Consider the following 56,790-nt stretch of genomic DNA (forward strand, 5'->3'; position numbering starts at 1 on the left):
CGCTCAGAGCACACAGGCGAGCGAATTCAGCGGAACGAAGCTCAGCCCGATAATGGGGGACAGGAACCGCCGTGGTACGGATCCGTTTGCCCGGTGGTGTGAGAGGACGGGGGAGGCGACTCCCCCTCCTACTCGATCCTGCTTTTCGGGGCCGTTGGTTAATAAAAGCTATCAGAGTCAGAAAACCTATAATAAAATTTCACAGGAAATTTGAAAACAGTGTTCGTATACTATATATTGTATAGGTTAGCTGGTGTCGACCAGCACCAATCCCAAGCAAGATGCAAGAGGATACTCTGATGAGCAAGCTAAAACTGATGACTGCCGCCGTTGTTTCTGCCAGTGCGCTCATGGCCAGCCAAGCTGCCATGGCCTACGAAGCGGGTGATGTGTTCGTCCGTGGTGGTGTTGCCCAAACAGATACTGGTTCCGGTAACGGCAACGTGGGTGACGCAGACCTCAACGTGCAAAGTGCCCGTGGTTTCACCTTCGGTGCGGGTTACCTGTTCACCGACAAAATCGGTATGGAGCTGAACAGCTCTGAAAAATTCGAGCATGACCTGAACACACGCCCGGGTGGCGATGCAGGCAGCGTCGATCGCCTGCCGGTCAACCTGCTGGTCAACTACTACCCGATGGGTGGTTTAGACTCTAAAGTACAGCCCTACGTTGGTGTTGGCTTAAACTACACCCGCTTCTCTAGCGAGCCGACAGGTTTGAGCATCGATGAGAGCTATGGCGCCATTGGCCAAGCGGGTGTGGACTTGGCAGTGACTGACAACGTTATGCTGAATGGCTACGTTAGTTATGCTGACGTGAGTGCTGACATTAATAACGCGGCTGGCGCCACCATTGGCGAAGTCGATATGGAGCCTGTGACCATCGGCGGTGGTATTACTTACCGCTTCTAATCCAGGTTTGTAAGACACACGCCCGGCCCACTGATGTGGGCCGGGCGTTTTTGCATTGGTAGATTATTACTGCGTTAAATTATCTGAGCCGCTATCCGTCACCAGAATATTATCTTCAATGCGAATACCGCCGCAGACAGCCAACTGATCAACCAGTGTCCAGTTGACAGGATGAGACTGGTTTCGCAGCGGCGCGAGCAGCATGGGAATAAAATAGAGCCCTGGTTCAATGGTCACTACCATGCCGGGTTGCAGGGGGCGGGTGAGGCGAAGGGCAGGGTGAGCGTTAGGTGCCGGTGATGGCGTGCCGTCTGGCTGTCTCAACCCGGCCACATCATGTACCTGAATACCCAGCGAGTGCCCCAGCCCGTGGGGGCAAAAGGCTCTCGTAATACCTGCTTCCACGGCGCTTTCGGCGCTGCCGTTATATAGCCCGTGTGCGACCAAGATATCAGCCAAGCCTTGGTGCATTTTTTCATGCAGCGCAACGAAATCAACGCCAGGGGCGATGTGTGCAATCAGCTCATCTTTGAGGCTGTGCATGGCGGTAATTAAAGCGCCAAACTCGCTGGGGGCATCTGGGCCTGTATAGGTGCGGGTAATATCGGCGCAGTAACCCCGAAAGCGTCTGCCCGCATCTACCAGCAGGCTATAACGCTGCTTGGGGGCTGACAGGTCATAGTGCTGATAGTGTAAGACCCCGGCATGCTCATTTAGCCCAATAATATTTTGATAGGGCACTTCAGACTCGCGTTGTCGGCTGGCTGCCAGATAGGCTAACTGCACATCCAGCTCGGCGGCAGCGCCTATAAAAGCGGCGTTAGCCGCCTGATGACCTGCTACCGCCAGCCGGTTAGCTTCACGCAGGCAGGCAATTTCATAAGCAGATTTCGTCATCCGCAGCTCATCTAGCTCGCGAACTAACGCTTCAGGTTGCAACGTGGCCACGTTAGCGAGCTGCGCGGCGCTTTCAAGCTCCGTTACATCGCCAATGACGGCGGCGCGGCCTGATAGCGGTGGCGTGATTTTGTCGCTACATAGGTGCACATCAAACTCGGCGACCCACGGCTCTTCAGGTAGCTGTGTCGGCAAGTGCCAAAAATCTGCGGGCGTATAGAGGTAGAGCTGGGGGCGTTGATTCGATTGAATCACCAGCCAGCTATGCTGAACGTCTGCCATACCGACCCAGTGTATAAAGTGGCCGTAGGACTGGAAGCTGGTGGCATGATCGTCGGCAAAGTGGTTGCGTGCATGGCCGCTGTAAATCGCCAGGCTATCCAGCTGATGGTTAGCCAAGCATTGCTGGTAAGCACGCTGTAGCGACGCGATATGCTCGCGCTGCTGTTGGTAGAGGGTTGCTGACATATAAGACATCCTTTCAAGATCGGGGTGGGGTAAGCTCGCTCCACAGGCTATCGAGTTCGGCGTGGTGCTGGCTTTGGTGACGATAAAGCCGCAGTTCCATCGGCACATCCCAGCGGCTATCGCCAGCCCTGACCAGCGTGCCGTTGGCGGTTTCCGCTGCCACATTGCGTTCCGGTAGCCAGCTCATGCCATAGCCCAGCAGCACCAGCTCTTTAATGCCCGCCGCGTAGAGATTTTCACTTTGCGCTGTTAAGTACGTGCTTTGGGGCAGTCGCGCCAAATGCGCTTTGACCGCCGAGCCTAGCAGCACCCGTTTGGGGTACGCCAACCACGGCGCTGGCTGCTGGCGAGAGCCGGGCAGCAGGGCGCAGGCGGTGCCATCGCTTTTCAGCCCGGTCACGGGAATCAACCGCTCATGTCCAATGACTCGGTAAGTACAGGCGCTGGTATCAATATCTAGATCACAGCGGCCAATAGGCCAGTAGCAAATCGCCAGATCACACTCCGCCCGGGCAAGCGCCTGGAAGTAGTCGCTGGCCACCCAGCCCGTGGCGCGCAAGTAGGGCTGCATACGGTCTTGCCAACCCAGTTGGGTCAGCCATTCGGGCAGAAAATGCGCCAGCAGGCTTTGCGGTGCTGCCACCATAATGCGCCGCTGCTGCCCGGCACTGATCTCACGAACGCGATCACGCGTTAAGCGAACCCGGTCGGTGACCTGTTCGCATAGCGTTAAAAACTCTTCCCCCGCAGGCGTTAACGACAGCGGTAGCGTTTGCCGGTTGATCAGCGTGACGCCCATCTCCTCTTCCAGCAGCTTAATGCGCCGGGAAAAGGTGGGCTGTGTGACGTGCTGTTCGTCGGCAGCGCGAGAGAAGTGTCGCGTTCTGGCCAAAGCAATAAAGTCTTCTAGCCAGCGAATTTCCATGCCTTACCTCGCAAAGCGGCCAAGCGTATAACGGTTGAATGGGCCGCGCTCATAGGCGGCCTTCTTCAACAGCGTGGCACGCAACGCGGGTACCGTCATCCTGGGTTCTTAGTGCAGGGATTTCCTGTTTGCAGCGGGCGTTGGCATGGGGGCAACGGCCATGAAAGACACAGCCGCTAGGCAGATTGACCGGCGTAGGCACTTCACCGGAGAGGCGAATGTGCTGGGGGCGGTCATCTTCCAAGCGAGGAATAGCGGATAGCAGCGCCTGAGTATAAGGGTGCCGAGGCTTAGCAAACAGCGTAGCGGTGGTCGCAATCTCGCATACCGTGCCCAAGTACATAACGGCCACCCGCGTCCCAAAATGCTCTACCACCGCCAGGTCGTGGGTGATGAACAGATAGGTCAGGTTACGGTCCCGTTGGGCATCCATCAGCAGGTTGAGCACCTGAGCCTGAATGGATACGTCCAGTGCTGAAATGGGCTCGTCGGCCACGATAAATTCGGGGTCGACGGCGAGTGCGCGAGCAATCGCAATCCGCTGGCGCTGTCCGCCGGAGAACTCGTGTCCAAAGCGCTTGCCCCAGTCTGGGTCGATACCCACCGAATGCATCACCTCCTCGACTTTATCGAGGATCTGCTGGCGCTTCCAGTCGGGATGGTGAAGCCGCAGTGGCTCTTCCAGCGTCTGCTGAATGGTCATGCGTGGGTTCAGCGACGCGTAAGGGTTCTGGAAGATCATCTGCATGCGCTTGCGGTAGGGCAGGAGCTGCTTCGAGCTGAGATCGTCGATGCGCTGGCTGTCGTAGCGAATTTCACCCTCTGAGGGAGAAATCAGCCCCATGACCGTGCGCGCCACGGTGGACTTACCGCAGCCAGATTCACCCACCACGCAGAGCGCTTCGCCGCGTTTGATGTCCAGGTTCACGCCGTTAATGGCGTGGATAAACTCCTGATGGCGAACCAGCTTGCCGCCTTTGAAACGTAGCTGTTCCAGAAAATCACCGGAGAGTGAGAAACGCTTTTTAAGACCGCGAATTTGCAGTAGCGAGTCGTTGCTCGCTTCGTTTTGGGTCGGCATGGTCGCGATCGTTTCCGCCTGGGCGTTCATAGGGTCTCCTCCTTCAAGCGGCGGTCTTCAAGCATTTCCGCCACCATGTGGCAGGCAACGCGGCAGTTACCGGATTCAACAAAGTCGGGGACTTGTTGGGTGCACGCAGGCCGAGGTTGGCCGTCGGCACGGTTGATAAAGTCGCAGCGGGGGTGAAACGCACAGCCGCTGGGCAAGTTAGAGAGCGACGGCATGCTGCCACGAATCTGGTTGAGTTTTTCGCCCGGTGTTGCCATCTGCGGCAGTGCGTTGATCAAACCTTGAGTGTAAGGGTGCTGCGGGTCGTTGATGATTTCCCGTGAGGGACCTTGCTCAATTACTCGGCCTGCGTACATGACCAGCATGCGCTGCGTTACCTGGCTCACCACACCCAGGTCGTGGGTAATCAAAATCAAGCCCACGTTGTGCTGCTCACACAGCTCCAACAGCAGCGCCATGATTTCGGCCTGGATGGTGACGTCTAACGCCGTGGTTGGCTCGTCGGCAATGATGATGTCCGGGTCGAGCAGCAGGGCGATGGCGATAATAATACGCTGGCGCATCCCGCCGGAAAGCTCGTGGGGGTACTGGTCTAAGCGCTTTTCCGGAGAGGGGATCTGCACTTGGCGCAGCTTATCCAGGGCGATGGCGCGCGCTTCTTTGGTCGAAATACGCCGATGCGCCTTTAAGCACTCCACCATCTGCTCGCCGATGGAGAGTACTGGGTTCAGGGTCATCATCGGATCTTGAAAGATCATTGAAATGCGGTTGCCGCGCACTTTGCGCAGGCCGCGCTCCGACATGCTGTTGAGTTCTTTCCCTTCAAATTTAATGCTACCCCCGGCAATAAAGCCGGGCTTGGCGATCAAATTCAGCAGTGAGAAAGCGGCGACGGATTTACCCGCGCCAGATTCGCCGACGATACCCAGGCGCTCGCCGCGCTCCAGGGTGAAATTAACGTCGCGCAGGGCGCGCACTTCGCCCTGACGAAGGGCAAAGCGGACATCGAGATGAGAAACTTCAAGAAGTGCCATGGTGTCCTCAGCCTTTGTAGAGTCGTGGGTTCATGACATCGCGCAGCCAGTCGCCCAGAAGATTGATTGACAGCACCAGCACTACCAGCACCGCACCGGGGATCAACGTGATCCACCAAGAGCCTGATTGAATATAATCAAAGCCTGCTTTGATCAGCGAACCCAGCGAGGGGTGCGTTTCCGGCATACCCAGCCCTAAAAACGACAGCGCCGCTTCGGAGATAATCGCGTTAGCAATTTGCACCGTGGAGATAACGAAGATCGGTGAAAGCGTGTTCGGCAGCACATGGCGGAACATGATGCGTCGGCTACGCAGGCCCATTACGCGGGCGGCGTCCACGTACTCTTTGTTTTTCTCGGCCAGCACTGACGCGCGCACGGTACGAGCATACTGGGGCCATTCAGCAAGGCCGATAATCAATATCAGCATCAAAACGGCGTATTGGCTGTAGAACGCGCTGCCCATAGTGGCCTTCACCACCGCACCGACCACAATCGCCACCATCAAGGTGGAGAACGAGAGCTGGATATCCGCTAGGCGCATCAGGAAAGCGTCGACACGGCCGCCCAGGTAGCCTGCCATTAGGCCGAAAGTCACCCCCAGTAGGGCTTGCAGCGCCACCGCGCCAAAGCCAATCAGCAGCGATACCCGCGTGCCGTACAGAATGATCGACAGCAGATCACGCCCCTGGGCGTCGGTGCCGAGCGTATACATCTCGTCGGCGCCATCAATCCAGAAAGGCGGCAGCTCGGAGGCGAGAATGTCGATTTGAGCCAGGTCATAAGGGTCGGTCGGCGCTAATAGCGGTGCCGAAAATGCCGCAATGACTAAGCAGATAAAGACCGCCAAACACAGTTGCGCCGTACGGTCACGTTTGAAGCTGTACCACAAAAAGGAGTCGCGCAGGCGCTCCCAGCGGCTTGGTGCAGTGGAAGTTGTGGACGTTGTCATGCGGGCTTACCAGTCAGTTTTACAGTGGGGTTCACGAAGCCGTAGATCAGGTCCACGATGGTGTTCGTAACCACGAAAATGACGCCGACAATCATCAGGTAGGTCACAATGAGCGGAATGTCGGCATGGTTGATGGCGTCAAGGAACATCAGCCCCATGCCCGGCCATTGGAATACGGTTTCGGTCAAAATGGTGTAGGCCACCATGGTACCAATCTGTACGCCACCCACGGTAATCACCGGCAGCATGGTGTTTTTCAGCGCGTGAACGAAATAGACACGGCGCATGGAAATCCCTTTAGCGCGCGCATACTTCACGTATTCAGATTGCAGCACTTCCATCATTTCTGCGCGAATCAAACGAATAAACAGCGGCAGCATAATGGAGGCTAGCGATACGGCGGGTAGGACAAGGTGTTGCAAGCCATTCCAGGTAACTAGGTTGGTATCCCAGTGGCCGACGACATGCACCAAATCATAGCCACGACCAAACGACGGCATATTGCCCTCGGTCGAGAGCAGGCCGTTTAACCAAGCACCCCAGGCAGTGCCTTCGGGGAACAGCGAGACGGTAATACCAATCGAGAAAATTTGAATTAACACAATCGCGGTCAAGAAGACCGGGATCGAAATACCGATAATCGATGCCCCCATGAAGAACCGGGATATCGGCGAGCGCGGTTTGATAGCGCTATACACGCCAATGGGAACAGATAGCAGCACGATAATCAGGGTGGCAGCAAATACCAGCTCAAGGGTGGCGGGTAGGTGCCGGGCAATCACTTCCAGCGCTGGTTCGCGGTAGAAGTAGGAGTAGCCAAAATCACCCTGCACAGCGTTTTTAGCAAAACGCACGTACTGCACTAGGAAGGGGTCGTTGAGCCCCAGCCGTTCGCGAATGGCTTCGCGTTCACTTTCGGGGACCGACTGTCCGACCATCTGCTGTACAGGGTCACCCAGGTTATCCTGGATGGCGAAGGCCAATACACTGATGACAAACATCACCAATATTGCGTGCATCAGCCGCTTGATTAAAAAAGCAATCATGGCGTACGCCACCTATGTAGGTTAATCAGATAAGCGTCCTTGCGCGGGTGTTCGGTTCTGCGTGGGGATTAGCGGTTAATCACCAAATCACCCAGGTAGGGGAAGTCCAGCGCGCTAACAACCGGCTCAACATCTACGCCTTCAGCTGCGGCATAGGCAAGGTTTTGCCAGTGCAGCATGACGAAACCAACGTCTTCATACAGCATGGCTTCTGCTTCACGCAGCATTTCGTTGCGTTTTTCAAGATCGGTTTCGCTGTCGGCTGCTGTCACCAGCGCGTCGATCTCTTCGTTGCAGTAGCTGCCGTAGTTGTACTGGCCAGCACCGCTCTCTTCATCAATACAGAAAGAGAGGTACTGGAAGAAGTTGGCGGTGTCTTCGGTGTCCGCGTGCCAGCCGATCATGGCGATGTCTGACTGGCGCGTGTCGTACTCAGGCCAGTACTGGGCCAGCGGCATGGTGCGCAGGTTAACGTTGATGTTGATACGCGCCAGCATGTTGGCAACCGCTTGGGCCAGCTGCGCATCGTTCACGTAACGGTTGTTCGGCGCGATCATATCAACGCTGAAGCCCTCTTCGTAGCCCGCTTCGGCCATCAGCGCTTGGGCGCGCTCAAGGTCGTAACGGGGAACGAGATCCGGATTGTGGCCAGAGTAACCTTCCGGAGAGAACTGGCCAGCCGGCGTGGCGAAGCCGCGCATTAAGCGGTCGGCGATGCCTTCCTGGTTGATGGCTAAGTCAACGGCTTGACGAACGCGAGCATCTTGGAAGGCTTCCACGCGCTCTTCGTTGAGCTGGAAGCCGATGATGCGGGTGCCGGGCACTTCTACCAATTCCACACCGTCGGCGTTACGCACACGATCAAGGTCGTTAGGCGGAACGGCATCGATGAAGTCAACGCCGCCAGACAGCAGGGCCGCCACGCGTGAGGCATTTTCAGCAATCGGCGTTAACACGATTTCAGAAACGTTGCCTTCGCTTTCGGTATCCCAGTAGTCTTCAAAACGTTTGAAGTCAACGCGGACACCCTGGCGACGGTCAGTGACGATGAATGGGCCGGTGCCTGATACGTTGCGTGAAGCGAAGGAGTTACCCGCTTTAACGATTTCGGCTTTGTCGTTACCGTCTTCGGTTTCGCCTGTGTAGAACTCGCTATCCATCGGGAAGATGTAGGTGGCGAGGTTCAACAGCAGCGGGTAGGGCTCAGACGTAGTGATTTCGACGGTGTAGTCGTCAACGGCTTCTGCGCTGGCAACCGGGTCAAAAATGGCGCGGTAGTCCGGGCTCTCTTTCAGACGCTCAATGGTCCACACGACATCTTTTGCTGTGAAAGGGTTGCCGGAATGGAAAGTAACGCCTTCGCGCAGGGTCATGCGCATGGTGGTGTCGTCTACCTGCTCCCACTCAGTGGCTAGGCGCGGCTCAAACTGAAAGTTTTTGGTCCAGCGAACCAGCGGGTCAAACGCGAGGTGCGAAAAACGCAGTACGCCGCCTGACAGCTGCTCATGCAAGTCCAGGGTTTCAGGGTCAGCGGAGTAGCCGATACGGAGGGTTTCGGCGCTTGCGGTCATCGGCAACATAGTTGTTGCTGCCACAGTAGCACCGATCACAGAGGCCAGTAGCGTCTTCTTGAGCGTCATAAATGTTCCCATGCATGTTGTTTATTGTTCGTCTTACTGAGTGAGTGTTCAGCGAGGTACTTGTCAGTAAAACAGACACGGTCAGCTCGTAAGCTATGCTGACAACATAGAGAGAGGTGGTGGCGTCATACAATAGAAATAATGACTGGCATCATTCATCTGCTGAATGATGGGGCTAACGGCGGACGTTGTAGCATAGGGTGCTAGACAAAAGTCGATAGTTAAGCGGTGTGAGAATACGATCAACACCTAACTCAATTGATAGGGCATAACAGACTATGTTGAAACAATGTGTTAGCTGGCTGGCTGTCAGTCTCATCGCTGGGTGTTCATTGTTGGTAAGCGCTGATGAAACGGCGGATATGGTGGGGACCTTGGGTGAAGATGAGTATGCCTGGTTCGTATTACACCAAGGTGACGATTCAAATGCGTCGTTTATGGAGGTAGGTGATCAACTGAAAATCGAGGTCACTGGTTTTATTGATCCAGTTGAATGGGATGCTCAACAGGCATTGGCCATGAGTTTAACGTTAGAGAATGAGGAACTCATGGAGGCAAGCGTGGTGCAGTTTATGGGCGAAACGGCGATGCCGCCTCTCTATACCTCTGAGGGTGGCGAGATCACAGTAACGCTGAGCCACGTTGAGCAAACCGGGAGAGACCTCCATGTGGTGGGCCATATTGAAGGGCAGTTAGCGCTTCAGCACACGCTGGAGTCATCCCCCAGCGCTTCGGAGGGCGTGCCGCTCAGCGTGCACTTCGATATTACCGCGCAAAAGGTCGAGTTTTAGGGAACCGTTGATCAATTTGATACTGAGCCTCTTTGGCACTCAGCGAAACACTTTCAGTGAAAGTGCCATTATGAGCATTTCAGCCGCTTAGAGACGAATTGATCAGCGGTTCCTTAGTTTTGTCGATGCTATCACCTAGGCTCGACGGCGTGATGATTCCGCAGAAGGATTCCGGGCAGGTACCGATTCAGCGTGCAGGTGCAGATGTACAGCACATGCCACGCGCAGCATTGAGGCCAGGTTGGGTACCTCGCCTTTGTTGGCAATGACCTCGCTGTAGAGATTGCTGATGAAACGTCCTGCTGACATGCCTTGCTCGGTGGCTAGACAATCAAGAATCCCCCAGAACTCGTTCTCTAAGCGGACACTGGTCACGCTCCCCTGCAGGCGTACCGAGCGTGTGGTGCTCTCGTAGCGTTGAGGATCTGTCGAAGCATAGACATGGCACATGGCGAGGTTCCGTCATTGGGTTGGTCATTATCAACTTAGTCTTATTGACCTTTACAGGCCATCCGACTTGTGTCTGAAATGTCTCTTTCGATTAGACCTTAGGCTATGTAGTAACCCAATGTTACCCTCCCGCTGCCGCTGACGACTACTCTCTGAATGAAGATGCCACCTAGCATCTCAATCTACAAAAACAAAAGGGCGGCCTGCTTCTCAACGTTCAGTATGAACAGCCCTATTATGAACAGCCCTATAATGCGGAGATTTCGCCATGTTCTCACGCCCCTTATCACGCCGAGTGTTCCTGAAGGCCAGTGGAGGTGCACTTGTCGGAACGCTAGCCTTTGCTAGCGGTCCCATCGCTCTGCTGGCACCGAGCCGCAGTTGGGCGGTGACCACTGAGCAGTTCACTACGCATGAGAGTGAGGCACTGCTGCAGTTCACTCGCCATGTCTTTCCGCATCGCGACCTGGAAGACGCTGTCTATGCACTGGTGGTCAAGGATCTCGATCGACAGGCAGACGCCGACCCTGCCATTCTGGCGTTGCTGCGTGATGGAGTGACGGCGCTAGATCGCCAGGCCGATGGCGACTGGCTGGCTCTCGATGCAACACAGCGTCAGTCCAGCGTGGCTGAGGCCGCTGGTTCTCCGTTCTTCGAGAAGATCCGCTCGTCCGCTGTGGTTTCGCTGTACAGCAACCCGCTGGCTTTCGCCCATTTCGGCTACCAGGGGGAGGAGGGCGACATGGGGTATCTCTTCAAGGGTTTTGATGACCTGACTTGGCTGCCCGACCCGCCGGTGGCGGATAGCGGTCTGATGCCCGGCGCCTAAGCTAGGCAACCATAACAACAAGACGATGCTTTCCTGAGGAGAACACGCTATGGCGCAGTTCGATAATAGCAAGACTTTTGCCCACGACGATGACAGTGTCGTGGTGATCATCGGTTCCGGGGCCGGCGGTGGCACTCTGGCCAACGAACTGGCCCAGCAGGGCATTGATGTGGTGGTACTGGAAGCTGGCGCTCTGCATGACCGCCCGGACTTCCATGCCGACGAGTGGCCAGCCTTCAGTCAGCTCTCCTGGCTCGACAATCGCACGACATCAGGTAGCTGGCGCATCGCCAGGGACTTCCCCAACTTGCCTACTTGGATCTGCAAAACGGTGGGTGGGACCACGGTGCACTGGGCTGGTGCCAGTCTGCGCTTTCAGCCCCACGAGTTCCAGGCGCTTACTCATTACGGTGCACTCGACGGTGCCAATCTGCTCGACTGGCCAGTCGGCTACGATGAACTAGCGCCGTATTACACACGTGCTGAAGACAAGATGGGTGTGACGCGAACCAACGATATCGCTGGTCTGCCCGGCAACAACAACTTCAAGGTGATGCATGCTGGGGCACAGAAATTGGGCTATGCATGCAATACAGGACACATGGCGATCAATAGCCGGACACGCGATGGTCGCCCGGGCTGTCAACAGCGCGGTTTCTGCTTCCAGGGCTGTCGTTTCGGTGCCAAATGGTCAACTCTCTATACCGAGCTGCCGGCGGCCCTGCTCACTGGGCATGCCGAGTTACGGACAAATGCTCATGTTGCACAGATTGAGCACGATGCCAAAGGCCACGCCACGGGTGTTACCTACTTTGACAAGGATGGTAACTTGGTGCGCCAGAAGGCACGTCTGGTCGCCGTAGCTGGCAACTCCATCGAGACGCCACGTTTGCTGCTCAATTCGGCAAGCGCGATGTTCCCCAACGGCCTAGCCAACAGTTCGGGCCAAGTGGGGCGCAACTACATGCGCCACATGACTGGGTCTGTCTACGCTACCTTTGACGAGCCGGTGCACATGTACCGTGGTACGACCATGGCTGGAATCATTCCCGATGAGGCTAGGCACGACACTTCGCGCGGCTTCGTCGGCGGCTATGAGATGGAAACTTTGTCGCTAGGCCTCCCTTTTATGGCAGCATTCCTCGATCCAGGTGCCTGGGGAGAAGCGTTTACCGGTGCTATGGACCAGTATGCACACATGGCGGGCATGTGGCTGGTCGGCGAGGACATGCCACGCGCCTCCAACCGTGTGACCCTACATGACGAGCTCAAGGATCAGCATGGCTTGCCGATCCCTAACGTGCATTATGACGACCATCCTAACGACGAGGCTATGCGCGAACATGCCTATCTGAAAGGCAGCGAACTTTATGCAGCGGTAGGCGCTCGCGATATCTACCGCGTGCCGCCATACCCATCGACCCATAATCTGGGCACCTGTCGCATGAGCGCTCAGGCGCAAGACGGCGTGTGCAACGCATACGGTCAGACCCACGATATTCCAAACCTGTTCATTTCCGACGGTAGCCAGTTTACTACCTCGGCGGCAGAAAACCCCACGCTGACCATCGTTACGCTGGCAATCCGCCAGGCTGAGCATATTGGGAAGCTAATGAAGGAGCGCGCGGTATAACACCCACTTTTTGCCCCGCGCCCTTCTGGTTGGTGCTGGTAGTTGCCTACGTCGCCCGCTTTGCCTTTAAATCTCGATTTCGATAGAGGAGTACGATATGAGCTTCAGTGGTGAACAGTACCCCGGAGTAGAGCCCCCGGCCCGCGAGGCCAGCGGCTTTCGGCTCAACCACACCATGCTACGCATCAAGGATCCGCAGCGATCACTAGCGTTCTATACGCGGGTCTTTGCGATGCAAGTCCTCCGCAAGCTGGATTTTGAGGAAATGGGGTTTTCGCTCTATTTTCTGGGTCGCCTAGATGAGGGTGAGGTGATTCCCAAGGATGCTGGTGAGCGCACGGTCTGGACATTCCAGCAGCGCGGCGTGCTTGAGCTGACCCACAATTGGGGCACCGAAGATCAGCCCGGCTTTACCTACCACGATGGTAACGCCGAGCCGCAGGGCTTCGGACATATCTGCTTTTCGGTGCCCGAGCTGGATGCTGCCATTGCCTGGTTCGACGCCAACGACGTCAAATACGTAAAGCGTCCAGAGCAGGGCAAGATGAAGGACGTTGCCTTTATTAAAGATCCAGATGGCTACTGGATCGAAATTGTCGAGGCGGCGCGCATGAAGGAGGTGGGGCGAAAGACCTGAGAAGCGTCAGTTAAGGAACCGCTGATCAATTTGATACTGAGCCTCCTTGGCACTCAGCGAAACACTTTCTGCTTCTCAGCGGAGAATTTCTGGCCACCACAGGCGGCCTATTTCCCTGGCAGCCGGTTTTCCGGCTGCCAAGCCAAATTCAAGACACACTGGCCCCGTCGACATCCCCCTCGCACCTTCTTGCCAGCACCAGGTTGCCGAGGGCGAACAGGGTGAACAGCTGCGCCTAGTTCTTGGCCAGCCCCTTGTAAGTGCACCTTCCGGTAGGCGAAGAGGTTCTTGATCACATGAAACGGATGCTCCACCTTGGCGCGGATGCTGGCCTTGGCCTTCTCGATCGCCAGGAGGAGCATTTTCTTAGGCAGCGTATGTCGCCGTAATTACGCGCCAAAACGCTGGTGAAGCCAGCGGTTAATCTCATCCGATTCGTATAGCCAGGTGGCTTGACCTGCGTCATCGGTAATTTTTAGGCAGGGAACCTTTACTTTACCACCACCTTCCAGCAGGGCCTGCTTATGTGCAGGGTCTAGCTGGGCATCGCGAAGCTCAATATTAAGCCCCAGCCGGGCAATCTCTTTACGCACTTTGATACAGAAGGGGCACGTTCTGAACTGGTAGAGCGCAAGCTGTTGGCAAGCGGCGTCTACCTGAGCCTGCTCTTCTGGGGTGCGCTCGACGGCTTTTGGCGTGGATAGCTTCTCGGAGATCAGCATGACGGGGGCTAGCAGGACGCGAACGCCCCGAAAGAAGTAACGAATTAAGATGCGCATGGTTGTCTCCTCTCACTGCACTGCTTTACAGCGTATGCAGTGGACGGGTTGTTGGATGTCGAATAAGAAAAGGTGCGCGCATCCTGCAATAAATCGTCAGAATTGTCACTTTCTGAGCCTGTAATGCCATGTCGCGCGGGGAACGAGATGAGCAACACCGCGTGGCGTGCTAATCTCAGCGCTCGTTGATTGATGTGTTTAGTAAGTTCAATCGTTTGAAATGGTTAGGAAGGGAGCGCTTGGCCCATGCGTCTGCATATTATTGGCATCTGTGGCACCTTTATGGGGAGCCTTGCACTACTTGCACGGGAGTTAGGCCATGAAGTAAGCGGCTCCGATGCCAACGTATATCCACCGATGAGTACGCAGCTAGCTGAGGCTGGGATCACCCTGATGGAAGGCTATCAAGCAGCCAATCTCTCAGGCTCAATCGACTTGGTGGTCGTGGGTAATGCGCTCTCACGGGGCAATCCGGAGGTGGAGGCACTGCTCAATAGTGGCATGCGCTATACCTCAGGGGCGCAGTGGCTTGCAGACTATGTGTTGCCTGGCCGCAAAGTGATTGCTGTGGCGGGCACTCATGGCAAAACCACCACTGCCAGCTTGTTAGCTTGGCTATTAGAAAGTGCTGGGCTAAAGCCTGGCTTTCTGATTGGTGGCGTGCCACGTAATTTTGGCGTTTCGGCGCGCTTAGGCGACGAAAACGCCCCCTTTGTAGTAGAAGCCGATGAGTATGACACGGCCTTTTTTGATAAGCGCTCCAAGTTTGTTCACTACCGCCCGACGATTGCAGTACTCAATAACCTTGAGTTTGATCATGCTGATATTTTTCCTGATCTCGCCGCTATCGAGCGCCAGTTCCACCATTTAGTGCGTATCGTTCCCAGCCAAGGGCATTTATTAGTAGCCGATCAGCAGCCCGCACTGGAACGAGTGTTGAAGATGGGGGCGTGGTCACCGGTGGCCTATTTTGGAGCTGATGCAAACAGCCAGTGGCAGCTGCGCTTAGAACGTGCCGACGCTAGCCGTTTTCAGGTCTTGTATTTAGGCGAGCAAGGTGAAGAGGATGGCGTGGTGGAGTGGGCGTTAACCGGCGAACACAACGCGCGCAATGCACTGGCAGCGCTAGCGGCAGCACGACTGTGTGGCGTGAATTTGGTGCGGGCGTGTGCCGCGCTGGCGCGGTTTAAAACACCGCGCCGTCGGCAAGAGGTAAGGGGCGAGGTCAATGGCATTCAGGTGATCGATGATTTTGCCCACCATCCGACGGCCATTGCCGCCACGCTACAAGGTCTGCGCGCAGCCACGACCAAGGGGCGTTTGCTGGCAGTGATTGAACCACGCTCCAATACCATGCGTTTGGGTGCCCTGCGGGAGCGCTTAAGTGACAGCGTGGCCGATGCGGATGCGGTGTTCTGGTTTCAGCCAGCGGGAGTGGCTTGGTCGATGGAATCGCTGGTAGAGACTCAAGGAGAGCGTGCCGCGCTGTTTAACGATATTGATGCGCTAGTAGAAGCAGTGGTCACTCAAGCGTCACCTCTAGATCGTATTGTGGTGATGTCTAATGGTGGTTTTGAGGGAGTGCACGAGCGGTTGTTAGATGCATTAACAGCGCGGGAGCAGTCGAAGTGACAATGTTTAAACCTCCGGTAACAGTAGCGCTAACAGGTGCTTCAGGCGCTCAGTATGGCCTTCGCTTGATCGATGTGCTGGTCGAGGCGGGGCATGAAGTGTGGGTAATGATTTCCAAAGCGGCTCATATGGTGATTGCCACGGAAACGGATGTGTCACTCCCTGCCCAGCCGCAGCGATTGGTAGAGACGCTCACAGAAAAAAGCGGTGCCCAACCAGGGCAAATTCGCTGTTTTGGTCGAGAAGACTGGACGGCGCCCGTGGCGTCTGGGTCTGGTGCACCTTCGGCCATGGTAATTTGCCCCTGTTCAACGGGCACGCTCTCGGCGGTCGCGACCGGCGCCAGTAATAACTTGATTGAGCGCGCCGCTGATGTGGCCATTAAAGAGCGCCGTACGTTGGTGATGGTGCCACGCGAAAGCCCGTTTTCTCCCATTCATTTAGAGCACATGCTGGCGCTTAGCCGCCTGGGTGTGGTGATTTTGCCCGCCGCTCCAGGGTTTTATCACCGCCCTCAAAGCATGGAAGATCTGATCGACTTTATTGTTGCGCGCATACTCAATCAGTTGGGTATTGCCCACCGCCTGATGCCCCGCTGGGGCGAAGACGCCGCGGCCACCTCTCGCGATGCGCAAAACAAGGACGGTTCGCCATGATGTCATGGGCGACGCTCTCGGTCTTCATACCGACGTTTCTCTTCGTCTCGTTAACACCAGGCATGTGCATGACGCTGGCCATGGTGTTGGGCATGACGCAAGGCGTCAAACGCACGCTGTGGATGATGGTCGGAGAGCTGATCGGCGTCGGTTTCGTGGCGGCGGCGGCGGGGGCGGGCGTCGCTGCGTTGATGCTGCGCCAGCCCGAACTATTCATCGCCTTCAAGTGGGTGGGCGGTGCCTATTTGGCCTATTTGGGCATCATGATGTGGCGCTCACGGGGCCGTATGGCTATTCCTAGTGAGCTGGATACTGGCCCTGCCGCTGGGCGTCTTCAGCTTGCCACCCAAGGTTTGGTAACGGCCGTTGCCAACCCAAAGGGGTGGGCGTTTTTTATGGTGCTACTGCCGCCGTTTTTAGATGGCAGTCGGCCGCTTGCGCCGCAGCTCAGTATGCTAATTGCTGTCATTCTCACCATTGAGTTTGCCAGTATGTTGGTATACGCCACCGGCGGAAAAACGTTGCGTAAGCTGCTAGGTAAAAGCGGCAATGTGAGGCTGCTTAACCGCATCGCGGGCACATTGATGATTGGCGTAGGCATGTGGTTGGCATTGGGTTGAACGAGTCACTCCCTGCATGAATCCCTATGTTTAAACGGGCGGGAAAAAAGTAACACGTAGAATGATGAGTAGTAGTGACCCAAGCAGCAGCCCAAGCCAGGGAAAAGACGGCAAAGGAGGGCGATAACGCCGTTGCCAATTAAGCTGAACAAGCGCACAGACGACCAGACCAAGCAGCACACCGCCCATTAAGTCGCTGAGCCAGTGGACACCAATGATCAGACGCGAAAGTGCCATTGGGATCGTGATGGCAATGGCAAGCCAATATACCCACATCCGCCTTTGTCTCGGCAGCTGTGACGCGACAAAGGCTGCCGTGATACCCACCACTACAACCCATGTGGAGGTATGTGCACTTGGGTAGGAAAACGACCCGACTAAATAGTCCGGTGTGTCAGGCCTAGCCCGCGCAAATACGGCTTTACCTAATGTGTTGAGTGCGCCAATACCTCCCAGCGCTAGCGCCCCATGAGCAAGTAGGTCAATACGTTTGACCAACAGCAACCAGAGTGCCCAAGGGGCGACGAGTGTAATAATCCCCGCTTTATCGCCCACTTCGGCAAGTAGCAGGCTGGCGTCTGTTAGCCAGGGAGTTGCCAGCCAGGAGAAGAGTCGCTGCGCCTGCAAGTCAATCAGCAAAGGGCCTGGATGCTGCATGACCATCAGTGTCCAGGCGGATGCTGCGGTAAGCGCTATGATGCATAAAAAGAGTGAGGCTAAAGGCACCTCACCGCTGCGGCTCATAGCGAGCCACGGGCGGCGCATGGCGGGTATTCGGCGAGCAATACGTGCAATTGCAAAGTACACCCGCCCCTTGTGACCTACTTGCGCGCGGCCCCAGGAGAACATTACGGCCAGTGCCACGACGCTAACGGCCATCATCACCACGGCCATTTCAACATTGGCGGGCAGGTTGAGCTGCTGTTGCCAAGTGTGGCCCAGCAGGTAGCCGGGTAAAACGTATGCCGGTGCCCAAAGAGCAGCAGAAATTACGTTGGCTAAGAGAAAGGTGCGCGCTGGCATATGCATCATACCCGCGATGAGCGGAATAATAGGGCGCACGGGTCCGACAAAGCGCCCAATAAACACCGAGTAGATACCATAACGCTCAAAAAAACGGGCGCCTCGGCCTAGCCATTCGGGATGAAGCGAAAGCGGCCAACGGGTCACCACGGTATCGCGGTGGCGATAGCCTAAAAAGTAGCTAAGCCCATCGCCTAACACAGCCCCTGCGAAGGCTGCGCCAATTAGCCACGGTAGCGCGACCATTTGATGCCCTGCCATAGAGGCAGCGGCAGTGATAAGCACAACGCCGGGCACCAGTAAGCCTACCAGCGCTAGAGATTCCACCATGGCAATCCCCAGCACCAGTAGGAGCAGCAGCGTAGGTGAAAGCGACAGAGATAACAGTGTGTCGGCGATAGGCAAAGGCGATTCCGTCCGCAGATGGGTTACACGTTGGCAATAGCTTCGGCACGCGTTTCCAGGCGCTGTACATATCGCTCGAAGCTCTCTTTGCGAAGAGGCAGGCAGGTGGTAATGCGCGCTTCTAGTTGCCCAGTTTCCACTAGCACACGACGGGAAAGCGCTCTCTGTAAGCGCTCCCTAACAAGCAAGGCGCCACTTTCACTGGTATCGGGTAGGACCAGCCAGAATGTCGCATTGCCAGCGCGACCCAGTATATCGTGATCACGGCAACGGCTATTGACCTCGCTGCACAGGGCACCCAATAAGGCGGTTTGCGCACGGTGACCAAACTGCTCTTCTGCCATATCCAACTGTGGTAAGTGAAGCACTAGGACTGCCAAGCGCTTATTGAGCATTGCTGCCCGTTGAAATTCATTATTGAGCCGCTCTTTCAGCGTATCAATATGGTAAGCATCACAGTCGCTATCGTTTGGGTCTGTGGCCCGCAGTAGCGCCCGACGGCGTGCATGTTCCCATGGGGGAAGGGCGAGCAGTAGCGTTAACGCCACATGACTAAGTGAAAAAGCAGTCGTCTCAAAAGGTGCTAGCCACCACCAGGCGGAAAGGCAAACTATATTCAGACTAAGCGCGCTCCAAAGCGGCAACAGTAAAAATGTGGCTGCAATGGGTAAGCCGAGCCATAGGGGCGCTGGGCTTGGCTGTGTATAGGTGGCGGTTAGCACAGCAATATAGATGCTCGCCAATAACAGTATGCGCGGTATGCAGGGGCGAAACCCTTGGCCTAAATGCATCAGCAAACTGACCAATAACAGCATTGCCAAAAATAGCGGTATTAGCAGTTCGCGGTAGCTGCCCATCGCGTACAGCCACATCATGTAGCCCACCATGATGAACATACTGGCGCTATAGGCCGCAGTCATTAGTCGCTTGGGCAGTGGCTGCACTCTCATGCGGCCTCACTTAGCCGATGTTTCGGGTAGCGGCTTAGGGCTTCGATTGAGAGTGACGCCAGCTCGATCTCCATGAGGGGCTGGTGATAAATGGCGGCGCTGTCGGGTAGAACAGCACATAGGAGCTCGCGCCGTTTAGCGGCCTCTTTGGACGTTCTCGATAATATGAGGGTGGCGAGTGTCGTGCCATTCAGCCGATAGACGTTTTCAAACTTATAAGTCAACTCGCAGAGTTGTTGGGCGACTGGCCAAAGTTGGTGCCGCTTTACTTGAATGACTAACACTTCGGCATGGATAGCTTCCCGCTCTGAGCGGGTTTGTTCTCGCAGTAAATCGCGTAAGAGTTGCTCGCCTGCCCATAGGTTTGCTCCTGGTACTAGCCTTAGGCGTTGGCGTATATCGCCATTCATATTAATTAACTGGTGAGTGCGTGAAAGGGCCAGTACGCTGAGTGTTGCCAGCGATAAAACCATTAGGAGCCACTCCGGTAGGCTCACCACGGGAGCGAGTAGTAAGCAGCTAAGCATGGCCGCGCATGCATTAAAAATGGCGGCCCAGCGATGTTGAGGCAGCATAAACACTGCTCCCCATGCCCAAATAAGCAGCGCATGCCGCTCAGGTGCGGCGGCAATTAACCCTAGTAGTAGCGTTCCAGCGAGCATCTGCCAGGGCAGCCCAGGAGAGCGGCGATGGCTAAAATCCAGTACCAGCGCCGTAATAAAGAGCCAACCAACCGACAGCCAGAGCAACAGGGCAGCTGCTGGCGGTGCCATGGGCGTCCATAAAGCCAGCGCCACGGCAGCGGCGAGTAGACTGGCTCTTAGCAGGCTGATTTTGTATTTGCTTTGCATGGTGGCTTACTATTTACCTGATAGCGGTTGGCCTATTTAGCAGTAGCATAACGCATTGCTTGGCCTAGTCCTTTGAATCACTCAGTATAATGCCCAAATGGCGTAATATAAGCCCACTTCACTTAGCAACGCTGACCACAACACAGGGAGATAGTATGCGCGGTTCTGATGCATTCCAAGAAGACGCCCAACACCATTTGGCTGCCGGGGATGTGCCCGCGTATATGCAGGCCCTGGGGCAAGGCGCTCGGGCAGCGGCAAGCGCATTGCGACGTGCCAATACCCACATTAAGAATCAAGCGCTTGAGGCAATGGCGCAGCGTGTGGCGGCGGCACGCAGTGATATTCTGCAGGCCAATGCCGAGGACATGCAGCGTGGGCGTGACAATGGGCTAGATAATGCACTGCTAGACCGGCTGGCCCTGAATGACCAGCGCATTGACGCGATGATTGAAGGTCTTCGCCAAGTGGCAGCGCTACCCGATCCGGTGGGTGAGATTGACGGCATGAGCTACCGCCCCAGCGGCATTCAGGTTGGCAAAATGCGCGTTCCGCTGGGAGTTATCGGCATTATTTATGAGTCACGCCCCAATGTAACGATCGAAGCGGCCAGCCTGTGTCTTAAATCGGGAAACGCTTGCGTGCTACGCGGTGGCTCCGAAGCCAGCGCCTCTAATGCAGCGCTTAGCCGCTGCCTTCAGGCGGGGCTAGCCGATGCGGGCCTGCCAGCGGGCAGTGTGCAGGTAGTGGCCACTACCGACCGTGCGGCCGTAGGTGAAATGATCAGTATGCCTGCCTATATTGATGTGATTATTCCTCGCGGCGGTAAGTCGCTGATTGAGCGCATTTCCCGCGAAGCTAAAGTACCGGTTATCAAACATTTGGACGGCGTATGCCACGTCTATATTGATACCACCGCCGATCCCGCTAAAGCGCTGGCGATTGCCGTTAATGCCAAAACGCACCGCTATGGCACCTGCAACACCATGGAGACGCTGCTGGTGGATGCGCCCGTTGCCGATATTTTGCTGCCGGAGCTGGCCCGGGCCTATGCAGAACATCAGGTAGAGCTGCGTGGCTGTGAGCGCACGCGCGCGTTACTTCCCCAAGCCACTTTGGCTACAGAGGACGATTGGCATGCGGAGTATTTGGCGCCGATCCTCGCCATTAAAGTGGTCGATGGAATGGAAGAGGCGATTGAGCATATTGAGCGCTACGGCTCGCACCATACCGACGCGATTGTGACTCAAGACTACTCGCTGGCGCGGCGTTTTATGGCCGAAGTGGACTCAAGCTCAGTGATAGTGAATGCCTCTACCCGTTTTGCGGATGGCTTTGAGTATGGGTTAGGGGCAGAAATCGGTATCTCCACTGATAAGCTTCACGCCCGTGGTCCGGTGGGGCTTGAAGGCTTAACGACTCAAAAATATATCGTATTGGGTGACGGCCAGGTTAGACAATGAGTGACACGCCCAGCATCGCCGGGCCAATGCGGGTAGGTATGCTCGGGGGGACATTTGACCCCATTCACAACGGCCATCTGCGCAGCGCTGTAGAAGTGCGCGAGGTGTTAGGCCTCAATACGCTGCATATGGTGCCCGCGCCGCAGCCGCCCCTGCGAGATACACCGCAGGTGTCGGCTGCCCAGCGCTTAGCCCTCTTAAAAGCGGGCATTGGCGATACGCCAGGGCTGTTAGCGGATGATCGAGAGCTTCAGCGCGACGGCCCCTCATACAGCGTGGATACGCTGGCGGAACTCCGCCAGCAGTATGGCGACGATGTACCGTTAGTCATGGTGATCGGCTTCGATGCCTTTTTACGTTTGGCGAAGTGGGACCGTGCAGAGCAGCTTTTCGAGTTGGCCCACCTAGTGGTCATTGCTCGCCCAGGTTATCAATCTTCTTGGCCGTCAGCATTGAAGGAACTGGTCGGCAATCGAGAAGTCGATAGTGTCGATGTATTAATGCAGCGCACGAGAGGCGGAATGTTGATGCTTGAGCTGCCGTCTTTAATGGCGATATCTGCCACTTATATTCGGGAGCGGCTGCAGGCGGGTAAAAGCGTGCGCTACTTACTACCAGAAGCGGTAGAACAGGCTATTTTTTATCAAGGGCTTTATCAGTCCGATGAATAGCACTGGCAGTCGTGAAAGAAGCCGTTACAATGGCCCGCTTACAGGCTGGTGCCACTCGAAATACCGACGTTAGTAACGACACTCGATACCACCACTCGATACCACCACAAGGGGTTGCCTTCAGGAGTCATGCACATCGATACACTGAAAAACCTAGCGATTGACTCGCTAGAAGAGCTTAAAGCACGCGATATTACTCAACTCGACGTTGCGAAATTAACCGAAGTTACCGATCTGATGCTGATTGCCAGTGGTACTTCTACCCGCCACGTGGCCGCACTGGCCCAGAACGTTGTCGAAAAAGCCAAGGCATCCGGCCTTCACCCTCGCGGTGTTGAAGGTGGCGATAATGCCGACTGGGTGCTGGTCGACCTGGGCGATGTGGTGGTTCACATTATGCTTCCAGAAGCCCGTGCGCTGTATGACCTGGAGCGCCTTTGGGCAGATCTGCCTAGCGACGCTGGCGCGATTAGTGAATCGCTGAAGCAGTTTGAAGAGCGAGCCACGATGTCATGAGGATTCGGCTGTTAGCGGTGGGTACAAAAATGCCTGCATGGGTGGAACAAGGCGTTGAGACCTACCGCAAGCGGCTCCCTCGGGATTTCACGCTGGAAATTGAAGAAATACCGCTCGGCCAGCGTGGCAAAAATGCCGATATCGCTAAAGCCCGCGCGCAAGAAGCGCAGCGAATTCGTGAAAAGCTGCGTGGCGATGAAATCGTGGTGGCGCTGGAGGTAAAGGGCAAACCCTGGACCACCGAACAGTTGGCGCAGGAAGCGGATGGCTGGCGCATGGAAGGGCGTGATGTGGTGCTGTTGGTGGGTGGCCCGGACGGCTTAGAGCCTGCGCTTTCCGCTATGGCTGATAAAGCGTGGTCACTTTCGCCGCTAACGCTACCTCACCCGCTCGTGCGAATTATGTTGGCAGAGCAGCTTTATCGCGCCTGGACACTGCTAGTGGGCCACCCCTATCACCGCTAGTGAGCAACACAGAGTTAATCACTAGCCGTTATGTTGCATTTATTCCCCACTGGGGCCGCCGCTTTTATTGTTTGATTTGAGAGTCATCTGTTGCCATGCCCCAGCGCCGTGACACGCTAAAAAATCCTGAGCAAGAGCTGCGTATTTTCCGTGTCAGGGCGCTGCTTGCTGTCTTGGTAGTGATTGTGTTGACGAGCTTGCTGGTAAGCCGCCTTGGCTATTTGCAAATCGTTCAACACGATTTATACAGCACGCGCTCCGAGAAGAACCGGGTACGCGTCGAGCCTCTGCCGCCTAACCGCGGGCTTATCTATGATCGTAACGGTGCGCTGCTGGCGGAAAACCGTCCTACCTACAACCTTACCCTGGTGCGTGAGCGCGTCGATGATCTAGACGACACTCTGGCCCTGCTCGTCGATTTATTAGAGCTGCCTGAGGAAGAGATAGAGGCATTTCAGGTGCGCTCGCGGCAGCGTCAGCGTCCTTTTCAACCTGCACTGCTGATGAGTGACTTAAGCGAAGAGCAGATTGCGCGACTGGCCGTTAACCGCCACCTGCTGCCTGGTGTTGAAGTTGAAGCCCAGCTGTTGCGCTACTATCCCGATGCTGAAGTCATGGCTCATGCGCTGGGGTATGTGGGACGTATTAACGCCGAAGAGCTACAGGACTTAGACCCAGGCCGCTACGCGGGCACGCACTTTATTGGCAAGACCGGTGTCGAGCGTTTTTACGAAACCGAGCTACATGGAGAGGCGGGCCTACGCAAGGTAGAGACCAACGCCCGTGGTCGCGTGCTTCGCGAGCTTGGCCGTACTGACCCGGTGCCCGGCGCTAACTTAACGCTTACTCTCGACCGCTCCCTGCAGATGCTGGCTTACGAGCTTTTGGATGGTCGGCGTGGCTCTATTGTGGCTATTGTGCCAAATACTGGTGAGATTCTGGCGATGGTGTCGACCCCGGGGTTTGATAGCAACCAGTTTGTGACCGGGATCGACGTAGCCTCTTATCGAGCACTGCAGGAAGATATCGACCTGCCACTGTTTAACCGTGCCATTCGAGGACACTACCCGCCGGGCTCCACCATCAAGCCGTTTCTGGCCCTGGCAGGTTTGGTGGAAGGGGTCATTACCCCCGACAGCACCATTAATGACCCCGGCTTTTATCAGCTACCAAACGACTCCCGACGCTACCGTAACTGGCTGCGCTGGGGGCATGGCCGTGTCGATATGGAGCGCTCGATAGCGGTCTCCAACAACACCTACTACTACACGCTGGCTCATGACCTCGGCATTGATAAGCTCCATGAGCGTATGACCAACTTTGGTTTTGGCCAGCGCGTTGCCCACGATGTGCAGGGGGAAAGCACTGGACTCATGCCCTCCCGAGACTGGAAGCGAGCACGTTTCAACCAGCCCTGGTACCCCGGTGAAACGCTATCGGTGGGAATTGGCCAAGGCTACTGGCAGGTCACACCTCTGCAATTGGCCAGTGCCACTGCCGCGTTGGCAAACCGTGGACACTGGGTGAAGCCTCGCCTTGCCCTGCGTATTGGTGAAGAGCCAGTGCCCGCAGAACTACCCGATACGCTCCCCGATATTCAGCTGGCCAACGATAACTGGTGGGATCGGGTATATAGCGGTATGGAAAAAGTGCTCAGTGGCAGCGAGGGTACGGCGCGTCGAACTGGGGTTGGGCTCGAGTATCGCATGGGGGGCAAGTCAGGCACGGCCCAGGTGTTCTCGCTCGGCCAGGATCAGCGTTACAACGCGGAGGAGTTAGAGGAGCGGCTACGAGACCACGCGCTCTTTATGGCTTTTGCGCCCATTGAAGAACCGAAAATTGCGGTATCGGTCATCGTTGAAAACGCGGGGGGCGGCAGCACTCATGCCGCGCATTTGGCGCGGGCGATGACGGATGCTTGGCTGCTCGAAGATGAGGCCCCCGAGGCCGAGGAAGTCAAAGAGGTGTTAGAGGAAGATACCGCCAACGTGGAGGGTAACTAGCGATGCCTTGGCAACTGATTACCCGCTCGCTGCGCCGTTATCCGGTACGCCCGCCTGATAGCGGTATTGCCCGTCGCAAAAGTATTTGGGAGCGTATCCACCTCGACCCTTGGCTGCTAGGGATGCTGTTGGTGTTGATGGGTGGCGGTTTGGTGGTGCTTTACAGCGCTTCCGGGCAGCGTATCGACACCGTGATTGCCCAAGCCATGCGCTTTGGTATTGCGCTTTCTGGCATGGTGATTATTGCACAATTTTCCCCTTCAACTTTTTTACGCTGGGCCCCGCTGGCTTACGGTGCTGGGCTAGCGATGCTGTTGGCGGTTGAAGTTGTCGGCGATGTAGGTATGGGCGCCAAGCGTTGGCTGGAAATTCCGGGGGTTATCCGTTTTCAGCCCTCTGAGATGATGAAGTTAGCCGTACCGCTCATGGTGGCCGCTTACTTAAATCGCTGCCAGTTGCCGCCTAGGCTGCGTGATATTGTGGTGTGTGCGGTGATTATCGGCGTGCCCGTGGTGCTCACGGCTATCCAGCCTGACCTTGGGACATCGCTGCTGGTGGCTAGTGCTGCGGTGATTGTGGTGCTTCTGGCTGGGCTCTCTTGGAAGCTCATTGGCTTGGTCGCGGCCCTGGGCGCGGCGGGCCTGCCGGTACTATGGATGAACATGCACAACTACCAGCGCCAGCGGGTACTGACATTTTTAGACCCTGATAGCGACCCGTTGGGCTCAGGGTGGAACATTATTCAATCCACCACGGCTATTGGCAGCGGCGGGCTGTGGGGAAAGGGGTGGTTGGAAGGAACGCAGTCTCAGCTTGAGTTCCTGCCAGAGCGACATACCGACTTTATTATTGCTGTACTTGGTGAGGAGTTCGGCCTGGTGGGTATGCTCTTGCTGCTAACACTATATATCATGATTGTAGGCCGCGGCTTATGGCTGGCATCGTCATCCCAGGATACCTTTGGGCGGCTGTTTGCGGGCAGTATTATCTTGACGTTTTTTATCTATGTATTTGTCAATGTGGGTATGGTGAGCGGCATTTTGCCGGTGGTGGGCGTGCCGCTGCCACTGGTCAGTTATGGCGGCACCTCTAGCGTGACCTTGTTAGCGGGGTTCGGTATTCTCATGTCCATACACGCCCATCGGCGGTTACTGCCACGCTGACGGTCAAGGTCGTGGCAGTATGAATTCACAGGAGTGGTGAGCAAATGAACAGGGCGCGAAGTCAAGCGAGTGGCTATGCCATTGCCATGCTAGTAGCGTGTTCGGCCCCAGCGGTCGTCGCTGAGGAAACGGTCAGTTTCGATCCGCAGCATAATCCGCAAACCCAGCAACTGGCTGACGAGCTGGCCGAGCAGGGCGTGCCAAATGCGTGGCTGGAGCAAGCGCTGGCTCAGGCAAGCTATCGACAGGAAGTGTTGGATGCCATGGCAGGCGCGGCCGAGCGTCGGCTGCGCTGGTTCGAGTATCGCGATATTTTTCTAACCGAGCAGCGTATCGACGAAGGGGTTGCGTTCATGAAGGCCCATGCCGATGCGCTGGCGCGTGCCGAGTCGGAATACGGCGTGCCGCCGGAAGTGATTACCGCCATCATGGGTGTAGAGACCTACTACGGTCGCCACAAAGGGCGTCATAAAGTGTTGGACTCTCTCGCCACGCTGGCATTTCACCACCCGGTACGCGGCGATTTCTTTCGCGGCGAGCTAGCGGCCTTTTTGACCATCGCCTATCAGCAAGAGGTGGCACCCGAGTCGCTCTACGGCTCCTATGCAGGGGCCATGGGCTACCCTCAATTCATACCTACCAGCTATCAAGCGTACGCCGTCGATTTTGACGGTGACGCGAAGCGCGATTTGTGGAATAACCCAGTCGATGCGATTGGTAGCGTTGCCAATTACTTCGCCGAGCATGGTTGGCAACGAGGCGGCGCGATTTACCATGAAGCCGAAGGCCCTGAAGAGCTCCCTGAAGCGCTGAGCTTCAATCAGACGGTGCGCCCAAGCACGACGGCTGCCGAAGCCGCTGAGCAGGGTGTGGTGACGGAAACTTCCTTAACGCCCGATACGCCAGTGGTGCCACTGGTGCTGGAGTATGCCGATGGCCAGGAAAGCTACCGGCTGGGTGAGTACAATTTCTATGTGATTACCCGCTATAACCATAGCCACCTCTACGCCATGGCAGTCGCCGAACTGGCAGAGGCTATCAAGCAGCAAGCTGAGGCTGAGCATGACTAAACTGCGAATCAATATGCGCTACCTAAGCGGCTCGCTGCTGTTAGCTGCCTTGGTGAGCGGGTGTGCCAGCCAAGCGCCGCAGCGTACAGGCGGAGAGGTAGGTGCTTCAAGCTCCGCGCCTGCTGCTCCGGCGGCTGCCAGTGGCGAGCGCTATGCGATGACTGGCGATGCCTACCCGGTGGCGCCGCCGGATGTCAGCACCGTACCCGATGCCGAGCCGCGAATCGAAGCGCCTTCCCGGGCGGGCAACCGTTCCACCTATGAAGTGTGGGGCGAAACCTATCACGTGCTGCCCGACTCACGCGGCTATGCGCGCCAGGGTACGGCGTCTTGGTATGGTGAAAAATTCCACGGCTACGCCACGTCCAACGGTGAGATTTACGACATGTACAAAATGTCGGCAGCTCACCGCTCGCTCCCGCTGCCCACCTTTGCCAGGGTCACCAGTTTGAACAACGGACGCTCGGTGATCGTTCGCGTCAATGACCGCGGCCCGTTCCATAGCGATCGTGAAATCGACCTCTCTTATGCGGCGGCAGCACGCTTGGGGATTCTCGAAAACGGAACCGGGCCCGTGCGCGTCGAGGCGATCGACCCTGCTCAGTGGTTAGCCGAGCGTGGTCGAGGGGGCAGCGTTTCGTCCCCCCAAGCCACATCGGCGGCCCCCGCCGCTGCGGCTTCCACACCTGTTTCTGAGACTCGGCCTGTTAGGGCAGCGTCAGCCGAGCCGAGCAGTGGTCATGCCGTCTATTTGCAGGTGGCTGCGCTGGGGAGTGCCGAAGGAGCGCAGCAGCTACAGCAGCGGCTGTCGGATGAGTTACCCCGCGGCGTTCGAGTGCAAAGTGAGACCGACGTTCACCGCGTTCAGGTCGGCCCCGTCAGTCCCAGTCAAGAGACACAGGCTCGTGAAGAACTTCGTCGCGCAGGCTTTCCTCAAGTATTTGTCGTGAGATAATCGCTCTCTACATGTGCCCAAGTGGCGTATCATGCGCCGCCATTTTTCTTTGTCAGTGAGAAGTATGTGATGAATGTAATGATGTCAATCCGCCGTACCGCCAAGCTCTGCCTCTTCGCAGCGATGACGGCCGTCGTCGCCCCGGCGATGGCTCAGGTGATCCCTCAACCCCAAACGATCATCCCTGCACCACCGCAGCTTGCCGCGAGTTCGTGGATTTTGATGGACGCCAACAGTGGTCGCATTCTTGCAGAGCACAACGCCGATGAGCGTTTGCCGCCAGCAAGTTTGACCAAACTGATGACCGCTTATTTGGTGGAGCGTGAGCTGGATCGTGGCACCATCAACCTGACCGATATGGTCAATATCAGCGAAAACGCTTGGCGTACCGGCGGCTCGAAGATGTTCATCGAAGTGGGCGATCGTGTTTCGGTGGATAATCTGCTTCATGGCATCATCATCGTCTCGGGTAACGATGCCAGCGTGGCCATGGCAGAACATCTGGCGGGCGGTGAAGCGCCGTTTGCCGACCTAATGAATCAGCACGCCACGCGTTTGGGCATGAACGATACCCACTTCATGAATGCCACTGGCTTGCCCCATGAGAATCACTACTCGACCGCCCATGATATGGCGCGTTTGTCTCGTTACATTATCAACGACTATCCCGAGCACTACGCCATCTATTCACAGCGTAACTTCTCGTTTGCGGGCATCGATCAGCCGAACCGTAACCGCCTGTTGTGGCGCGACCCGACCGTAGACGGCCTGAAAACCGGCTGGACCACCGAAGCAGGTTACTGCCTGGTCGCTTCGGCGCAGCGTGATGGCATGCGTCTGATCTCCGTGGTGATGGGCACCAGTTCCGAAGAGGCGCGTGCCCAGGAATCGCAAAAGCTTCTGAGCTATGGCTTCCGTTTCTATGAAACCATGAAGCTCTATGAGCGCGGCGCCGTGCTGGCAACGCCGCGCGTGTGGGGCGGGGACATCAACGAGCTACGTGTGGGGGTGGATGAAGAGGTTTTCATGACGCTGCCCCGCAATCGCAATGAAGAGCTCCGCGCCCGTCTAAATTTGGATGCTGACATTCAAGCACCTGTGGCAGTAGGTGACGACGTTGGTACGCTGGAAGTCTATCTAGGCGAAGAGATGGTGGGGGAGCGCCAGCTCGTCGCGCTGGAAAACATCGAAGAGGGTGGGCTGTTCAAGCGCCTGTTCGATCAAGTGCAGCGTTTCTTCAGCAACTTGATCAGTAATTTCACCAGCTAAACGGCCAGTGTTGGGCCCAGCTTCTCACATACGCCTTGTATTGTGAGAGGTTGGGCCTTATTTATTGGGATTAGCCCAACGATTCACTTAATGTAAAGGCGAGTTATGAAAAAAGGTGCCAAGCAAGGGCTGCGTGATTTACGCCAGCCCGTGGCGAAAGAGCCACCCAAAATTACCTTCCCGTGCGATTACCCGTTAAAGGTCGTGGGCGATGCGGCTGACGATTTTCCAGCCACCGTGTGTCAAGTCATCGTGCGTCACGCGCCTGACTTCGATGAGACCACGTTGGAAGTCGTGGATAGTCGCAATGGTCGTTTCCAGTCCGTTCGAGTCACCATCGTGGCCACAGGGGAGCAGCAGTTGAGCCAACTGTTCAACGAGCTGAAGGCCACTGGCCGCGTGCACATGGTGGTATGACCATGAGCGACGACGCCCCGATTGCTCTGCACCGCCTCGGCTATCGCCCCTATCTACCAGTATGGGAAGCCATGCGTGAGCTTACCGACACGCGCGATGAAAACACGGCGGATCAATTTTGGCTGGTCGAGCATGAGCCTGTATTTACCCAAGGGCAGGCGGGCAAGCCAGAACACCTGTTGATGCCGGGCGATATTCCTGTGGTCAATACCGACCGGGGCGGACAGGTTACCTATCACGGGCCGGGGCAGGTGGTCCTCTATCCGCTGCTGGACGTGCGTCGGGGCAAGATCGGCGTGCGCGACTTGGTCACGGCGCTCGAAAATGCCGTGATCGACGTGCTAGACGCGTATGGAGTGCGCGGCTGGGCCAAGCCCGATGCGCCGGGGGTTTACGTAGAAACGGCCATGGGGGAGGCCAAAATCGCCTCGCTCGGCCTGCGTATTCGTCGTGGGGCCAGCTACCATGGCGTCGCGCTGAACGTCGACGGCGACCTGTCGCCGTTTGCGCGTATCAATCCTTGTGGCTACGCGGGTATGCAGGTCACTTGTCTTGCCGACTTGGTCGATCTCTCTCATGGACAAGACGGGACTAATGGTAAAGACGTTGGCGAACGGCTTGCGCAGGCGTTGGCCGCGCGACTGAAGCGTACCTTGGTGGTGCCTGAGTAACGAAGACTGCCTGCAGAGCGCTGTATGCAGGCAGTCCGCGGCGAGTTAGCCGACGTTGAAGGCGGGGATGCGGTTGCTGTCCGGCTCTTGACCTGGAATGGCCGCAGGAGCGGCAAGACCCAAGTTGTTCTTTTCGAACACGCGGTCTGCCCGGTAGCTAGAGCGTACCAGCGGGCCGGATGGCACTTCCATAAAGCCTTTCTCAAGGCCTAGTACGCGATAGCGCTCGAACTCTTCTGGGCTTACCCAGCGCTCCACGGCCAAGTGGTTTTTGGTTGGGCGCAGGTATTGGCCTAACGTCACGATATCGACACCAATCTCACGCAAATCGTCGAAGGTTTGCAGGATCTCTTCGTCCGTTTCTCCCAGCCCCAGCATCAAGCTGGTTTTGGTGATGATGTCGGGGCGATACTGCTTGGCGTGGGCCAATACGTCGAGCGTTTTGCGGTAGCCAGCGCGAGGGTCGCGCACTTTGCTGGTCAGCCGCTCAACGGTCTCAACGTTTTGCGCAAACACCTCAAGCCCTGAATCGACCACGCGCTCAATAGCGGCTTTATCGCCATCAAAATCAGGCGTTAACGCCTCAACAACCACCTCCGGCGTGCGCGCTTTAATGGCGCGAATACAGTTGGCGTAGTGGGTGGCGCCACCATCGTCTAGATCGTCACGGTCTACTGAGGTCAGCACGATATAGCGAAGACCCATTAGCTCGACGGATTTGGCGGTATTTTCCGGCTCTTCGTGATCCAGCCAACCTTTAGGGTTGCCAGTATCAACCGCACAGAAGCGGCAAGCGCGGGTACATACTGAGCCCATCAACATAATGGTGGCGGTACCATTGCTCCAGCATTCACCCATGTTAGGACAATGGGATTCAGCGCAAACGGTGCTGAGCCGGTGCGTCGCCACGTTTTTCTTAACGGCCTCAAAACGCTCGCCGCCGGGAATTTGCGCGCGCAGCCACTTTGGCTTGCGCTCAAGTGAAGGGGCATCTGCCTGCGCTTTGCGCTGCTTCATGCCATCTTTAATCACCGTCATGCCATGTTCGTTACGGAATTTTTCGCCGCTGGGCACGCGCTGGGAAGGGGTGTTGCTCATAGGAGAGAGCCTCTCTACTGTGCGGCTGGTAAGCAGAAAATCCGAGCGACGCATCACGAAAAATATACGTGCAAAATGTGGCCGCGATGCAACTGTTTACCATGCCCTGAGTAACGCTAACTGATACGTAGGTTGTAAATAATGTAACATATTTGGCAATCAACAAGACACCGTAGAACCGCTAGTGATCCTATTCCAGTGACAGGGCGGGTAAGCAGGAAACTCCATGGCTAGGAAGCGGGCTGCCAGTCGCTTGGAAGTGGCGCTGGAACTCGCTCAGATGCTCACGCACAAAACGCAGGAAGAGCTCTGCTACCGGAGTGGGAAAGTGGTCTCGGCGATACACCGTGCACCAAGCGCGGCGAATGGGGAAGTTGGGCAGTTCCAGGGTAGCTAGCAACCCCTGTTCGAGCTCGCGCTGTACGGCTAAGCGGGGCAACACGGCGACGCCCAGGTGAGCCATGACTCCTTGTTTGATAGCTTCGTTGGTGCCCAGCTCGATACGGTGGGCCAGCCCCACTTCCTGATCCACGGCGAGCTGCTCGAAGGCACTGCGCACCCCTGATCCTGGTTCGCGCATTAGTACGAAATGGCGTGCGAAATCCGTCAGCGTTGGATTGGGCATACTTAGCAGAGGATGTTCTGGCCACACTACCGCCACAAGCTCGTTTTCAAGAATTGGCATAACCACCAAGCCGTCGTCTTCTGGCACCATGGCCATGATCACCACGTCGTCTTGTTGTTCGGCCAGCCGCTCAAGTGCTTGGCTGCGGTTACACACCTTTAAACGCAACTGAACATCCGGGTATCGTGCGCGAAATTTAGCCAGCACATAGGGCACGACATACTGCGCGGAGGAGACGGCAGCGACGTTCAACTTGCCGCTGATTTTGCCGTTAATGTCTGAAAGGCTCATTTGCAGCCGCGACAGCTGACCAAAGATTTCCCGCGTAGAGAGGGCCAGTGTATCGGCCGTTGGCAGCACGTGGAGAGTTTTCCCCGCATACTTAAAGAGAGGCTGCCCCAACGCTTGCTCAAGCTGTCGAATCTGCGCGCTCACGGCTGGTTGTGTCAGGCCGAGCTGCTCGGCGGCCCGTGAATAGGAGCGTTGTTGATGCACTGCCTGAAACACTTGTAGCTGTCGAAACGTTAAGCGGTTGAGCAGCGTGGGGGATGACATAACCACCTCAGGGTAAACTTCCTCGGTAAAAAAGCGCACTGTATAAGGCCTGTTATATAGGGCTTGGCCTCAGCGTCGAAATGCTATCACTGATTTAGGGCTACCGCCTTGAAAGCTTGGCGGTATATAAACGGTGTACGTTTCGATCAATAAGACGGTCGTTGGAAAAAAAGGGGGGAGTCATCGACGTTAGGCAAGGAGTGGCCTAAACTATATTGCATTGCAGCATCATTGCTTCGGGATTGGTGCCATGCATCAACCCAATGGGAGAATATATGAACTTTCTCGCTAATCCTTTGCTTACCGCCAATGCGCTTGCTGCTCCTTGGTTTGGCTCATCGAATGATTCCGCGGCGTTACCGGGCGGTGAAGCTCTCGCTAGCATGATGGACCCTTTTGGGTTTGGTCGTGCCGCGGTTAGCTACTGGCGTGACAGTGTAGAGCGCAACATCCTTTATTGGGATGTCATGCGCGAGCGCGGCAACCAGTATCTCGAACACATGGAGCAAACGAAGCCCAATGTGCTCGGCTTTGAAACCGAGGTGTTAGTGGATGGCCGTACGCTGCCTAATCCGACTAACTATGAGTTACTGCGGGTATTGCCGCCTAAGAATATCCAGATTGACCCACAAAAACGCCCCTTTGTTGTTATTGACCCGCGTGCAGGCCATGGCCCTGGTATCGGCGGTTTTAAGCCTGATAGCGAACTCGGTGTCGCGCTAAAAGCGGGCCATCCCTGCTACTTTATCGGCTTTTTACCTTTCCCTGAGCCAGGCCAAACGGTGGAAGATGTGGTGGAGTCGGAAGTGGCCTTTTTGCGCCACGTGATTGCGCTACACCCGGAAACCACTGAAAAACCGATGGTGGTTGGTAACTGCCAAGCGGGCTGGCAAATCATGATGGCCGCCGCCCTTGAGCCTGAAGTATTTGGGCCAATCTTAATCGCTGGTGCACCGCTCTCTTATTGGGCTGGCGAGCATGGCAAGGCGCCCATGCGTTATACCGGCGGTATGACAGGGGGAAGTTGGATTACTGCATTGACCAGTGATATCGGCAACGGCCTATTTGATGGGGCGTGGCTGGTTCAGAACTTTGAGCGCCTCAACCCGGCTAATACCTACTGGAAAAAGCAGTACCACCTGTATGCCAATATTGATACCGAGTCCAAACGCTATTTAGAGTTTGAACGCTGGTGGGGTGGTCATGTGGTGCTGGGCGGTAATGAGATCCAGTACATTGTCGATAACTTATTTGTCGGCAATCGCCTTTCTACGGCGCAACTGGTTACCCGCGATGGACGGCGTATTGATCTGCGTAATGTACGCTCGCCTGTGGTGGTGTTTTGCTCACGGGGGGACGATATTACGCCACCGCCTCAGGCCCTGGGGTGGATTCGTGATCTGTACGCGGGCGAAGAGGATATCATTGCGAATGAGCAGACGATTATTTACTGCTTGCATGATACCACTGGGCACCTGGGAATCTTCGTATCTGGCAGTGTTTCCCGCAAAGAGCACTCCGAATTTACGGCCAACATGGACTACATCGATGTGATGCCGCCAGGGCTGTACGAAACGACGATTTCTCATGCCGACGAACACACAGACGCCGAGCTGATTGAGCGTGACTATCTGCTGGAATTTGCGCCGCGCAACTTCGAGGAGCTTGATCGTGACGTGATGCATCAGCCGGAGGATGATCGTCGCTTCGCCACCGTTGCCCGCATCTCTGAAATTAACCTGGGGTTTTATCGTCTCTACGTGCAGCCGTGGATACAGTCCATCATGACACCCGAGGCGGCGCGCTGGATACGGCGTATGCACCCCATTCGCCTGGGCTACAAGCTCATGTCAGACCGTAACCCGCTGACGGTGCCGCTACCGGTTATGGCCGACTACGTGCGCCGCTATCGTCAGCCGGTGGAGCAGGACAACATATTTAAAGCGCTAGAGCTCATGGCATCTGATCAAATTGTAGTGAGCCTGAATGCATGGCGTGACCTGCGCGATAGCTCAACCGAGCGCCTGTTTATGGATATTTATGGTCAACCGCTGCTCCAGGCCGCTGTTGGCTTGTACGGGGATGCCCATGTACATCGCCGCCGTCCTGGCGCAGAGCCTGAGCACCGCCGCTTTATTGAAAACCGCCAAAATGAGCTGCGTCATAAAATTGCTCAGGGTGGCCCTCATGAAGCCGTGATGCGTTCAGTGATCTATGTGCTAGGTGGCGCACCGGCCACCGATGAGCGTAACTTTAAGCGCCTACGCGCCTCTCGGGCGGAGCTTGAACCCAGCACCTCCTTGAGCGAATTTAAGCGCCTAGTGCGTGAGCAGTTCTTTATTTTGAAGCTTGATCGTGAGCAGGCGCTTAATACGTTGCCGGAGCTATTAAAAGGGCAAACCGGTGAGGAGATAGATAACTATATTAGCCACTTAGAGCATGTCTTTGCCGCTAGCGGTGAGTTAACTGAACATGCCGCTAAGCGGTTTGACCAAGTAAAAGCGTTGTTTGATAAAGCGCGTCCCGCTGCCTTGGCGGCGCCAGCCCCTGAAACAGCGCCCACATCTGACCCCACTGCGGCTACAGCGGAAATAGCAGCCGAAGCGAGTAACACGGTAACGGCTGAAAAGGCCCAAGAATCATCGGTAGAGGCGCCAAAGAAAAAGCCAGCCACCCGGCCGGCTGGGCAGCGCAGAAGCTCGCCCCGTAAGCGTTAGATAAAGTTGCTAAGACGCCTTCGCCCCCGCTTTTTAGCGGGGGCTTTTGCATTGATAGGCGGCTATTTGGGTTGCCGAGTGCCGAGCGGCAGTCTAGTGTCTAGCTACCCTGATCCAAAAAAGCATCGTAAAACGCACCGCGCCGCCAATGCGTTGTTGTTAGTGTTCGCTTAGCTCCTTAAGAGGCGGTTGCTACTAGCGCTTAATGAAGGGCTGGGGTAGGGTAGGCGCATTTTTCTCATGGTCGCCAAGCACACATTGAGGCGGCAACGTATTCAAAGCATGGGCGATAGCGCCTGGGCAATAGAAAAGTGGAGCACTATGGGCAAGTCACTGGTCATCGTCGAATCGCCAGCGAAAGCGAAGACGATTAATAAATATCTCGGCAACGATTTCATCGTAAAGTCGAGCGTAGGTCATATCCGTGACCTGCCGACCAGCGGCTCAGGTAAGGCAGCCTCCGACCCAAAGGAGCGTGCACGCCAGGCCGCGGCAACGCGTAAGATGTCGGCGGAAGAGAAGGCGGAGTATAAAAAGCGCAAAGCTCACGACCAGCTCATTCGACGCATGGGGATTGACCCAGATAACGGCTGGGAAGCGCGCTATGAAGTGCTTCCGGGGAAAGAGAAAGTAGTTGCTGAGTTAAAGAAACTGGCTGAGAAGGCCGATGCTGTTTATCTCGCTACGGATTTGGATCGTGAAGGGGAGGCGATTGCTTGGCACCTTCGCGAAACCATCGGTGGCGACGATAGCCGCTACAAGCGCGTGGTGTTCAACGAAATTACTAAAAACGCCATTCAGGATGCGTTTAAAGCCCCCGGTGTCTTGAACATCCCCCGGGTTGAAGCCCAGCAGGCACGCCGCTTCTTGGACCGCGTAGTGGGCTTTATGCTCTCGCCGCTATTGTGGGCCAAGATTGCCCGCGGGCTTTCCGCCGGGCGCGTACAATCTGTCGCGGTGCGTCTGATTGTGGAACGTGAGCGGGAGATTCGCGCTTTTATTCCCGAAGAGTTTTGGGACGTTCATGCGGATCTCCTCTCTCCGGATGGAGAATTGGTGCGTTTTGCCCTTGTTCGCCAGGATGGCAAGCCGTTCCGTCCCACCTCTGAAAAGGATACCCTGGCGCGTATTGAGCAGCTGCGCAAAGCCAAGCTCTCGATTACCTCGCGGGAAGATAAACCCACCAGCTCTAAACCGACCGCGCCGTTTATCACCTCTACGCTTCAGCAGGCAGCCAGCGGCCGATTAGGGTTTTCGGTGAAGAAGACCATGACCATGGCCCAGCGGCTTTATGAAGCGGGCTACATCACCTATATGCGTACCGATTCCACCAACCTATCTAAAGACGCGGTGGAGAGTGTCCGTTCGTTTATTGGTGATGAGTATGGTGCGCGCTATTTGCCTGAGTCGCCTAATCGATACAGCAGCAAAGAGAGTGCTCAAGAAGCGCACGAAGCCATCCGGCCCTCTAGCGTCGAGCGCAAAGCGACTGACTTGGCAGGTATGGAGCGTGACGCCGAACGCCTCTACGAGCTTATTTGGCGGCAATTTGTGGCGTGTCAGATGACCCCAGCCGAATACCTCTCCAGCACGCTCAGTGTGGAAGTAGATGGCTACGACCTGCGTGCCAAAGGCCGCGTGCTGAAATTTGATGGTTACACCCGGGTAATGAAGCCTACGGGCAAAAACGAAGATCAAAGCCTGCCTGACCTGCCGACGGGCACGGCAATGCAGCTAGAAAAACTCGACCCTCAGCAGCATTTTACCAAGCCGCCCGCGCGCTACACCGAAGCCAGCTTGGTCAAAGAACTAGAGAAGCAGGGCATTGGCCGCCCCTCCACCTACGCATCGATTATTTCGACTATCCAAGATCGTGGCTACGTGAAGCTGGAGAACCGCCGTTTTTATGCCGAAAAATTGGGCGATATCGTCACCGAGCGGTTGAAAGAGTCCTTCCCTGACTTAATGGACTACTCCTTCACCGCCCGCATGGAGGACAGCCTTGATGAAGTGGCTGAAGGCGAGCGCAATTGGCGGGAGCTGCTTGATGCCTTCTACGATGAGTTCCGCATGGAGCTGATGAAGGCTGAAAGCGAGGAGGGCATGCGTCCGAACCAGCCGGTGCCGACTGATATCGACTGCCCCAGCTGTGGCCGAGAAATGCAGATTCGAACCGCCTCTACCGGTGTGTTTTTGGGCTGCAGCGGCTACAACTTGCCGCCTAAAGAACGCTGCAAAACCACCATTGACCTGATTCCTGGTGAAGAGGCCGTGGCGGAAGACGCGGGCGAAGAAGCGGAAACCAATGCCCTACGTGCCAAGCGTCGCTGCCCGAAATGCGGCACGGCGATGGATAACTACCTGATTGACGAAACTCGTAAGCTTCATATTTGTGGCAACAGCCCAGACTGTGACGGTTACGAAGTAGAGAGCGGCAAGTTCAAGATTAAAGGCTACGATGGCCCGGTCATTGAGTGCGATAAGTGCGGCTCCGAGATGCAGCTAAAATCTGGCCGATTTGGCAAATACTTTGGCTGCACCAACAGCGAGTGTAAAAACACCCGCAAGCTGCTGCGCAGTGGTGACGTCGCGCCGCCGAAGATGGACCCGATCCCCATGCCGGAGCTGGCTTGCCAAAAGGTAGATGACCACTATGTTCTACGGGATGGCGCGAGTGGCCTGTTCCTGGCGGCTAGCAAGTTCCCTAAAAACCGTGAAACCCGCCCGCCGCTGGTTAAAGAGCTGAAAGCTCACGCTGACGAGCTGCCAGAGAAGTATCACTTTATTCTTGATGCGCCAAGCGAAGACCCCGATGGCCGCCCCGCGCAGATCCGCTTCTCGCGTAAAAACAAAGAGCAGTACGTGATGACAGACGAAGAGGGCAAAGCGACCGGCTGGAAGGCGACCTTTGAAGGCGGCAAATGGCATGTGGAGGATAAGCGCAAGTGAGCCCGCGTTCGCGTACCAATCAACTGCTGTATCAGGCCGAGCTGCTGGTCGGCCTGCCGGTTGGCGATGATGAGCACAGCCCTGCCCGACGGATGGCCATCGAAGAGAGCGCGCTGGCGCTGTTCGAGCTAGCACTGGGCTCGCTGCTCAAAGAGGTAACCGAGCACGCACGGTTGACGAGCCATGACTGGCGCGCGCTGCTCGCCAGTGACGGCCCCGATGTGGCAGAGCTGCAGCGTCTACGCGATGCCATGCAGCAGCCGGAAAGCTGGCTTTACTGGCTGGTGGGGCAGCTAGAGAAGCTGCACAGTGATGATGGTGCTGCGCGTCGCGCTGTGCAAAATCCTTCTATGATTGCGGTAGGTAGCCAGTTGACGTTAGCCGAGCAACTGTTAGAGAACCTCCAAGCGGCTAAGCGTGATATTGCCTCGCTACGGGAGACAAGCCAAGAGTGGTAGTCCAGCGGCAGTGCGGTGGTGATAGAGGGAGAGGTTGCCAATAGCGTCTGGTTGCTTACTCTGATAGGTTGAAATGTGCCTATTCGTCACCACGTTGTATGAAAACAGCGATACAGGAGGCACGGATGCGCTATAATCAAGTCAAAGATCTCATTGAGTGGGCAGCGGGTTATCATGGCCGCATGGCGCGCCAATACAGCGCTGGCGCAGAACAAGCCGAGCATGAGCGCCTAGCCATGGTGCTCACCTACCTAGCCGATAGCGAGCTAAAGATGAAAACAGGGCTTGAGGCGCTGTTGCACGATGGCTCGGATCATCGTCAAGTGTTAGAAATATGGTTTGACGATTCAAGCGACTTCCCCCAGCCCCCTGAGCTTGATGCTCTGGCAAAGCAGAGCGTGGCAGGTTCGATTGATGAGCTAACCAAAACAGCGGTAGAGTCCCATCGTAAGTTGCAAAGCCTTTATGAACATCGCGCTTCTCGGGCCAAAATTGAGCCCGAGGAGACGTTTTTTAGCGCATTGGCAGAAGGTCATAATGCAGAAGCTCGCAAACTAGTCGCGAGCATGCAGGAGTTTGACGATATTTAGTGAACGTTGAATTAAAGTTTGTTTCAGTGCTGCTCGTTATTCTGAACGCTAATTTGATGGTCGAAACGCTGACAATAGCTGTGTGAATAAGGTATAACAGCCGCCACTAATGTGTCCTCGGCCTAGCCACACTGGCCTGTATTTGAGAGCAAAATAATGTCTGTGAACCGTCGCCGATTTTTGGCGTTGGCACTGGGCTGGCCAGCAGTGGCTAGCGCAACTGCTACAAGCGCTGTAAATGATTATGAGTCAACCGATTTGGTTGAGACGCTGCTTTCTCGCGCTGCTGTGCCACGCCACAGTAGTGAGTTGTGGGTGCTAATTGACGATAAAGAGGCAACGCTGACCATTTTTCGCGGGAATGCGCTGGTAGAGCGCTTTGCGCCTATTTCATTGGGGCGCGGTGGCGCAAAAACCCAGCGAATTCGCGGCGATAACGTTACACCGCTGGGCGAATTCAGAGTTAATCGATTTAATTTCGAAAGCCAGTGGCATATCTTTATTGGTATCGATTATCCTACGCCACCTCACGCACGTATGGCGCTTGAAAAAGGTATCTACTCCCAAGCGGATTACGAAGCCTATTTTGACCACTACCGGCGTTATGGCTCTCCCCCGCAGAATACTGCGTTGGGTGGCGCTATTGGGATTCACGGAGTTGGCGGCGGTGATCCAGAGATCCATGGTAGCTTCCACTGGACCCAAGGGTGTGTGGCAGTCACCAATGAACAGATCGTACGTGTGGCCGAATTAGTAGATGTTGGCACACGCGTGGTGATCCGCTAGGCTTGTGTTGTTGAAGGAAGTTCTAGGTTTTAAATATGTGGCTATAGACAACCGCTGTGGTCTATTATAAAACAGCGTTTGACTTGCGTGCCTTGGTACGTAACCCTGGTACAAGTCGCTGTAAAGAACCTGCACCGCAGGTAGACAAATTTAAGCTAACGCTTTAGCTTTATTTTTTGTCATACCCTTAACGTAGTACCCAAGGAAGACTCAAGGAGAACATTATGACTCTGAAGACTGCTCTGAAGATGACTGCCGCTGCCGCTTCTCTGGCAATCCTGGCTGGCTGTGCTTCTACCAGCGCTCTGGAAGAAGTTCGCATGACTGCTGAATCTGCACAGGCTGATGCCGCAGAAGCACGCAGCATGGCTTCACAAGCTCTGAACACTGCAAACCAAGCTCAGCGCGACGCGCAAGCTGCTCTGCAGATGTCTGAGCAGAACCGTGAAGAAATGAACCGCATGTTCCAGCGTTCCATGCAGAAGTAATTCTGCTTGGGCCACCGAGCATGATGCATGTTCGGTGGTCGCTGTAGATGTGAAAAACCCCGCCTCGGCGGGGTTTTTTGTTGGCTAGCGCTTTGCGCGTTAAGCGTCGCCTTCAACTCGAACGGTCGTGGAAAGCTCGACACCTTCCAAAATTCCCTCTAGCTGCTGAGTGGGCTGCGGCTCGGGTTCCTGCTCAGGGGCGGGTGCTTGCGGGCTATATAGCGCCACAAAGCGGCCGTCTGGTGCTTCCACCGCGCGTTTGACCTGCTCGTAATCCACTTCTGCTTGATCTTCTGCTAGTTCGCTGACCCGCTCAATGGCATTAAGAAGCGGCTCAAAGTTGCCTACGTTCTCTTCCAGCTGAGGGTAGGATTGCACAAACAGTGTGCCGTCTGCCGCCCAGCCTGCTTTAAAAGGCGCATCCATCAGGTTTACCTTAGTGCCGCTTGGTAGGCGTTCATACAGCGACTCGATATCTTCCGGGTACATGCGAATACAGCCACGGCTGACACGCATACCCACGCCATCAGGACGATTGGTCCCATGGATCAAGTAGCTCGGCATAGCCAGCAAGATGGCATGACGGCCAAGCGGGTTGTCAGGCCCTGGTGGAACGATAGCGGGTGCAGGCTCGCCTCTTGCAGCCGCTTCACGACGCATCGAGGCGGGCGGTGCCCAGGCAGGGTCTTTGACTTTGACCGTGGTCCGCGTGATGCCTACCGGAGTCGCGAACTCCTCGCGGCCAACGCTGACAGGGTAGGTTTCCACAATGCCGGGATTGTCGGCAGGGTAGTAGTAAAGGCGCAGCTCGGAGAGATTGACCACCACGCCCTCGCGTGGCGCAGGCGGCAGAATGTACCGCGCAGGGATCACTACCTCGGTGCCTTTACCCGGTACCCATAAGCTAACGTCTGGGTTCGCCATGCGAATCTCTTCGTAGCCAATATTATGGCGACGAGCGATGTCGATAAGCGTCTCTTCGGGGTCTTCCACCGTAACGGTGTAGTACTCACCAATAATGTCGCCGTGCTCGGGTAGTCGGAAGTGGCCGCGCGGTAGTTCCTGCGCCTCAGCAACTTGCTCTGCACTAGCAGTGGCGTCGTCAGTAATCGCCGCAGTGTTTTCGGCCTGCTCGGCCGACGGCTGTGCATAAACGGGGCCCACAAGGCTCGCTGCCAGCAGAACTGCCAGGCTGGTAGGCCCCCAACGGGTAATGTTCTTACGAATGTTCATGGTCGATCCTAATCAATGTATGCACTGCTGGTACGCATGGTAATGGGCAGCGATGCGTTACCGATATGTGCTGCTTAATGACAAGTTTGCCCCAAGGTTCACGCCGCCGCTACTTTTTGATTAAGGGTCGTTAGCAGTGCTTCAATCTTTTCGAAACGCTGTTCGACCGTTTCCATTGGAAATTCAAAACGTAAAGTATCGGAACCATCTAAGCGGTAGTGCTGGGGAGATTTTTGAATCAGCGTGACCAGGGTCAGCGGGTCTACCTGGGTAGTGGTGTTAAAAATAACGCGGCCGCGCTGTTCACCTGCTTCTATGCGCGCAACACCGAGCTGTTCTGCCCGGTGGCGCAGCTTCGTCTGCCGAATCAGGTTCTTCAACGGCTGTGGCAGTAGACCAAAACGGTCGATCAACTCTACCTGCAACTCTTTAAGCTCGGTATTTGATTGCGTATTAGCGATGCGTTTATACATGACTAGGCGCTGCTGTACATCGTGAATGTAATCATCGGGAATGAGGGCAGGCAGATTCAGGCTTATTTCGACGCCTGTGTTGAAGGGCGCGTCGATGTTAGGGGTTTTGCCTGCGCGGATTGCTTTCACCGCCCGATCCAGCATTTCCATATAAAGGGTGTAGCCAATGGTTTCCATTTGGCCGCTCTGCTCGTCGCCCAAAAGCTCACCCGCACCGCGAATTTCCATATCGTGGCTGGCCAATGTAAAGCCTGCCCCCAGGTCGTCGGAGGCGCTAATCGCCTCAAGGCGTTTTACGGCATCTCGCGTCATGGCTTTGGGTGGCGGGGTTAGTAGGTAAGCATAGGCCTGATGGTGGCTGCGCCCTACGCGGCCGCGCAGCTGGTGTAGCTGTGCTAGGCCGAACTTATCCGCACGCTCAATCAAAATGGTGTTGGCGCTAGGTACGTCAATGCCGGTTTCTATAATGGTGGAGCACACCAGCACGTTAAAGCGTCGGTGGTAGAAATCAGACATCACCCGCTCAAGGCTGCGCTCTGGAAGCTGGCCGTGGGCCACAGCAACGCGGGCTTCCGGCACTAGCTCGCGGATCTGTTCAGCAGCATTCTCAATGGTTTTAACTTCGTTGTGCAGGAAGTAGACCTGACCGCCGCGCAGGATCTCCCGCAGTAGCGCTTCCTTAATAATGCTGTTATCGCGCTGCTGTATAAAAGTTTTTACCGATAAGCGCCTTGCGGGCGGAGTGGCGATGATAGAAAGGTCACGGATGCCGCTCATGGCCATATTGAGCGTACGCGGAATAGGCGTGGCGGTGAGTGTGAGAATGTCGATTTCCGCGCGTAGGGTTTTCAACTTCTCTTTTTGGGCGACGCCGAAGCGGTGCTCTTCATCGATAATCAGCAGTCCCATTTTGGGCAGCTCGACGCTTTTCGAGAGCAGCTTATGGGTGCCAATAACGATATCGGTTTGGCCGCTTTTGATGCCTTCCAGGGTTTGCGTCATCTCTTTGCCACCGGTAAAGCGCGAGATTAGGCTGATATTGACGGCAGTGTCGGCAAAGCGGTCGCGGAAGTTCTCGAAGTGCTGGCGTGCTAGCAGCGTTGTCGGCACTAGCACTACGACCTGTCTGCCGGACTGTACGGCGAGGAAGGCGGCGCGCATGGCCACCTCGGTTTTACCAAAGCCGACGTCGCCACATACCACGCGATCCATTGGCTGTGGCGACACCATATCGCTAATCACCGCCTCAATGGCGGCTTGCTGGTCGGGTGTTTCCTCAAACGGGAAGCTGGCTGAAAAGCGAACGTACTCATCCCCCGGTGAGTCGTATATCGTGCCTTGCTGGGCTTCACGGCGGGCGTAAATATCCAATAGCTCTGCGGCGGTGTCGCGAATTTTTTCAGCGGCTTTGCGGCGGGCTTTCTCCCACTGGTCGGAGCCCAGCTTATGCAGCGGAGCGAGTTCGTCATCGGCGCCGCTATAGCGTGAAATAAGGTGCAGGCTATCCACCGGCACATACAGCTTGGCACCGTCTGCATAGGAGAGGGCGAGAAACTCGTTGGCCTGGCCGCCCGCTTCCAGAGTCTCCAGGCCCAGGTAGCGGCCTACGCCGTGGGCTTGGTGAACCACCGGTGCTCCTTCGCGCAACTCGGAAAGGTGGCGGACCGCTAGTTCGTTATCGTCGGTGGCTTTTTCCCGCCGACGGCTTTGCCGCACGACGTCGCCAAACAGCTCGGTTTCGCTAATTACCGCGACATCGGGCTCGGTGAGCCATAGGCCGCTACCCACCAAGCTTTCCGTTATAGCGATGTGCTCGCTGCCTGCTAAAAAAGCCTGGAAACTATCGCTATGGGGCAGCGATAGTTTCAGCGGGGAGAGGACTTCCTCCAGTGCTTCTCGCCGCCCGCGAGACTCGGCAACAAACAGCATGCGGGTCTTGGGATGGTTATCTAAGAAGCTCGCCAGCTCGCTCAGCGGCTGTTTGGCGCGCGCATTGATGGCCAGAGAGGGGAGTGCTTGGGCCAGAGGAGCAAGCGCATGGCGTTGGCTGTCGTCCTCAGTGAATTCAAGGCGAGGTCGCCCTTTAATGGCTGAAAACACTTCGTTAACCGGGAAGAACGCCCGGTGAGGCGGTAGTAGCGGCCGCGTAGGGTCAACACCTAAATTCTCATAGCGCGATTCAATCGACTGCCAGTGCTGCTCAGCCGCGTGGAAAACGTCTGGGAGTAAGGCGATGCGAGTATCTACGGTGAGATGCTCAAACAGTGAGGCGGTTTCCTCGAAAAAGAGCGGTAAATACTGCTCTAGCCCAGGAGAGGGAATCGCTTTCAGCGCATCGTTATAGAGCGGGCACTGGCGCGGGTCGACATCAAACAGGGTTTCAAACTGCTCACGAAAGCAGGCAATCGCGCTGCGGCTGAGCGAGTATTCATGGGCAGGCAGCAGTTCGATGACATCCACTTTGTTGGTAGAGCGCTGGCTGCCGGGGTCGAAGTGGCGCAGTGTGTCGATCTCATCATCAAATAGATCAATACGAATCGGCTCATCCATGCCCATGGCAAATAGGTCGATAATCGCGCCGCGCATGGCGTATTCGCCTGGCTCATACACGGTCTCTACCGCACGATAGCCTGCCCGGGAGAGTGATTCGCGGAATGTTTCGCGATTCAGCGTGGCCCCCGCCTTTAGCGTCATCACGCGGCCAGCGATGTACGAGACAGGCGGCAGCCGCTGCATGAGGGTATTGACCGGCACAAGCACGATACCGCGCACGCCATCCTGTAGCAGGCGCAGCGTTCTCAGCCGAGCAGAAATAATATCTTGGTGGGGCGAGAAGCTGTCGTAGGGCAAGGTTTCCCAATCGGGGAAGGGGAGAACCGGCACGCTGCTATAAAAAGCGAGATCTTGTTCCAGCCTCTGGGCGCTGGCGGTGTTGGGAGTGATCACCAGTAACGGTGCGCTTGACGCTACCTGAGCTAGCGCCAGGGCAGTCGCACTGCCCGGCGGCGCTTGCAAATAGAGCGTATCGCGAATCCCTTGCGGCTGAGGCGGTTCGAGCAGAGAGAAAGAAGGCATAGTAAAGGTATCGTTTTGCACAGAAACGGAACCAAGATCATACACGATCCGCCCTTTCGCGCAGAGGCTTTGGCGCCATGGGGTGTTAAGATCGCTTGGTCGCTGCATCATTGGCGTTTGTAGTCAATACCCTGTTTCTGTAATACCCCTACATGTTGTGCGACTATCCATCCATTGCGGCACCTTAATAAGCTCCGGATAATGCTCGGGACATCCCCGTTCATAACTCAATGAGGCCGCACGTGAGTCAGCAAGCGCTCGAAAACGTTTTTCAGGAATGGCAAAACAACGAAGCTCTGGCGGAGCAAATGATCCCACTAGTGGGGCAGCTCTATCGCCAGAACAACGTTGTGGCCACGATGTTCGGACGCTCTCTGATCAAGCGGTCGGTCATTCGTATCCTTAAAGATCACCGTTTTGTGCGCAAAATTGAAGGCACAGAGCTGTCGGTAGAAGACACGTACCCCATCGTAAAAGCGATGAGTGAGATGAATCTGGGGCCTGCTCACGTCGATGTGGGTAAGCTAGCAGTGAGCTTTAAGCGCCAGGGCGGTGGCGACCTTGATGCGTTTTTGCGCCATGAGCTAGGCGAGATCATCGACGGCTTTCAGCCGGGCGGCAACAAAGGCGAGCCTCAAGACGTCGTGCTGTATGGTTTTGGCCGTATTGGTCGCCTGCTGGCGCGCGTGATGGTCGAGAAGGCTGGCGGCGGAAACCTACTGCGTTTGCGTGCCATTGTGGTGCGCGGCCGTGGTGATGTGGCGAAAGACCTGGAGAAGCGTGCCAGTCTGCTGCGCCGCGACTCGGTTCATGGCCCGTTTGATGGCACCATCGCCGTGGATGCTGACGCGCGTACGCTGACCATTAACGGCAACGTGGTGCAGGTCATCTACGCCGACTCCCCCAGCGAAATTGATTACACCACCTACGATATTCACAACGCGGTGATTGTTGATAACACCGGTATTTGGCGTGATGAAGCGGGTCTAGGCCAGCACCTTGAGTGTAAAGGTGCAGCAAAAGCGCTGCTGACGGCGCCGGGTAAAGGTGACATCAAAAATATCGTATTCGGCATTAATCACGAAACGATTGGCGATAATGACCGCATCGTGTCGGCGGCTTCCTGTACGACGAACGCCATTGTGCCGGTGTTGAAAGTACTCAACGATGAGTACGGTGTGGCGACAGGGCACGTTGAGACCGTTCACTCCTATACCAACGACCAGAACCTGATTGATAACTATCATAAAGGTGATCGTCGTGGCCGTAGTGCGGCGCTTAACATGGTGCTGACCGAAACAGGCGCAGCTAAAGCGGTTGCTAAGGCGCTGCCGGAGTTAGAAGGCAAGCTGACTGGTAACGCCATTCGCGTACCGACCCCGAACGTATCTATGGCGATTTTGAATCTGACGCTGGATAAAGGTACCGATGCAGACGCGCTGAACGACTACCTGCGCCGTATGTCGATTGATTCTGCTTACCAAAAGCAAATCGATTTCGTTGACTCTGCAGAAGTGGTTTCTTCTGACTTCGTTGGTAATCGCCACGCGGGCATTGTTGATGCCAAAGCGACCATTGCTAACGGCAATCATGCAGTGGTCTACGTCTGGTACGACAATGAGTTTGGTTATAGCTGCCAGGTCATTCGTATTCTTCAGCATATGTCGAATGTGCAGTTTTTGAAGCTGCCACGTCAGGCGAGTTAATGAGTGCAGGTCCGTAGTGCGCTAAATTAGGGCATTACTTAAAACGTTGAATCAACGCCACCTTCGGGTGGCGTTTTTTGTACCAGAAACAAATGCACTACAAATGCATATAGCACTTTTGGAGGCCATCAGGGATGTGGTCATTGGCCGCGCTTATCTTTATAATGCGATAGATTTTTCGGGGTGGTTCAAGCTTGCTTGGGCCTGACTGGTAACAATCTGAACAGAAAATAAGAATTCACTGGGCAGAAAATAAGCATTCGAACCCCTTACCTTCGTATATCCGATCCATCAACTGGGCGAGACTATGATCGAAGTCAAAAAAGGCCTGGATCTCCCCATCACGGGAGCGCCCGAGCAGCGTATTGAAGATGCGCAGCCTGTGCGTCACGTGGCAATCCTGGGCACTGACTATGTTGGTATGAAACCAACAATGGAAGTTCAGGAAGGGGACAAGGTCAAGTTAGGCCAGCTTCTCTTCACCGACAAGAAAATTGATGGCGTGCGTTTTACCGCGCCTGCCGGTGGTGAAGTAGTCGCAATTAACCGTGGCGAAAAACGTCGTCTGCTGTCTGTGGTTATTAAAGTCGATGAAAATGAAGAAGCGATTACATTTGCTTCTCATGATCGTGGTGCTTTAGGACAGCTTGATCGTCAAGCCGTTGTCGATCAGCTTGTTGAGTCAGGACTTTGGACTGCCCTGCGCACCCGTCCTTTCTCACGCACACCAGCCATCGATAGCGTTCCTGCTGATATCTTTGTCACCGCTGTAGATACTCATCCGCTAAGCGCTGACCCTGCCTTTATCATCAATGAAAATGCCCAAGCATTTGAAGACGGCCTCAAGGTGCTAACCCGCCTGACCGAGGGCAACGTTTTTCTGTGCACGGGTGCAAACGCCTCAATTCCGGGTGGTGATGTCAGCGGTGTAAAAACCGAAAGCTTTGCTGGGCCGCATCCGGCTGGTTTGGTAGGCACACACATTCACTACCTCTCGCCCGTGGCGCTGCATAAGAAAGTGTGGCACATCGGTTATCAGGACGTGATTGCCTTCGGCAAGCTGTTTGTAGAAGGTAAGCTGGACATAAGCCGCATCGTAGCGGTAGGTGGCCCGCGTGCAGAAAAACCGCGCATTCTGCGTACCCGTGTGGGTGCCAGCACTCAAGAACTCTTAGCAGGTGAAGTCATCAAACCCGATGACACCCGCGTGATTTCCGGCTCGGTTTTCTCTGGCGCTGCCGCTGAAGGCAAACTGACTTATCTGGGTCGCTTCCACAACCAAATCAGTTTGCTGGAAGAGGGCAATAAGCGCACCTTTATGGGATGGTTATCTCTGGGTGCGAATCGCCACTCCGTTATGGGCATTTATCTTTCCAAATTTAAAGGCCTGAGTAACTACGCGCCGACTACTTCTACAAATGGCTCCGAGCGTGCCATGGTGCCGGTGGGTAACTACGAGCGCGTCATGCCGTTGGATATCATGCCAACGCAACTGCTGCGTTCGCTGATTGTGGGCGACATTGAGGTTGCCATGCAGCTCGGGTGTCTTGAGCTGGACGAAGAGGATCTGGCGCTGTGTACCTACGTTTGCCCCGGCAAATATGAGTACGGCCCCATCCTGCGTGACAATCTCACCATGATCGAGAAAGAGGCCTGATGATGGGTATTCGACAAACACTCGATAATCTCGAGCCGCACTTCCACAAAGGTGGTAAGTACGAAAAGTTCTATCCGCTCTATGAAGCGGTAGATACGATTTTCTACTCGCCCCCCAGCGTTGCAAAAACCACCGCTCACGTGCGTGATGGCGTCGACCTGAAACGCATCATGATCACGGTATGGATGTGTACCTTCCCGGCCATGTTCTTCGGTATGTGGAACGCAGGCTGGCAGGCGAACACTGCCATCGAAGCGGGTTATGCCTCCATGAACGGCTGGCGCGATGCCATCATGATGACCCTCGCGGGCGGTCATGATCCCAGCAGCCTGTGGGCTAACTTCGTTCTTGGCGCGACATACTTCCTGCCCATTTACCTCGTGACGTTCGTCGTGGGTGGTTTCTGGGAAGTGCTGTTCGCCATTAAGCGTGGTCACGAAGTCAACGAAGGTTTCTTCGTGACTTCCGTGCTGTTTGCGCTGATTCTGCCAGCCACTATTCCACTATGGCAGGTTGCACTCGGCATTACCTTCGGTGTCGTGATCGGTAAGGAGATCTTCGGCGGCACGGGTAAGAACTTCCTGAACCCTGCGCTGACGGGCCGCGCGTTCCTCTACTTTGCTTATCCGGCACAAATTTCTGGTGACGCAGTATGGGTAGCAGCCGACGGCTACACCGGTGCTACTGCGCTTTCTATGGCGTTCCAAGACGGTATGACTGCGCTGACCAACACCTATAGCTGGTGGGATGCCTTCCTAGGCTTTATCCCTGGCTCTGTTGGCGAAGTATCGACGCTGGCCATCCTGATCGGTGCTGCCGTACTGCTGTGGACCAAGATTGCCAACTGGCGCATCATGCTGGGTGTATTCCTGGGTATGGTGATTACCAGCACGCTGTTCAACCTGATCGGTTCTGAAACCAACCCCATGTTCGCGATGCCGTGGTACTGGCACCTCGTCATTGGTGGGTTTGCCTTCGGTATGGTGTTTATGGCGACTGACCCTGTGTCCGCTTCCATGACTAACCAAGGCCGTTTGGTATTTGGCGCGCTGATCGGTGTGATGACCGTTCTAATCCGCGTGGTAAACCCGGCGTTCCCGGAAGGCATCATGCTGGCCATCCTGTTCGCCAACCTGTTTGCGCCGCTGATTGACCACTTCTTCGTCCAGGCCAATGTGAAGCGCCGTCTCAAGCGCACTGGTACACCGGCCGAGGAGACTGCCTAATGGCACAAGGTAACAACTCCATCAAGAAAGTCCTGATCGTAGCGTTCTCGCTGTGCATCGTGTGCTCGGTCATCGTTTCGACGGCGGCCGTAGCACTGCGCCCAGCGCAGCAGCTCAATCAGGAGCTGGACCGTAAAACCAACATCCTCAACGTGGCGCGTCTTTACGAGCCGGGTATGGATGTGGAAGAAGCGTTCAGCAACCAGATCACTGCGCGCGTCGTCGAACTCGAAACCGGTGACTATACCGATCAGTTCGATCCCGAGACCTTCGATGGTTTCGAAGCTGCGCGTGACCCGGCCACTGGCCGCACGCTGTCTGGCGACCGTGACATCGCGGGACTCTCGCGCGTAGAAAAATTCGCGACTGTGTACCTAGTAGGCGATCCTGAGAATCCTGACCAGATCGTTCTGCCTATTCGTGGGCAGGGCCTGTGGGGCCGTATGATGGGATTCCTGTCGGTAGAGGGTGACGGCAATACCATCGTCAGTATCACCTACTACGACCACGCAGAAACACCGGGTCTAGGTGCTGAGGTAAACAACCCGCGCTGGCAAGCCCAGTGGGAAGGTAAAAAGATTTACAGCGAAGAGGGCGACCTCTCTCCTGAAATCCACCTGACCAAAGGCGGCGCGAGTAACGAGTACGAAGTCGATGCGCTTTCCGGTGCCACGCTGACCAGTAACGGCGTGACCAACATGCTGCAGTTCTGGCTCAGCGAAGAGGGCTTTGCTCCTTACCTGGCTAAATTCCGCAGCGGTACCGAGCCATCAGACGCCGAAGACACCGAGACTGACTTCGACGACGTTGAGGGGGCCTGATCATGGCGGATGTAAATGCAAAAGGCGTTTTAACGGCGCCTATTTTTAAGAACAACCCCATTGCGCTTCAGATTCTGGGGATCTGTTCTGCACTGGCGGTGACCACCAGCATGAGCGTGTCGCTGGTCATGTCGCTGGCGGTTATTTTCGTAACCTCTTTTTCGAACCTGTTCGTATCGTTGATTCGGAATCACATTCCGTCTTCGATTCGTATCATCGTTCAGATGACCATCATTGCCTCGTTGGTTATCGTGGTCGACCAGATCCTCAAAGCCTATGCTTACGAAATGTCCAAGCAGCTGTCGGTGTTCGTCGGTCTGATCATCACCAACTGTATCGTAATGGGCCGCGCGGAAGGTTTCGCGATGTCCAATACGCCGGGCATGTCGTTCCTGGATGGTATCGGTAACGGCCTGGGCTACGGTTTCGTCCTGATGGTGGTAGGTTTCTTCCGCGAATTGCTGGGTGCTGGCAGCGTCTTCGGCTTCACTGTACTGCCGACCATTCAGAATGGTGGCTGGTACGTGCCGAACGGTCTGCTGCTGCTGCCGCCGTCTGCTTTCTTCATCATTGGTCTGTTGATCTGGGTACTGCGCTCTGTCAACCCGGAGCAAGTCGAAGAGAACGAGTTTAAGATGAAGCACAACACCAAGCCGAAGGAGGCCGTGTAACATGGAACACTATCTGAGCCTTTTCGTCGCTTCGGTATTCGTTGAGAACATGGCACTTGCCTTCTTCCTGGGCATGTGTACGTTCCTCGCGGTATCCAAGAAGGTGTCTTCTGCCATCGGTCTCGGTATTGCGGTAATCGTCGTACTGACAATCACTGTGCCGGTCAATAACCTGGTATTCACGTACCTGCTGCAAGAAGGCGCGCTGACCTGGACCGGCATTAGCGGTGCTGAAAACATCGACCTGTCATTCCTGGGTCTGCTCTCTTACATCGGTGTTATCGCGGCACTGGTACAGATCATGGAGATGTTCCTTGATAAGTACGTACCGTCGCTTTACAACGCGCTGGGCGTTTTCCTACCGCTGATCACCGTAAACTGCGCCATCCTGGGTGGCGTACTGTTCATGGTAGAGCGTAGCTATAACTTCGGTGAGGCCGTGGTATATGGCTTCGGCGCTGGTACCGGTTGGGCGCTAGCAATCGCTGCTCTGGCGGGTATTCGTGAAAAGCTGAAGTACAGCGACGTGCCGGGCGGTCTGCAGGGCCTTGGCATCACGTTTATCACCGTTGGCTTAATGTCACTGGGCTTTATGTCCTTCTCTGGCATTCAGCTTTAATCGGAGCCGGTTTTCTCGGCAGCCTAGGCTGCCGAGGTACAGAAAACCTTCAGCAATAGGAAACCGACATGGTTGATACATCTGTCATCTTGCTCGGTGTTGTCATGTTCACGGTCATCGTTATTAGCTTAACGGCGATCATTCTGGCAGCGCGCAGCAAGCTAGTGAGTAGCGGGGACGTGACCATTGAAGTCAACGGCGACCCTGAGCACACCCTGAAGACCCAGGCCGGCGGCAAGCTTTTGAACACCCTGGCGGCCAACGGTATTTTCCTTTCTTCTGCCTGTGGTGGCGGTGGTTCCTGCGCCCAATGTAAGTGCCGAGTAGAAGAGGGCGGCGGTTCTATTCTGCCGACGGAAGAGTCGCACTTCACCATGCGTGAGAAGAAAGAAGGCTGGCGCCTCTCTTGTCAGGTTCCTGTGAAGCAGGATATGAAAATAGAAGTGCCGGAAGAAGTCTTCGGCGTTAAGAAGTGGGAAACCGAAGTAACCGCCAACCCGAACGTGGCGACCTTCATCAAAGAGCTGAACTTGAAGCTGCCTGAAGGTGAAGAAGTTGCCTTCCGCGCCGGTGGTTATGTACAGCTGGTAGCGCCGCCTTACGACATCAAGTTCTCTGACTTCGATATCGAAGAAGAGTACCGTGGCGACTGGGAAAAGTTTGGTCTATTCGACATTTCCCACAAGAACAACGAGGAAGTCATCCGCGCCTACTCCATGGCGAACTACCCGGAAGAGAAAGGCCTCCTCAAGTTCAACATTCGTATCGCAACTCCGCCTCCTGGCAGCAGTCATCCGCCGGGCCTGATGTCCACCTACGTCTTCAACCTGAAGCCGGGTGACAAGGTAACGGTGATGGGGCCGTTTGGTGAGTTCTTCGCCAAAGACACCGACGCTGAAATGGTCTTCATCGGTGGTGGTGCCGGTATGGCCCCGATGCGTAGCCATATCTTTGACCAGCTTAAGCGTCTGAAATCGACGCGTAAGATTTCGTTCTGGTACGGCGCGCGCTCCTGGCGTGAGACCTTCTACAACGAAGAGTACGACCAGCTGGCGGAAGAGTTCCCGAACTTTGAGTGGCACTTGGCACTCTCCGATCCGCAGCCGGAAGATAACTGGGAAGGCCCGACGGGCTTCATCCACAATGTATTGTATGAAAACTACCTGAAGGACCATCCGGCGCCTGAAGATTGTGAGTACTATATGTGTGGGCCGCCCATGATGAACGCCTCTGTTATCAAGCTGCTGCTTGATATGGGCGTTGAGCCGGAAAACATCCTGCTGGATGACTTCGGCGGCTAATATCGCATCAGCGAACGTTAGAAACGGGGCTAGCCTTTGGGCTAGCCCCGTTTGTTTTTGTTTACCGTTTTGTTGGCAGATGCGAATATCCGTGCTGAAAAACACCCAATGCCTGATCATTTTGCGGTGGCTGAGGTACAATGGGAGGTAGATTTTTAAGGCACTTATCGGCACAAGTATTGTCGGCAGGTGAGGTACCTAACGTAATGCTAGGAGGACAACATGGCAATTTGGCTACTGGTATTCGGGTTTATGGCGCTGATTATGGGCGCGATGGCCGTTGGCGTGCTGATGGGGCGTAAACCCATTGCAGGCTCCTGCGGTGGGCTTAATCAAATCGGCATGAAGGATGGCTGCGATATCTGCGGTGGTAAAGACGAAGTATGCGAAGAAGAGAACCGCAAACGCGGTAGCGTACGGCGCCGTAGTGATGAAAGCCGTGGCGCCGACTTAGGTTACGATGCAACGCGCCGCTAACCGCTGATGCTACTACGCGTTAAATAACATCAAACGCTCGCTTAACCGCGGGCGTTTACGTATGCGCTAATGAATTGATGATGTCAGGGAACAAGGAGATCCAAACCGTATGGCGGTTCACAATTACGATGTCGTGGTGATCGGTACCGGCCCCGCCGGAGAAAGCGCTGCTATTAATGCTGCTAAGCACGGTATGCGGGTGGCGATAATTGAGAAGCAGGCTCAGGTAGGCGGTAACTGCACCCACTGGGGCACTATTCCTTCCAAAGCGCTGCGCCATCAGGTCAAGCAGATCATGGCGTTCAATACCAACCGAATGTTCCGCGATATCGGTGAGCCCCGCTGGTTCTCCTTCCCAAAAGTGATGGAACGCTCCCGCGGTACGATTGATAAGCAGGTTGAAATGCGCACCACTTTTTATGCGCGCAACCGCATTGACCTGTTCCACGGCGTCGCCCGCTTCAAAGACGAGCACACTGTTGTGGTGCGTGATCGTCAAGAAGGCATGGAAGAGCTGGTGGCCAAGAAAATTGTCATTGCCACCGGCTCGCGCCCCTATCGCCCAGCAGATATCAACTTCCGCCATCCGCGTATCTACTGCTCCGATACCATCCTGAGCCTGTCCCACACGCCGCGTACGCTGGTAATTTTCGGCGCGGGCGTTATCGGTTGTGAGTACGCTTCTATCTTCTCGGGGCTTGGCGTGAAGGTAGACCTGATCAACAACCGGGATAGCCTGTTGTCGTTCTTGGACGATGAGATCAGCGATGCGCTCTCTTATCACCTACGCAAGCACGGCGTGCTGATTCGTCATAACGAAGAGTACGAGAGTGTCGAGGGTGATGAAGCAGGCGTAGTGGTACGCCTGAAATCCGGTAAGAAAATCCGTGCCGATGCATTCCTATGGGCCAACGGCCGTACTGGTAACACCGACAGCTTGGGGCTGGAGAATATCGGCCTGGAAGCGAATGGCCGGGGCCAGCTCAGCGTGGATGAGCACTACCGCACCTCGATTCCGCATATTTATGCGGCGGGCGACGTCATTGGTTGGCCAAGCTTGGCCAGTGCCGCCTACGATCAGGGGCTCAACTCGTGCAACGAGCTGCTGGAGAAGGAGTACCGTTTCGTCAGCGACGTGCCGACCGGTATCTATACCATTCCTGAAATCAGCTCCTTTGGCCCCAATGAGCGCGAGCTGACCGAAGCGAAAGTGCCTTACGAAGTCGGCAAGGCGTTTTTCAAGGATACCGCCCGTGCCCAGATCACCGGCGATACGGTCGGTATGCTGAAGATCCTGTTCCACCAGGACACCCTGGAGATTCTCGGTATCCATTGCTTTGGCGACCAGGCGTCGGAGATCCTGCACATCGGCATGGCCATCATGCAGCAGGAGGGCAAGGCCAACACGCTCAAGTACTTCGTCAACACCACCTTCAATTACCCCACCATGGCAGAAGCCTATCGAGTGGCGGCACAAAACGGTCTGAACCGGGTGTTCTAAGCGGTCAGGGCGGGCCTTCCTGCAGAGGTTGGCCTGCCAGATCAGCTTCGGTGGGAGGCCGCTTTAGCGGGCGAATGGCGCCGTCAGGCGCCCCGGCCAAGCCACCGTCGCGAGCTGAAGCTCCCTCCCACGGGGGCATTTCAGCACCGTCGCGAGTTGAAGCTTCCTCTCACGGCTCTTCAGGGCGACGCTATAGCGTTTCCAAAAGCTGTCTAGCCCGGGGCTGCCATTCGCCTTCTAGGGAAGCGGCTTGGGTAAGCGATGCTCTGGCGTCTGCAAGGCGCGCTTGCTGGAATTGTATAATGGCCAGATTGAGCCACGCAGCACCCATCTCCGGGTCGAGGCTCGTGGCTGTCTCGAAGGCGGCCAGGGCGGCTTCGGGCTGGCCATCGGCATACAGGGCATTGCCTAGCGCAAACTGCCCAGTAGGATTTTGCGGGAAGCGCTCACTGAATGCCTGCCAGCTACTCAGCGTTGTGTCGGGGCCGTGCTGCTCTTCAAAGGCACTAATGGCCTCTAACGCATTGCGTGCCGTGACACCTTCGGGCAGCGTGCCCGGCTCGCTGACCACAAACCCCCAGCGCTCAGTACGTGCCCACGTAGCATCAAAACGGCTAAACGATAGGGTGTGCCGCTCGATTTCACCGCTGCGCAGAACAAGCGTTTCGTTCGGCAAATCAAAGCCAATGGCCACCGCATAGTGCCACATGGGAAAGGCGGGCAGGGCGAGGTTCTGCATCACGACCACCGGGTTACCTGCTTCCAGGTGCGTGAGCAGAGCATCCATGGTACCTCGGATGGGAATTGCCAGCCGTTCGTAGCGGCGTACCGTGGCCAGCATTTCCGGCTGCACGCTGCCATCACGCCCAGGCAAGAATACCTG

General features: G+C 55.8%; 51 protein-coding genes and 1 pseudogene (1 of these 52 only partly in view). 34 read left to right on the forward strand and 18 right to left on the reverse strand.

The genetic code is table 11. From position 1 onward, the window contains the following. The first annotated feature begins 299 nt into the window (after positions 1-299). Entirely contained in the window at positions 300-911 is a 612-nt protein-coding gene (locus AC13CN_RS04230) for an OmpW/AlkL family protein (RefSeq protein ID WP_062374640.1), read from the forward strand. Between the two features lie 66 nt (positions 912-977). Here the strand turns inward: AC13CN_RS04230 and pepQ are convergent, their stop codons facing one another. From pepQ to AC13CN_RS04265, 7 genes are all read right to left on the reverse strand, one after another. Beyond that, positions 978-2,276 (reverse strand): Xaa-Pro dipeptidase, encoded by a 1,299-nt coding sequence (gene pepQ / locus AC13CN_RS04235; RefSeq protein WP_253557020.1) that lies wholly within the window; start codon positions 2,274-2,276, stop codon positions 978-980. A gap of 13 nt (positions 2,277-2,289) precedes the next feature. Then, positions 2,290-3,201: a LysR family transcriptional regulator gene (locus tag AC13CN_RS04240; protein WP_137093752.1), complete on the reverse strand. Its 912-nt coding sequence runs from the start codon at positions 3,199-3,201 to the stop codon at positions 2,290-2,292. A 49-nt stretch (positions 3,202-3,250) separates the two neighbouring features. Further along, on the reverse strand, positions 3,251-4,312 hold the full coding sequence (locus AC13CN_RS04245) for an ABC transporter ATP-binding protein (protein WP_253557021.1): 1,062 nt from the start codon (positions 4,310-4,312) through the stop codon (positions 3,251-3,253). After that, positions 4,309-5,325 carry an ABC transporter ATP-binding protein gene (locus AC13CN_RS04250; protein ID WP_054640996.1) on the reverse strand — a complete coding sequence of 339 codons (1,017 nt, stop codon included), beginning with the start codon at positions 5,323-5,325 and terminating at the stop codon, positions 4,309-4,311. The genes AC13CN_RS04245 and AC13CN_RS04250 overlap by 4 nt, the downstream gene beginning before the upstream one ends. Before the next feature lie 7 nt (positions 5,326-5,332). Then, the gene (locus tag AC13CN_RS04255) at positions 5,333-6,277 is read right to left on the reverse strand and encodes an ABC transporter permease (RefSeq protein WP_058577811.1); all 945 of its coding nucleotides are present in this window, start codon (positions 6,275-6,277) and stop codon (positions 5,333-5,335) included. Further along, on the reverse strand, positions 6,274-7,323 hold the full coding sequence (locus tag AC13CN_RS04260; protein WP_058577810.1) for an ABC transporter permease: 1,050 nt from the start codon (positions 7,321-7,323) through the stop codon (positions 6,274-6,276). The genes AC13CN_RS04255 and AC13CN_RS04260 overlap by 4 nt, the downstream gene beginning before the upstream one ends. A gap of 68 nt (positions 7,324-7,391) precedes the next feature. After that, a complete protein-coding gene (locus AC13CN_RS04265) occupies positions 7,392-8,963 on the reverse strand; it encodes an ABC transporter substrate-binding protein (protein ID WP_253557022.1) in 1,572 nt (523 codons plus the stop codon). 278 nt (positions 8,964-9,241) lie between these two features. On the opposite strand from AC13CN_RS04265, the gene AC13CN_RS04270 reads away from it, so the two are divergent. Beyond that, positions 9,242-9,754 carry a hypothetical protein gene (locus tag AC13CN_RS04270; protein ID WP_287836921.1) on the forward strand — a complete coding sequence of 171 codons (513 nt, stop codon included), beginning with the start codon at positions 9,242-9,244 and terminating at the stop codon, positions 9,752-9,754. Between the two features lie 135 nt (positions 9,755-9,889). Here the strand turns inward: AC13CN_RS04270 and AC13CN_RS04275 are convergent, their stop codons facing one another. Continuing rightward, a complete protein-coding gene (locus AC13CN_RS04275; RefSeq protein WP_172514414.1) occupies positions 9,890-10,204 on the reverse strand; it encodes a ribbon-helix-helix domain-containing protein in 315 nt (104 codons plus the stop codon). Between the two features lie 268 nt (positions 10,205-10,472). Between AC13CN_RS04275 and AC13CN_RS04280 the strand changes: the two genes are divergently transcribed. The 3 genes from AC13CN_RS04280 (at position 10,473) to gloA (ending at position 13,303) form a co-directional block, all read left to right on the forward strand. Further along, positions 10,473-11,033 (forward strand): twin-arginine translocation signal domain-containing protein, encoded by a 561-nt coding sequence (locus tag AC13CN_RS04280; RefSeq protein ID WP_172514415.1) that lies wholly within the window; start codon positions 10,473-10,475, stop codon positions 11,031-11,033. Between the two features lie 49 nt (positions 11,034-11,082). Further along, complete coding sequence (locus tag AC13CN_RS04285) at positions 11,083-12,666, forward strand: GMC family oxidoreductase (protein WP_172514416.1); 1,584 nt, start codon at positions 11,083-11,085, stop codon at positions 12,664-12,666. A 97-nt stretch (positions 12,667-12,763) separates the two neighbouring features. Next, positions 12,764-13,303 (forward strand): lactoylglutathione lyase, encoded by a 540-nt coding sequence (gloA, locus tag AC13CN_RS04290; protein WP_172514417.1) that lies wholly within the window; start codon positions 12,764-12,766, stop codon positions 13,301-13,303. Positions 13,304-13,451: 148 nt separating this feature from the next. On the opposite strand, the pseudogene AC13CN_RS04295 reads toward gloA, so the two are convergent. Together AC13CN_RS04295 and AC13CN_RS04300 are read right to left on the reverse strand one after the other, a co-directional pair. Next, positions 13,452-13,650, reverse strand: a pseudogene (locus tag AC13CN_RS04295) (transposase); the annotation flags it as partial. A 42-nt stretch (positions 13,651-13,692) separates the two neighbouring features. Then, on the reverse strand, positions 13,693-14,082 hold the full coding sequence (locus AC13CN_RS04300) for a glutaredoxin family protein (protein ID WP_054640994.1): 390 nt from the start codon (positions 14,080-14,082) through the stop codon (positions 13,693-13,695). Between the two features lie 246 nt (positions 14,083-14,328). On the opposite strand from AC13CN_RS04300, the gene mpl reads away from it, so the two are divergent. The 3 genes from mpl to AC13CN_RS04315 are packed head-to-tail and all read left to right on the forward strand — an operon-like array spanning position 14,329 to position 16,990. Further along, positions 14,329-15,714: a UDP-N-acetylmuramate:L-alanyl-gamma-D-glutamyl-meso-diaminopimelate ligase gene (gene mpl, locus AC13CN_RS04305; protein WP_054640993.1), complete on the forward strand. Its 1,386-nt coding sequence runs from the start codon at positions 14,329-14,331 to the stop codon at positions 15,712-15,714. A gap of 2 nt (positions 15,715-15,716) precedes the next feature. Next, entirely contained in the window at positions 15,717-16,370 is a 654-nt protein-coding gene (locus AC13CN_RS04310; RefSeq protein ID WP_054640992.1) for a flavin prenyltransferase UbiX, read from the forward strand. Next, entirely contained in the window at positions 16,367-16,990 is a 624-nt protein-coding gene (locus AC13CN_RS04315) for a LysE family translocator (protein ID WP_170968101.1), read from the forward strand. Before AC13CN_RS04310 ends, AC13CN_RS04315 begins: the two co-directional genes overlap by 4 nt. Positions 16,991-17,020: 30 nt before the next feature. Here the strand turns inward: AC13CN_RS04315 and AC13CN_RS04320 are convergent, their stop codons facing one another. Genes AC13CN_RS04320 through AC13CN_RS04330 form a run of 3 tightly spaced genes read right to left on the reverse strand, consistent with a single transcriptional unit; the run spans position 17,021 to position 20,219 of the window. Beyond that, the gene (locus tag AC13CN_RS04320; protein WP_172514418.1) at positions 17,021-18,418 is read right to left on the reverse strand and encodes a bifunctional DedA family/phosphatase PAP2 family protein; all 1,398 of its coding nucleotides are present in this window, start codon (positions 18,416-18,418) and stop codon (positions 17,021-17,023) included. Between the two features lie 23 nt (positions 18,419-18,441). After that, positions 18,442-19,368 (reverse strand): diguanylate cyclase domain-containing protein, encoded by a 927-nt coding sequence (locus tag AC13CN_RS04325; RefSeq protein WP_062374647.1) that lies wholly within the window; start codon positions 19,366-19,368, stop codon positions 18,442-18,444. Beyond that, positions 19,365-20,219: a hypothetical protein gene (locus tag AC13CN_RS04330; protein ID WP_058577803.1), complete on the reverse strand. Its 855-nt coding sequence runs from the start codon at positions 20,217-20,219 to the stop codon at positions 19,365-19,367. The genes AC13CN_RS04325 and AC13CN_RS04330 overlap by 4 nt, the downstream gene beginning before the upstream one ends. A 155-nt stretch (positions 20,220-20,374) precedes the next feature. Here AC13CN_RS04330 and AC13CN_RS04335 point away from each other — a divergent pair, with 155 nt between their 5' ends. The 11 genes from AC13CN_RS04335 (at position 20,375) to lipB (ending at position 30,881) form a co-directional block, all read left to right on the forward strand. After that, positions 20,375-21,682 (forward strand): glutamate-5-semialdehyde dehydrogenase, encoded by a 1,308-nt coding sequence (locus AC13CN_RS04335; protein ID WP_058577802.1) that lies wholly within the window; start codon positions 20,375-20,377, stop codon positions 21,680-21,682. Next, entirely contained in the window at positions 21,679-22,353 is a 675-nt protein-coding gene (gene nadD / locus AC13CN_RS04340; protein ID WP_058577801.1) for a nicotinate-nucleotide adenylyltransferase, read from the forward strand. The genes AC13CN_RS04335 and nadD overlap by 4 nt, the downstream gene beginning before the upstream one ends. 129 nt (positions 22,354-22,482) lie before the next feature. Next, entirely contained in the window at positions 22,483-22,869 is a 387-nt protein-coding gene (rsfS, locus tag AC13CN_RS04345) for a ribosome silencing factor (RefSeq protein ID WP_044628086.1), read from the forward strand. After that, positions 22,866-23,333, forward strand: coding sequence for a 23S rRNA (pseudouridine(1915)-N(3))-methyltransferase RlmH (gene rlmH / locus AC13CN_RS04350; protein ID WP_044628085.1), 468 nt, complete (start codon positions 22,866-22,868; stop codon positions 23,331-23,333). The genes rsfS and rlmH overlap by 4 nt, the downstream gene beginning before the upstream one ends. Positions 23,334-23,428: 95 nt before the next feature. Further along, positions 23,429-25,336: a penicillin-binding protein 2 gene (mrdA, locus tag AC13CN_RS04355; RefSeq protein WP_253557026.1), complete on the forward strand. Its 1,908-nt coding sequence runs from the start codon at positions 23,429-23,431 to the stop codon at positions 25,334-25,336. Positions 25,337-25,338: 2 nt separating this feature from the next. Further along, a complete protein-coding gene (gene rodA / locus AC13CN_RS04360; RefSeq protein WP_044628083.1) occupies positions 25,339-26,499 on the forward strand; it encodes a rod shape-determining protein RodA in 1,161 nt (386 codons plus the stop codon). A 44-nt stretch (positions 26,500-26,543) separates the two neighbouring features. After that, positions 26,544-27,569: a lytic murein transglycosylase B gene (gene mltB / locus AC13CN_RS04365; protein ID WP_172514419.1), complete on the forward strand. Its 1,026-nt coding sequence runs from the start codon at positions 26,544-26,546 to the stop codon at positions 27,567-27,569. Then, a complete protein-coding gene (locus AC13CN_RS04370; RefSeq protein ID WP_058577797.1) occupies positions 27,562-28,524 on the forward strand; it encodes a septal ring lytic transglycosylase RlpA family protein in 963 nt (320 codons plus the stop codon). Before mltB ends, AC13CN_RS04370 begins: the two co-directional genes overlap by 8 nt. Before the next feature lie 69 nt (positions 28,525-28,593). Continuing rightward, the gene (locus AC13CN_RS04375; protein WP_058577796.1) at positions 28,594-29,793 is read left to right on the forward strand and encodes a D-alanyl-D-alanine carboxypeptidase family protein; all 1,200 of its coding nucleotides are present in this window, start codon (positions 28,594-28,596) and stop codon (positions 29,791-29,793) included. Between the two features lie 105 nt (positions 29,794-29,898). Then, entirely contained in the window at positions 29,899-30,210 is a 312-nt protein-coding gene (locus AC13CN_RS04380; RefSeq protein WP_044628079.1) for an HP0495 family protein, read from the forward strand. A gap of 2 nt (positions 30,211-30,212) precedes the next feature. Beyond that, positions 30,213-30,881, forward strand: a complete 669-nt coding sequence (gene lipB / locus AC13CN_RS04385; protein WP_054645017.1) for a lipoyl(octanoyl) transferase LipB — start codon at positions 30,213-30,215, stop codon at positions 30,879-30,881. A gap of 45 nt (positions 30,882-30,926) precedes the next feature. On the opposite strand, the gene lipA is transcribed toward lipB, so the two are convergent. Further along, positions 30,927-31,979 (reverse strand): lipoyl synthase, encoded by a 1,053-nt coding sequence (lipA, locus tag AC13CN_RS04390; protein WP_044628077.1) that lies wholly within the window; start codon positions 31,977-31,979, stop codon positions 30,927-30,929. Positions 31,980-32,169: 190 nt separating this feature from the next. Next, positions 32,170-33,159, reverse strand: coding sequence for a LysR family transcriptional regulator (locus AC13CN_RS04395; protein WP_062359427.1), 990 nt, complete (start codon positions 33,157-33,159; stop codon positions 32,170-32,172). 275 nt (positions 33,160-33,434) lie between these two features. Here AC13CN_RS04395 and AC13CN_RS04400 point away from each other — a divergent pair, with 275 nt between their 5' ends. From AC13CN_RS04400 to AC13CN_RS04425, 6 genes are all read left to right on the forward strand, one after another. After that, complete coding sequence (locus AC13CN_RS04400; RefSeq protein WP_172514420.1) at positions 33,435-35,876, forward strand: DUF3141 domain-containing protein; 2,442 nt, start codon at positions 33,435-33,437, stop codon at positions 35,874-35,876. A gap of 321 nt (positions 35,877-36,197) precedes the next feature. After that, positions 36,198-38,825, forward strand: coding sequence for a type I DNA topoisomerase (topA, locus tag AC13CN_RS04405; RefSeq protein WP_172416734.1), 2,628 nt, complete (start codon positions 36,198-36,200; stop codon positions 38,823-38,825). After that, entirely contained in the window at positions 38,822-39,283 is a 462-nt protein-coding gene (locus tag AC13CN_RS04410; RefSeq protein ID WP_054640988.1) for a DUF6586 family protein, read from the forward strand. Before topA ends, AC13CN_RS04410 begins: the two co-directional genes overlap by 4 nt. Positions 39,284-39,408: 125 nt before the next feature. Then, entirely contained in the window at positions 39,409-39,873 is a 465-nt protein-coding gene (locus tag AC13CN_RS04415; RefSeq protein WP_228219516.1) for a 2-hydroxyacyl-CoA dehydratase, read from the forward strand. A gap of 153 nt (positions 39,874-40,026) precedes the next feature. Then, complete coding sequence (locus AC13CN_RS04420) at positions 40,027-40,659, forward strand: L,D-transpeptidase family protein (protein ID WP_089674789.1); 633 nt, start codon at positions 40,027-40,029, stop codon at positions 40,657-40,659. A 224-nt stretch (positions 40,660-40,883) separates the two neighbouring features. Continuing rightward, positions 40,884-41,147: an Lpp/OprI family alanine-zipper lipoprotein gene (locus AC13CN_RS04425; protein ID WP_016914087.1), complete on the forward strand. Its 264-nt coding sequence runs from the start codon at positions 40,884-40,886 to the stop codon at positions 41,145-41,147. A gap of 99 nt (positions 41,148-41,246) precedes the next feature. On the opposite strand, the gene AC13CN_RS04430 is transcribed toward AC13CN_RS04425, so the two are convergent. Beyond that, positions 41,247-42,380 carry a L,D-transpeptidase family protein gene (locus tag AC13CN_RS04430; protein WP_253557027.1) on the reverse strand — a complete coding sequence of 378 codons (1,134 nt, stop codon included), beginning with the start codon at positions 42,378-42,380 and terminating at the stop codon, positions 41,247-41,249. 98 nt (positions 42,381-42,478) lie between these two features. Then, the gene (gene mfd, locus AC13CN_RS04435) at positions 42,479-45,928 is read right to left on the reverse strand and encodes a transcription-repair coupling factor (protein WP_253557028.1); all 3,450 of its coding nucleotides are present in this window, start codon (positions 45,926-45,928) and stop codon (positions 42,479-42,481) included. A gap of 242 nt (positions 45,929-46,170) precedes the next feature. Here mfd and AC13CN_RS04440 point away from each other — a divergent pair, with 242 nt between their 5' ends. The 9 genes from AC13CN_RS04440 to sthA all read left to right on the forward strand — a co-directional run bounded on the left by AC13CN_RS04440 (position 46,171) and on the right by sthA (position 55,907). Beyond that, complete coding sequence (locus AC13CN_RS04440; RefSeq protein ID WP_044628069.1) at positions 46,171-47,634, forward strand: glyceraldehyde-3-phosphate dehydrogenase; 1,464 nt, start codon at positions 46,171-46,173, stop codon at positions 47,632-47,634. Positions 47,635-47,941: 307 nt separating this feature from the next. Continuing rightward, on the forward strand, positions 47,942-49,291 hold the full coding sequence (locus AC13CN_RS04445) for a Na(+)-translocating NADH-quinone reductase subunit A (protein WP_089674782.1): 1,350 nt from the start codon (positions 47,942-47,944) through the stop codon (positions 49,289-49,291). Further along, complete coding sequence (locus AC13CN_RS04450) at positions 49,291-50,517, forward strand: NADH:ubiquinone reductase (Na(+)-transporting) subunit B (RefSeq protein ID WP_054645012.1); 1,227 nt, start codon at positions 49,291-49,293, stop codon at positions 50,515-50,517. Before AC13CN_RS04445 ends, AC13CN_RS04450 begins: the two co-directional genes overlap by 1 nt. Next, complete coding sequence (locus tag AC13CN_RS04455) at positions 50,517-51,338, forward strand: Na(+)-translocating NADH-quinone reductase subunit C (RefSeq protein WP_062374661.1); 822 nt, start codon at positions 50,517-50,519, stop codon at positions 51,336-51,338. The genes AC13CN_RS04450 and AC13CN_RS04455 overlap by 1 nt, the downstream gene beginning before the upstream one ends. A 2-nt stretch (positions 51,339-51,340) precedes the next feature. After that, entirely contained in the window at positions 51,341-52,009 is a 669-nt protein-coding gene (locus AC13CN_RS04460; RefSeq protein WP_139528111.1) for an NADH:ubiquinone reductase (Na(+)-transporting) subunit D, read from the forward strand. A 1-nt stretch (position 52,010) separates the two neighbouring features. Next, positions 52,011-52,628: an NADH:ubiquinone reductase (Na(+)-transporting) subunit E gene (nqrE, locus tag AC13CN_RS04465; protein ID WP_044628064.1), complete on the forward strand. Its 618-nt coding sequence runs from the start codon at positions 52,011-52,013 to the stop codon at positions 52,626-52,628. A 68-nt stretch (positions 52,629-52,696) separates the two neighbouring features. Next, positions 52,697-53,929 (forward strand): NADH:ubiquinone reductase (Na(+)-transporting) subunit F, encoded by a 1,233-nt coding sequence (gene nqrF, locus AC13CN_RS04470; RefSeq protein WP_089674780.1) that lies wholly within the window; start codon positions 52,697-52,699, stop codon positions 53,927-53,929. 222 nt (positions 53,930-54,151) lie between these two features. Continuing rightward, positions 54,152-54,406 (forward strand): (Na+)-NQR maturation NqrM, encoded by a 255-nt coding sequence (gene nqrM / locus AC13CN_RS04475; RefSeq protein WP_044628062.1) that lies wholly within the window; start codon positions 54,152-54,154, stop codon positions 54,404-54,406. Between the two features lie 109 nt (positions 54,407-54,515). After that, positions 54,516-55,907 carry a Si-specific NAD(P)(+) transhydrogenase gene (gene sthA, locus AC13CN_RS04480; protein WP_058577788.1) on the forward strand — a complete coding sequence of 464 codons (1,392 nt, stop codon included), beginning with the start codon at positions 54,516-54,518 and terminating at the stop codon, positions 55,905-55,907. A 190-nt stretch (positions 55,908-56,097) separates the two neighbouring features. On the opposite strand, the gene AC13CN_RS04485 is transcribed toward sthA, so the two are convergent. Continuing rightward, positions 56,098-56,790 carry the 3' portion of a PA2778 family cysteine peptidase gene (locus tag AC13CN_RS04485; protein WP_371858603.1) on the reverse strand. It continues 279 nt past the right edge of the window, so the window shows 693 of its 972 coding nt (coding positions 280-972); its start codon lies off the right edge, out of view; the stop codon is at positions 56,098-56,100.

Source organism: Vreelandella sp. L-25, from assembly GCF_056857535.1.

What these genes read in the sequence shown, in the direction of transcription:
- mltB (WP_172514419.1), top strand. Translation starts at nt 26,544, where the DNA reads ATGAACAGGGCGCGAAGTCAAGCGAGTGGCTATGCCATTGCCATGCTA.
- AC13CN_RS04270 (WP_287836921.1), top strand. Translation starts at nt 9,242, where the DNA reads ATGTTGAAACAATGTGTTAGCTGGCTGGCTGTCAGTCTCATCGCTGGG.
- mpl (WP_054640993.1), top strand. Translation starts at nt 14,329, where the DNA reads ATGCGTCTGCATATTATTGGCATCTGTGGCACCTTTATGGGGAGCCTT.
- AC13CN_RS04315 (WP_170968101.1), top strand. Translation starts at nt 16,367, where the DNA reads ATGATGTCATGGGCGACGCTCTCGGTCTTCATACCGACGTTTCTCTTC.
- AC13CN_RS04415 (WP_228219516.1), top strand. Translation starts at nt 39,409, where the DNA reads ATGCGCTATAATCAAGTCAAAGATCTCATTGAGTGGGCAGCGGGTTAT.
- AC13CN_RS04310 (WP_054640992.1), top strand. Translation starts at nt 15,717, where the DNA reads ATGTTTAAACCTCCGGTAACAGTAGCGCTAACAGGTGCTTCAGGCGCT.
- AC13CN_RS04300 (WP_054640994.1), bottom strand. Translation starts at nt 14,082, where the DNA reads ATGCGCATCTTAATTCGTTACTTCTTTCGGGGCGTTCGCGTCCTGCTA.
- AC13CN_RS04335 (WP_058577802.1), top strand. Translation starts at nt 20,375, where the DNA reads ATGCGCGGTTCTGATGCATTCCAAGAAGACGCCCAACACCATTTGGCT.
- nqrE (WP_044628064.1), top strand. Translation starts at nt 52,011, where the DNA reads ATGGAACACTATCTGAGCCTTTTCGTCGCTTCGGTATTCGTTGAGAAC.
- AC13CN_RS04380 (WP_044628079.1), top strand. Translation starts at nt 29,899, where the DNA reads ATGAAAAAAGGTGCCAAGCAAGGGCTGCGTGATTTACGCCAGCCCGTG.
- lipB (WP_054645017.1), top strand. Translation starts at nt 30,213, where the DNA reads ATGAGCGACGACGCCCCGATTGCTCTGCACCGCCTCGGCTATCGCCCC.
- topA (WP_172416734.1), top strand. Translation starts at nt 36,198, where the DNA reads ATGGGCAAGTCACTGGTCATCGTCGAATCGCCAGCGAAAGCGAAGACG.
- AC13CN_RS04280 (WP_172514415.1), top strand. Translation starts at nt 10,473, where the DNA reads ATGTTCTCACGCCCCTTATCACGCCGAGTGTTCCTGAAGGCCAGTGGA.
- AC13CN_RS04265 (WP_253557022.1), bottom strand. Translation starts at nt 8,963, where the DNA reads ATGACGCTCAAGAAGACGCTACTGGCCTCTGTGATCGGTGCTACTGTG.
- AC13CN_RS04245 (WP_253557021.1), bottom strand. Translation starts at nt 4,312, where the DNA reads ATGAACGCCCAGGCGGAAACGATCGCGACCATGCCGACCCAAAACGAA.
- AC13CN_RS04255 (WP_058577811.1), bottom strand. Translation starts at nt 6,277, where the DNA reads ATGACAACGTCCACAACTTCCACTGCACCAAGCCGCTGGGAGCGCCTG.
- AC13CN_RS04460 (WP_139528111.1), top strand. Translation starts at nt 51,341, where the DNA reads ATGGCGGATGTAAATGCAAAAGGCGTTTTAACGGCGCCTATTTTTAAG.
- mrdA (WP_253557026.1), top strand. Translation starts at nt 23,429, where the DNA reads ATGCCCCAGCGCCGTGACACGCTAAAAAATCCTGAGCAAGAGCTGCGT.
- AC13CN_RS04260 (WP_058577810.1), bottom strand. Translation starts at nt 7,323, where the DNA reads ATGATTGCTTTTTTAATCAAGCGGCTGATGCACGCAATATTGGTGATG.
- nqrM (WP_044628062.1), top strand. Translation starts at nt 54,152, where the DNA reads ATGGCAATTTGGCTACTGGTATTCGGGTTTATGGCGCTGATTATGGGC.
- AC13CN_RS04285 (WP_172514416.1), top strand. Translation starts at nt 11,083, where the DNA reads ATGGCGCAGTTCGATAATAGCAAGACTTTTGCCCACGACGATGACAGT.
- AC13CN_RS04400 (WP_172514420.1), top strand. Translation starts at nt 33,435, where the DNA reads ATGAACTTTCTCGCTAATCCTTTGCTTACCGCCAATGCGCTTGCTGCT.
- rlmH (WP_044628085.1), top strand. Translation starts at nt 22,866, where the DNA reads ATGAGGATTCGGCTGTTAGCGGTGGGTACAAAAATGCCTGCATGGGTG.
- AC13CN_RS04375 (WP_058577796.1), top strand. Translation starts at nt 28,594, where the DNA reads ATGAATGTAATGATGTCAATCCGCCGTACCGCCAAGCTCTGCCTCTTC.
- AC13CN_RS04445 (WP_089674782.1), top strand. Translation starts at nt 47,942, where the DNA reads ATGATCGAAGTCAAAAAAGGCCTGGATCTCCCCATCACGGGAGCGCCC.
- AC13CN_RS04425 (WP_016914087.1), top strand. Translation starts at nt 40,884, where the DNA reads ATGACTCTGAAGACTGCTCTGAAGATGACTGCCGCTGCCGCTTCTCTG.
- AC13CN_RS04430 (WP_253557027.1), bottom strand. Translation starts at nt 42,380, where the DNA reads ATGAACATTCGTAAGAACATTACCCGTTGGGGGCCTACCAGCCTGGCA.
- nqrF (WP_089674780.1), top strand. Translation starts at nt 52,697, where the DNA reads ATGGTTGATACATCTGTCATCTTGCTCGGTGTTGTCATGTTCACGGTC.
- AC13CN_RS04455 (WP_062374661.1), top strand. Translation starts at nt 50,517, where the DNA reads ATGGCACAAGGTAACAACTCCATCAAGAAAGTCCTGATCGTAGCGTTC.
- AC13CN_RS04370 (WP_058577797.1), top strand. Translation starts at nt 27,562, where the DNA reads ATGACTAAACTGCGAATCAATATGCGCTACCTAAGCGGCTCGCTGCTG.
- mfd (WP_253557028.1), bottom strand. Translation starts at nt 45,928, where the DNA reads ATGCCTTCTTTCTCTCTGCTCGAACCGCCTCAGCCGCAAGGGATTCGC.
- AC13CN_RS04230 (WP_062374640.1), top strand. Translation starts at nt 300, where the DNA reads ATGAGCAAGCTAAAACTGATGACTGCCGCCGTTGTTTCTGCCAGTGCG.
- sthA (WP_058577788.1), top strand. Translation starts at nt 54,516, where the DNA reads ATGGCGGTTCACAATTACGATGTCGTGGTGATCGGTACCGGCCCCGCC.
- AC13CN_RS04330 (WP_058577803.1), bottom strand. Translation starts at nt 20,219, where the DNA reads ATGCAAAGCAAATACAAAATCAGCCTGCTAAGAGCCAGTCTACTCGCC.
- AC13CN_RS04240 (WP_137093752.1), bottom strand. Translation starts at nt 3,201, where the DNA reads ATGGAAATTCGCTGGCTAGAAGACTTTATTGCTTTGGCCAGAACGCGA.
- AC13CN_RS04275 (WP_172514414.1), bottom strand. Translation starts at nt 10,204, where the DNA reads ATGTGCCATGTCTATGCTTCGACAGATCCTCAACGCTACGAGAGCACC.
- pepQ (WP_253557020.1), bottom strand. Translation starts at nt 2,276, where the DNA reads ATGTCAGCAACCCTCTACCAACAGCAGCGCGAGCATATCGCGTCGCTA.
- rsfS (WP_044628086.1), top strand. Translation starts at nt 22,483, where the DNA reads ATGCACATCGATACACTGAAAAACCTAGCGATTGACTCGCTAGAAGAG.
- AC13CN_RS04250 (WP_054640996.1), bottom strand. Translation starts at nt 5,325, where the DNA reads ATGGCACTTCTTGAAGTTTCTCATCTCGATGTCCGCTTTGCCCTTCGT.
- AC13CN_RS04395 (WP_062359427.1), bottom strand. Translation starts at nt 33,159, where the DNA reads ATGTCATCCCCCACGCTGCTCAACCGCTTAACGTTTCGACAGCTACAA.
- lipA (WP_044628077.1), bottom strand. Translation starts at nt 31,979, where the DNA reads ATGAGCAACACCCCTTCCCAGCGCGTGCCCAGCGGCGAAAAATTCCGT.
- AC13CN_RS04325 (WP_062374647.1), bottom strand. Translation starts at nt 19,368, where the DNA reads ATGAGAGTGCAGCCACTGCCCAAGCGACTAATGACTGCGGCCTATAGC.
- gloA (WP_172514417.1), top strand. Translation starts at nt 12,764, where the DNA reads ATGAGCTTCAGTGGTGAACAGTACCCCGGAGTAGAGCCCCCGGCCCGC.
- rodA (WP_044628083.1), top strand. Translation starts at nt 25,339, where the DNA reads ATGCCTTGGCAACTGATTACCCGCTCGCTGCGCCGTTATCCGGTACGC.
- AC13CN_RS04450 (WP_054645012.1), top strand. Translation starts at nt 49,291, where the DNA reads ATGATGGGTATTCGACAAACACTCGATAATCTCGAGCCGCACTTCCAC.
- nadD (WP_058577801.1), top strand. Translation starts at nt 21,679, where the DNA reads ATGAGTGACACGCCCAGCATCGCCGGGCCAATGCGGGTAGGTATGCTC.